The organism is Hymenobacter sp. H14-R3 (assembly GCF_030063445.1).
In the GTDB taxonomy this organism is placed as follows: Bacteria; Bacteroidota; Bacteroidia; order Cytophagales; family Hymenobacteraceae; genus Hymenobacter.
This window is the reverse complement of record NZ_JASITD010000002.1, coordinates 190,055-246,264: the sequence shown is the minus strand read 5'-3', so window position 1 is coordinate 246,264 and position 56,210 is coordinate 190,055. Positions and strand designations below refer to the sequence as shown.

52 protein-coding genes and 2 tRNA genes (2 of these 54 running past the window's edge) are annotated in these 56,210 nt (G+C 62.1%); 29 read left to right on the top strand and 25 right to left on the bottom strand.

Annotation, left to right across the window (positions count from 1 at the left end):
* Both QMK33_RS03115 and QMK33_RS03110 read right to left on the bottom strand, forming a co-directional pair.
* Positions 1 to 49, bottom strand: partial view of a hypothetical protein gene (locus QMK33_RS03115; RefSeq protein ID WP_283563085.1) — the 5' portion only. It extends 107 nt beyond the left edge of the window; only the first 49 of its 156 coding nucleotides appear in the window; it begins with the start codon at positions 47 to 49; its stop codon lies beyond the left edge, outside the window.
* A gap of 121 nt (positions 50 to 170) precedes the next feature.
* Positions 171 to 770, bottom strand: coding sequence for a hypothetical protein (locus QMK33_RS03110; protein WP_283563084.1), 600 nt, complete (start codon positions 768 to 770; stop codon positions 171 to 173).
* A gap of 127 nt (positions 771 to 897) precedes the next feature.
* On the opposite strand from QMK33_RS03110, the gene thiL reads away from it, so the two are divergent.
* The 3 genes from thiL (at position 898) to QMK33_RS03095 (ending at position 5,563) form a co-directional block, all read left to right on the top strand.
* Positions 898 to 1,935 carry a thiamine-phosphate kinase gene (gene thiL, locus QMK33_RS03105; RefSeq protein WP_283563083.1) on the top strand — a complete coding sequence of 346 codons (1,038 nt, stop codon included), beginning with the start codon at positions 898 to 900 and terminating at the stop codon, positions 1,933 to 1,935.
* 199 nt (positions 1,936 to 2,134) lie between these two features.
* Positions 2,135 to 2,587: a hypothetical protein gene (locus QMK33_RS03100; RefSeq protein WP_283563082.1), complete on the top strand. Its 453-nt coding sequence runs from the start codon at positions 2,135 to 2,137 to the stop codon at positions 2,585 to 2,587.
* A gap of 222 nt (positions 2,588 to 2,809) precedes the next feature.
* Positions 2,810 to 5,563 (top strand): TonB-dependent receptor, encoded by a 2,754-nt coding sequence (locus QMK33_RS03095; protein WP_283563081.1) that lies wholly within the window; start codon positions 2,810 to 2,812, stop codon positions 5,561 to 5,563.
* A 215-nt stretch (positions 5,564 to 5,778) separates the two neighbouring features.
* On the opposite strand, the gene QMK33_RS03090 is transcribed toward QMK33_RS03095, so the two are convergent.
* The 9 genes from QMK33_RS03090 to QMK33_RS03050 all read right to left on the bottom strand — a co-directional run bounded on the left by QMK33_RS03090 (position 5,779) and on the right by QMK33_RS03050 (position 20,381).
* Complete coding sequence (locus QMK33_RS03090) at positions 5,779 to 6,153, bottom strand: hypothetical protein (protein WP_283563080.1); 375 nt, start codon at positions 6,151 to 6,153, stop codon at positions 5,779 to 5,781.
* A complete protein-coding gene (locus QMK33_RS03085) occupies positions 6,153 to 6,701 on the bottom strand; it encodes a hypothetical protein (RefSeq protein WP_283563079.1) in 549 nt (182 codons plus the stop codon). The genes QMK33_RS03090 and QMK33_RS03085 overlap by 1 nt, the downstream gene beginning before the upstream one ends.
* A 467-nt stretch (positions 6,702 to 7,168) precedes the next feature.
* Positions 7,169 to 7,492: a hypothetical protein gene (locus tag QMK33_RS03080; RefSeq protein WP_283563078.1), complete on the bottom strand. Its 324-nt coding sequence runs from the start codon at positions 7,490 to 7,492 to the stop codon at positions 7,169 to 7,171.
* A 16-nt stretch (positions 7,493 to 7,508) separates the two neighbouring features.
* A complete protein-coding gene (gene rlmD / locus QMK33_RS03075; protein ID WP_283563077.1) occupies positions 7,509 to 8,936 on the bottom strand; it encodes a 23S rRNA (uracil(1939)-C(5))-methyltransferase RlmD in 1,428 nt (475 codons plus the stop codon).
* Positions 8,937 to 9,037: 101 nt separating this feature from the next.
* Positions 9,038 to 10,537 (bottom strand): MBOAT family O-acyltransferase, encoded by a 1,500-nt coding sequence (locus QMK33_RS03070; protein WP_283563076.1) that lies wholly within the window; start codon positions 10,535 to 10,537, stop codon positions 9,038 to 9,040.
* Positions 10,509 to 11,789 (bottom strand): GDSL-type esterase/lipase family protein, encoded by a 1,281-nt coding sequence (locus QMK33_RS03065; RefSeq protein WP_283563075.1) that lies wholly within the window; start codon positions 11,787 to 11,789, stop codon positions 10,509 to 10,511. Before QMK33_RS03065 ends, QMK33_RS03070 begins: the two co-directional genes overlap by 29 nt.
* 48 nt (positions 11,790 to 11,837) lie before the next feature.
* On the bottom strand, positions 11,838 to 13,328 hold the full coding sequence (locus QMK33_RS03060; RefSeq protein WP_283563074.1) for an SGNH/GDSL hydrolase family protein: 1,491 nt from the start codon (positions 13,326 to 13,328) through the stop codon (positions 11,838 to 11,840).
* A gap of 262 nt (positions 13,329 to 13,590) precedes the next feature.
* Entirely contained in the window at positions 13,591 to 17,793 is a 4,203-nt protein-coding gene (locus tag QMK33_RS03055; protein WP_283563073.1) for a PKD-like domain-containing protein, read from the bottom strand.
* Positions 17,794 to 18,071: 278 nt separating this feature from the next.
* Positions 18,072 to 20,381, bottom strand: a complete 2,310-nt coding sequence (locus tag QMK33_RS03050) for a GEVED domain-containing protein (RefSeq protein WP_283563072.1) — start codon at positions 20,379 to 20,381, stop codon at positions 18,072 to 18,074.
* A 236-nt stretch (positions 20,382 to 20,617) separates the two neighbouring features.
* On the opposite strand from QMK33_RS03050, the gene QMK33_RS03045 reads away from it, so the two are divergent.
* On the top strand, positions 20,618 to 21,415 hold the full coding sequence (locus tag QMK33_RS03045) for an SDR family oxidoreductase (RefSeq protein ID WP_283563071.1): 798 nt from the start codon (positions 20,618 to 20,620) through the stop codon (positions 21,413 to 21,415).
* 117 nt (positions 21,416 to 21,532) lie between these two features.
* Positions 21,533 to 22,987, top strand: a complete 1,455-nt coding sequence (locus tag QMK33_RS03040) for a hypothetical protein (RefSeq protein WP_283563070.1) — start codon at positions 21,533 to 21,535, stop codon at positions 22,985 to 22,987.
* Between the two features lie 247 nt (positions 22,988 to 23,234).
* Here the strand turns inward: QMK33_RS03040 and QMK33_RS03035 are convergent, their stop codons facing one another.
* Complete coding sequence (locus QMK33_RS03035; RefSeq protein ID WP_283563069.1) at positions 23,235 to 23,912, bottom strand: hypothetical protein; 678 nt, start codon at positions 23,910 to 23,912, stop codon at positions 23,235 to 23,237.
* A gap of 176 nt (positions 23,913 to 24,088) precedes the next feature.
* Between QMK33_RS03035 and QMK33_RS03030 the strand changes: the two genes are divergently transcribed.
* Together QMK33_RS03030 and QMK33_RS03025 are read left to right on the top strand one after the other, a co-directional pair.
* Positions 24,089 to 24,164, top strand: a tRNA-Lys gene (locus QMK33_RS03030).
* Positions 24,165 to 24,230: 66 nt separating this feature from the next.
* Positions 24,231 to 24,306, top strand: a tRNA-Lys gene (locus tag QMK33_RS03025).
* 424 nt (positions 24,307 to 24,730) lie between these two features.
* Here QMK33_RS03025 and QMK33_RS03020 read toward each other — a convergent pair.
* Positions 24,731 to 25,216, bottom strand: a complete 486-nt coding sequence (locus QMK33_RS03020; RefSeq protein ID WP_283563068.1) for a hypothetical protein — start codon at positions 25,214 to 25,216, stop codon at positions 24,731 to 24,733.
* Positions 25,217 to 25,471: 255 nt separating this feature from the next.
* Here QMK33_RS03020 and QMK33_RS03015 point away from each other — a divergent pair, with 255 nt between their 5' ends.
* Entirely contained in the window at positions 25,472 to 26,050 is a 579-nt protein-coding gene (locus QMK33_RS03015) for a BLUF domain-containing protein (protein WP_283563067.1), read from the top strand.
* Between the two features lie 73 nt (positions 26,051 to 26,123).
* Positions 26,124 to 26,549 (top strand): hypothetical protein, encoded by a 426-nt coding sequence (locus QMK33_RS03010; protein WP_283563066.1) that lies wholly within the window; start codon positions 26,124 to 26,126, stop codon positions 26,547 to 26,549.
* Between the two features lie 109 nt (positions 26,550 to 26,658).
* On the opposite strand, the gene QMK33_RS03005 is transcribed toward QMK33_RS03010, so the two are convergent.
* On the bottom strand, positions 26,659 to 27,174 hold the full coding sequence (locus QMK33_RS03005; protein WP_283563065.1) for an energy transducer TonB: 516 nt from the start codon (positions 27,172 to 27,174) through the stop codon (positions 26,659 to 26,661).
* 371 nt (positions 27,175 to 27,545) lie between these two features.
* On the opposite strand from QMK33_RS03005, the gene QMK33_RS03000 reads away from it, so the two are divergent.
* The 7 genes from QMK33_RS03000 (at position 27,546) to QMK33_RS02970 (ending at position 31,313) form a co-directional block, all read left to right on the top strand.
* On the top strand, positions 27,546 to 27,995 hold the full coding sequence (locus QMK33_RS03000; RefSeq protein WP_283563064.1) for a hypothetical protein: 450 nt from the start codon (positions 27,546 to 27,548) through the stop codon (positions 27,993 to 27,995).
* A gap of 493 nt (positions 27,996 to 28,488) precedes the next feature.
* Positions 28,489 to 28,710: a hypothetical protein gene (locus tag QMK33_RS02995; RefSeq protein ID WP_283563063.1), complete on the top strand. Its 222-nt coding sequence runs from the start codon at positions 28,489 to 28,491 to the stop codon at positions 28,708 to 28,710.
* A 258-nt stretch (positions 28,711 to 28,968) separates the two neighbouring features.
* Positions 28,969 to 29,163, top strand: a complete 195-nt coding sequence (locus QMK33_RS02990; protein ID WP_283563062.1) for a YqaE/Pmp3 family membrane protein — start codon at positions 28,969 to 28,971, stop codon at positions 29,161 to 29,163.
* Positions 29,164 to 29,251: 88 nt separating this feature from the next.
* Positions 29,252 to 30,277: a uroporphyrinogen decarboxylase gene (hemE, locus tag QMK33_RS02985; protein ID WP_283563061.1), complete on the top strand. Its 1,026-nt coding sequence runs from the start codon at positions 29,252 to 29,254 to the stop codon at positions 30,275 to 30,277.
* 38 nt (positions 30,278 to 30,315) lie between these two features.
* Positions 30,316 to 30,531 carry an alkylphosphonate utilization protein gene (locus QMK33_RS02980; RefSeq protein ID WP_283563060.1) on the top strand — a complete coding sequence of 72 codons (216 nt, stop codon included), beginning with the start codon at positions 30,316 to 30,318 and terminating at the stop codon, positions 30,529 to 30,531.
* A 7-nt stretch (positions 30,532 to 30,538) separates the two neighbouring features.
* A complete protein-coding gene (locus tag QMK33_RS02975) occupies positions 30,539 to 30,745 on the top strand; it encodes a hypothetical protein (RefSeq protein ID WP_283563059.1) in 207 nt (68 codons plus the stop codon).
* Positions 30,746 to 30,758: 13 nt separating this feature from the next.
* Positions 30,759 to 31,313 (top strand): sugar O-acetyltransferase, encoded by a 555-nt coding sequence (locus QMK33_RS02970; RefSeq protein WP_283563058.1) that lies wholly within the window; start codon positions 30,759 to 30,761, stop codon positions 31,311 to 31,313.
* A gap of 70 nt (positions 31,314 to 31,383) precedes the next feature.
* Here the strand turns inward: QMK33_RS02970 and QMK33_RS02965 are convergent, their stop codons facing one another.
* The 3 genes from QMK33_RS02965 to QMK33_RS02955 all read right to left on the bottom strand — a co-directional run bounded on the left by QMK33_RS02965 (position 31,384) and on the right by QMK33_RS02955 (position 35,852).
* Positions 31,384 to 32,382, bottom strand: a complete 999-nt coding sequence (locus QMK33_RS02965) for a bifunctional heptose 7-phosphate kinase/heptose 1-phosphate adenyltransferase (RefSeq protein ID WP_283563057.1) — start codon at positions 32,380 to 32,382, stop codon at positions 31,384 to 31,386.
* Between the two features lie 117 nt (positions 32,383 to 32,499).
* Complete coding sequence (locus QMK33_RS02960) at positions 32,500 to 35,082, bottom strand: ABC transporter permease (protein WP_283563056.1); 2,583 nt, start codon at positions 35,080 to 35,082, stop codon at positions 32,500 to 32,502.
* A gap of 83 nt (positions 35,083 to 35,165) precedes the next feature.
* Positions 35,166 to 35,852, bottom strand: coding sequence for an ABC transporter ATP-binding protein (locus QMK33_RS02955; protein ID WP_283563055.1), 687 nt, complete (start codon positions 35,850 to 35,852; stop codon positions 35,166 to 35,168).
* Between the two features lie 219 nt (positions 35,853 to 36,071).
* On the opposite strand from QMK33_RS02955, the gene QMK33_RS02950 reads away from it, so the two are divergent.
* The 4 genes from QMK33_RS02950 to QMK33_RS02935 all read left to right on the top strand — a co-directional run bounded on the left by QMK33_RS02950 (position 36,072) and on the right by QMK33_RS02935 (position 38,667).
* Positions 36,072 to 36,743, top strand: a complete 672-nt coding sequence (locus QMK33_RS02950) for an arylesterase (protein WP_283563054.1) — start codon at positions 36,072 to 36,074, stop codon at positions 36,741 to 36,743.
* Positions 36,743 to 37,270: a GNAT family N-acetyltransferase gene (locus tag QMK33_RS02945; protein WP_283563053.1), complete on the top strand. Its 528-nt coding sequence runs from the start codon at positions 36,743 to 36,745 to the stop codon at positions 37,268 to 37,270. Before QMK33_RS02950 ends, QMK33_RS02945 begins: the two co-directional genes overlap by 1 nt.
* 78 nt (positions 37,271 to 37,348) lie before the next feature.
* Complete coding sequence (gene murI / locus QMK33_RS02940; RefSeq protein WP_283563052.1) at positions 37,349 to 38,176, top strand: glutamate racemase; 828 nt, start codon at positions 37,349 to 37,351, stop codon at positions 38,174 to 38,176.
* Positions 38,177 to 38,217: 41 nt separating this feature from the next.
* On the top strand, positions 38,218 to 38,667 hold the full coding sequence (locus QMK33_RS02935) for an ankyrin repeat domain-containing protein (RefSeq protein ID WP_283563051.1): 450 nt from the start codon (positions 38,218 to 38,220) through the stop codon (positions 38,665 to 38,667).
* A gap of 35 nt (positions 38,668 to 38,702) precedes the next feature.
* Here the strand turns inward: QMK33_RS02935 and QMK33_RS02930 are convergent, their stop codons facing one another.
* The 4 genes from QMK33_RS02930 to QMK33_RS02915 all read right to left on the bottom strand — a co-directional run bounded on the left by QMK33_RS02930 (position 38,703) and on the right by QMK33_RS02915 (position 44,053).
* A complete protein-coding gene (locus tag QMK33_RS02930; protein ID WP_283563050.1) occupies positions 38,703 to 41,675 on the bottom strand; it encodes a PAS domain-containing protein in 2,973 nt (990 codons plus the stop codon).
* Positions 41,676 to 41,844: 169 nt separating this feature from the next.
* Positions 41,845 to 42,171, bottom strand: coding sequence for a HesB/IscA family protein (locus QMK33_RS02925; RefSeq protein ID WP_283563049.1), 327 nt, complete (start codon positions 42,169 to 42,171; stop codon positions 41,845 to 41,847).
* A 146-nt stretch (positions 42,172 to 42,317) separates the two neighbouring features.
* The gene (gene iscU, locus QMK33_RS02920; RefSeq protein WP_223650196.1) at positions 42,318 to 42,734 is read right to left on the bottom strand and encodes a Fe-S cluster assembly scaffold IscU; all 417 of its coding nucleotides are present in this window, start codon (positions 42,732 to 42,734) and stop codon (positions 42,318 to 42,320) included.
* A gap of 104 nt (positions 42,735 to 42,838) precedes the next feature.
* Positions 42,839 to 44,053: an IscS subfamily cysteine desulfurase gene (locus QMK33_RS02915; protein ID WP_283563048.1), complete on the bottom strand. Its 1,215-nt coding sequence runs from the start codon at positions 44,051 to 44,053 to the stop codon at positions 42,839 to 42,841.
* Between the two features lie 192 nt (positions 44,054 to 44,245).
* On the opposite strand from QMK33_RS02915, the gene mce reads away from it, so the two are divergent.
* Positions 44,246 to 44,653: a methylmalonyl-CoA epimerase gene (mce, locus tag QMK33_RS02910; RefSeq protein WP_283563047.1), complete on the top strand. Its 408-nt coding sequence runs from the start codon at positions 44,246 to 44,248 to the stop codon at positions 44,651 to 44,653.
* 238 nt (positions 44,654 to 44,891) lie between these two features.
* Complete coding sequence (locus QMK33_RS02905) at positions 44,892 to 45,464, top strand: L-threonylcarbamoyladenylate synthase (protein WP_283563046.1); 573 nt, start codon at positions 44,892 to 44,894, stop codon at positions 45,462 to 45,464.
* A 61-nt stretch (positions 45,465 to 45,525) separates the two neighbouring features.
* Here QMK33_RS02905 and QMK33_RS02900 read toward each other — a convergent pair whose 3' ends face one another.
* Positions 45,526 to 46,512 (bottom strand): glycoside hydrolase family protein, encoded by a 987-nt coding sequence (locus QMK33_RS02900; protein WP_283563045.1) that lies wholly within the window; start codon positions 46,510 to 46,512, stop codon positions 45,526 to 45,528.
* 62 nt (positions 46,513 to 46,574) lie between these two features.
* Positions 46,575 to 48,092, bottom strand: coding sequence for a glycoside hydrolase family 28 protein (locus QMK33_RS02895; RefSeq protein WP_283563044.1), 1,518 nt, complete (start codon positions 48,090 to 48,092; stop codon positions 46,575 to 46,577).
* A 280-nt stretch (positions 48,093 to 48,372) separates the two neighbouring features.
* Here QMK33_RS02895 and QMK33_RS02890 point away from each other — a divergent pair, with 280 nt between their 5' ends.
* Positions 48,373 to 49,794: a CCA tRNA nucleotidyltransferase gene (locus QMK33_RS02890; RefSeq protein ID WP_283563043.1), complete on the top strand. Its 1,422-nt coding sequence runs from the start codon at positions 48,373 to 48,375 to the stop codon at positions 49,792 to 49,794.
* Here the strand turns inward: QMK33_RS02890 and QMK33_RS02885 are convergent.
* Complete coding sequence (locus tag QMK33_RS02885) at positions 49,791 to 50,117, bottom strand: hypothetical protein (protein ID WP_283563042.1); 327 nt, start codon at positions 50,115 to 50,117, stop codon at positions 49,791 to 49,793. The genes QMK33_RS02890 and QMK33_RS02885 overlap by 4 nt on opposite strands.
* Positions 50,118 to 50,194: 77 nt before the next feature.
* Here QMK33_RS02885 and QMK33_RS02880 point away from each other — a divergent pair, with 77 nt between their 5' ends.
* Positions 50,195 to 50,608, top strand: coding sequence for a DUF1622 domain-containing protein (locus tag QMK33_RS02880; protein WP_283563041.1), 414 nt, complete (start codon positions 50,195 to 50,197; stop codon positions 50,606 to 50,608).
* A 114-nt stretch (positions 50,609 to 50,722) separates the two neighbouring features.
* Complete coding sequence (locus QMK33_RS02875) at positions 50,723 to 51,448, top strand: TonB family protein (protein ID WP_283563040.1); 726 nt, start codon at positions 50,723 to 50,725, stop codon at positions 51,446 to 51,448.
* An 88-nt stretch (positions 51,449 to 51,536) separates the two neighbouring features.
* On the opposite strand, the gene kdsB is transcribed toward QMK33_RS02875, so the two are convergent.
* Positions 51,537 to 52,295: a 3-deoxy-manno-octulosonate cytidylyltransferase gene (gene kdsB / locus QMK33_RS02870; RefSeq protein WP_283563039.1), complete on the bottom strand. Its 759-nt coding sequence runs from the start codon at positions 52,293 to 52,295 to the stop codon at positions 51,537 to 51,539.
* Between the two features lie 210 nt (positions 52,296 to 52,505).
* On the opposite strand from kdsB, the gene QMK33_RS02865 reads away from it, so the two are divergent.
* From QMK33_RS02865 to QMK33_RS02850, 4 genes are all read left to right on the top strand, one after another.
* Positions 52,506 to 53,474: a LysM peptidoglycan-binding domain-containing protein gene (locus QMK33_RS02865; protein WP_283563038.1), complete on the top strand. Its 969-nt coding sequence runs from the start codon at positions 52,506 to 52,508 to the stop codon at positions 53,472 to 53,474.
* Between the two features lie 147 nt (positions 53,475 to 53,621).
* On the top strand, positions 53,622 to 54,380 hold the full coding sequence (locus tag QMK33_RS02860; protein WP_283563037.1) for a TIGR02757 family protein: 759 nt from the start codon (positions 53,622 to 53,624) through the stop codon (positions 54,378 to 54,380).
* Between the two features lie 116 nt (positions 54,381 to 54,496).
* Positions 54,497 to 54,877, top strand: a complete 381-nt coding sequence (locus QMK33_RS02855; protein ID WP_283563036.1) for a hypothetical protein — start codon at positions 54,497 to 54,499, stop codon at positions 54,875 to 54,877.
* Between the two features lie 317 nt (positions 54,878 to 55,194).
* Positions 55,195 to 56,210, top strand: partial view of an endonuclease MutS2 gene (locus tag QMK33_RS02850; RefSeq protein ID WP_283563035.1) — the 5' end (the start) only. Its footprint extends 1,423 nt past the window's final position; only the first 1,016 of its 2,439 coding nucleotides appear in the window; the start codon lies at positions 55,195 to 55,197; the stop codon falls past the right edge of the window.

Sequence of the window (56,210 nt, the reverse complement as noted above, 5' to 3'; positions counted from 1 at the left end):
TGAGCAGGGCCAGCAGGGGCAGGCGCAGGTGGGTAAAGAATTTAGGCATGAGTGGTAGTGGGGTTTTGGAAAATAAGCAGCTGGTACGTTGTGGGGAGCCCCGCCGAATGCAACAGGTTGCAGCGCCGCCAAAATATACCGGATATTTCCCGAAACGCAACTAAATCAGCCTATTGACCCAGCTCAAACAGCGGGAACGGTTGCAAGCCGGCGTACTTGCTGCCCAGCTTGGGCAGCTCGTCGCGGTGCACTCGCAGGTAGGCGTTGTAGGCTTTGGCGGCGGCATCATAATGGGCGCGGTAGCCTACTACGTTGTGGTCGGCAGCCTGCACGGCTTCCACGCGGTCGCGTACTCCTTCGGTGGGGGCATTGCCGCCGGGCGCGGCAATGGTGTACACGTGCCTCAGCAGCGAGTCCTGCGCGGTATCGTACTGGTCGATGAGCGCCGACGAAGCCATTGTTGTGCGGGTGTAGCGCTGTTTCTGCACGCTGGCGCGTTCTGCGCGCAGCTGAGCCAGCCGCGGCTGGTTGGCCCCGGGGTACTTGCTGAGGTCTTGCAGCAGCTCGCGCAGGTTGTCGAGGGTTTTATCGTCGCTGGCCACCATGCGCTGCCAGTTTACGTTGGCCGAGTCGCGCAGTACGTCGAGCTGGGCGCGCACGGCCGCCGGCGAGGCGGGGCTGGCGGCGGTGGTGGTGCTTTTGGTGGCATCGGGCTTGCACATGGGCAGCACGGCGAGGGTCAGCAGACCGGCAAAAAGAACGGCTTTCATCAGAACCAAACGAATACCCGGCGGTAATAAGGTGCGGCCGGGGGCACCAAATTACGGCCCCGCGCGCCCGCCTGCCCCCGGCCGTACCTTTGCGGCCGTTTTTAGTGCTCGTTTTCCCCTCGTTTTTATGGCTGATTTAACGCCCCTTTCCCAACTCGGCGAGTTTGGCCTCATTCGCCGCTTGCAGCGCGACATTGCCCTCACGCAGCCCAGCACCGTCCTGGGCATTGGCGACGACGCGGCCATTCTGGCCCCGCCCGCCGGGCAGGAGGTAGTCTTAACTACCGACCTGCTGGTGGAAGGCGTGCACTTCGACCTATCGTTTTCGCCCCTCAAGCACCTGGGCTTCAAGGCAATAGCCGTCAACGTGTCCGACGTGGCCGCCATGATGGCCACGCCCACCCAGGTGGTGGTGGGACTGAGCCTGCCTGGCCGCTTCACCGTGGAGGCCGTGGAAGAGCTGTACGCCGGCATGCGCATTGCCTGCGAGGCCTACGGCGTCGACCTGGTGGGCGGTGACACCACCAGCAGCCGCGGCGGCCTGGTTATCAGCGTTACGGCCTTGGGCATGGTGGCGGCCGGCCAGGCCGTGCGCCGCTCGGGCGGCAAGCCCACCGACATCCTCTGCGTATCGGGCGACCTCGGCGGGGCCTACCTGGGCCTGCAAGTGCTGGAGCGCGAAAAGCAAGCCTTTTTGGCCGACCCCGACACCCAGCCAGAACTCGATAACTACGACTACGTGGTGCAGCGCCAACTGCGCCCCGAGGCCCGCCTCGACATTATGCACGAGCTGCGCGAACTGGGCGTGCAGCCCACCGCCATGATTGACATCAGCGACGGCCTCGCCTCCGAAGTGCTGCACATCTGCGCCGCCAGTGGCACCGGCGCCCGCGTATTCAGCGAGTACCTGCCCCTGGCTAACCCCACCCTCGAAGCCGCCGCCGAGTTCAACCTCGACCCCATTATGGCCGCCCTCAACGGCGGCGAAGACTACGAGCTGCTCTTTACCATCCCCGTTGGCGACCACGCCAAGATTAAAAACCACCCTGATATTACCGTTATCGGCCACCTCACGGAGCACAACGACGCGGTAAATCTCATCACTAAAGCCGGCCAGGCCGTGCCGCTGCAAGCGCAAGGCTTTAACCACTTTGGGGCGCGCTAGTGCCGCAAGGGCGCACCTGGCACGAAGTTGGGAGGTGAGTAGCCGTGTTTTCTGCGGGCTATTCCGTAGCTTACCCGTCTTGTTCTAGTTGCCTCTTCCCACCCGTTTTTCCTGCTTCCCAATGAATGTATCAGTACGCCTAGCGGGCCTTCTGCTTTTGGGGGCAATGGGTAGCTACCGAACGGCCCACGGCCAGTGTTTGCCCCTTCAAACTCTAACCAAGGACCTCGCCGAAGGCCACCTGACGCCCCAGACGCTGGGGGCCAGCCTGCCCACCAGCGAGTGGGAGCTGCATCAGCCGCCCACGGGTGCCGTGTACTGGGCGTTTAGCGCGCCCGCCAACCCGGGCGCAACGCCCGCTGCCCCCGACACTCGCCTGGAGCTGCGCCGCAGCAACCAACAGGCACAGTTCGATGTGGTGTACAAAACGCCCCGCAAAGCCTGTGTCAGCGAGTTGCGGTCCGAGTTGCGCCGGGCCAAGCTCAAGGCCGAGCCCGTCACCTGCTTGCAGTGTGAGGGCGAGCGCTTTACCGCGCCCACCTATACCGTGACGATTTATAGCCAGCAGGAAAACTTCAACCAGGGCAAGGCACCGTACCCGTTTGTGGTGGTGGTGCACTCGCTGGCGGGTGGGCCGCCCGCCGCCAACTAAGTAGTAGCCAGGGCCAGGGCCGGCAACGCAGCCGCAGGTAGCGGGTAGGTAAAATCCTACCCGCTACCTGCGGCTGTTAGCGTAAAAACCTTTCGCATAACAACAGCTGTGGTTGAACGAAGAGAAGCAATAGTTCGGCTATTAAGGTGGTGGGCAACATAAGCCAGTAGTTAGCTTTGTTGTTTGCCATTATTCCCGTTAATTGCGGGGTCTTACTTTTTCATGATAAAATACTACTTTTGGGGATTGTGTTGCCTGTTGCTGTCGTTGACGGGGCGGGCACAAAACGGTGCCAGCATTTCGGGCACTGTTCAAACGGAGGCCGGTACGCCGCTGCCCGGTGCCACCGTGTTTTTAAAAAGCACCTACTTGGGGGGCAGCACCAACGAGGAGGGCCGCTTTGAGGTGCGGGGCGTGCAAAACCGCTTTCCGGCCATCCTGGTGGTGTCGTTTGTGGGCTACGAAAACCAGGAGTTGAGCCTGACCCAGCCCGATAACAACATTGAGGTGACGCTACGGCCCGCCACCCTGCTCACGCAAAAGGTGGTAGCCGCGTCGCGCGTGGAGGAAAACATTGGCCAGGTGCCAGTAACCATCGAGAAAATCGACCAGCGCCAGCTGGGCCAGCTCACCACCCCCGACCTCGTGGCTGGCCTGGCCCGCTTTAAGGGCGTGGATATCAGTAGCTCCAGCCTGCTCACCACCAGCTTTAGTACGCGGGGCTTTAACTCCTCGCGCTCGGAGCGCGTGATTCAGCTGGCCGACTACATGGATACCCAGCTGCCCAGCCTGAGCAGCTACTTTGGCAACCTGCTCGGCACGCCGGTGCTCGATATTGCCAGCGTCGAGCTGGTGCACGGCCCGGCCTCGGCCCTCTACGGTGCCAACGCCTTCAACGGCGTGCTGCTCACCAACTCGCGCGACCCCTTCCTCAACCCCGGCCTGACGGTGCGCCTGCGCGGCGGCAACCGCAGCCTGCTCGACGGCCAGCTGCGCTACGCCCAGAAGTTTGGCGAGCGCGTGGCCTTCAAAATCTCGGGTGGTGCCACCGTGGCCGACGACTTCCTGGCCGATAGCCAGGACCCGACTTCCCTGCTCATTGAGCCGGCCAATAATCCGCGCGGCTCCAACCTGGGCTACGATGCCGTGAACCGCTACGGCGACATTGGCAATACCTTCACTACCGGCGCGCTGGCCGGCAAAACGGTGTTTTTGCCCGGCTTTACGGAGCGCGACCTCGTGGCCAACGACAACAAGGCCCGCTCGTATAAAATCGCGCCCAGCCTGTCGGTGCTGCTCGGCAGCAGCAGCAAGGCTACCCTCGACTACCGGTATGCCAACGCTACCACCTCCTACCAAAGCGCCAGCCGCTACCGCTTCGTAAACAGCGGCGCGCAGCAGGGCCGCTTGCAGGTGGAGGGCCGCAACTGGTTTGTGCGGGCCTTCTCAACGCAGGACTTCTCGGGCGGGCGCGACCCGCAGACCGATGGCTCCTACAACCTGGGCTTCCTGGGCGGCTTTCTCCAAAACCAGCAGGCCCTGGACGCCACCGGCCAGCCCGTAGCAGGGGCCAACGGCCAACCGGTGACCTATGCCCAGCGCTATTTCGGTACCTACGCGGCGGCCTACACCGCCGCCCTTGCGGCCAACGGCGGCAATGCCGACGCAGCGGCCCTCGCCGCCCACACCGCGGCCGACACCAATGCCCCGCTGCTGCAACCCGGCACGCCGGAGTTTGCCGCCGCCCGCAACGCCCTTATTCACAACCCGACGCAGGGCCAGGGCGCGCGCCTCGTTATTCGCTCCGTGCTCAACGAGGGCAGCGGGCAGTACACGTTTAAGAATGACGTTGCCGACCTCACGGTGGGCGCGGCCTACCGCCAGTTTCTGCTCGGCTCCGACGGCAGCCTTTTTGCTGACACCAAGGACGGCGACCGCATTAAGAACTACGAATACGGCGGTTACGCCCAGGCCATCAAGCTACTGCTCAACGACCACCTGAAGCTATCGGTGGCCGGCCGCCTCGACAAGTTTCAGAACTTCGGCACCGCTTTCTCGCCCCGTGCTTCGGCCGTGTACTCGGTGGGGGCCGATAAGCAGCAGAACTTCCGCGCCAGCTTCAGCCGCGCCTTCCGGGCACCTACCCAAAACGACCAGTATATCAAGCTCGACGTGGGCCGCGCCTTCTTGCTCGGCAACGTAGGCGGTGGCTTCCAGGGCTACACGCCCGCCCTGGGCGGTGCCATTGCCGCCAACCCCGGCGTGCTGGCCGGCGACCTAACGGCCTACAACTACAGCAGCCCGGCGCTCAAGCTGGAACAGGTAAATACGGTGGAGGTGGGCTACCGCGCCCAGCTCAGCCAGGAGCTGTCGGTGGATGTGGACTACTTCTACAACACCTACAACAACTTCATCGCCACCCAGAACTTCATCGGCAACACCGACGGCAGCCGGCCCACGGCCGCGCAGCTTGGGGCCGCCGCTCCCGGCCGCTTCCAGCGCAACACCCTGCCCACGCGCATCATCCAGATTGCCACCAACGTGGACCAGCGCGTGCAGAGCCAGGGTGCGGGCCTCACGCTGAGCTACGTATTTTCGCCCGCCCTCACGCTAGCCGGCAACTATAGCTTCAACGACCTGATTACGAATAATTTTAAGGCCGGTACGCAGTCGTTTTTCAACACGCCGCGCCACAAGTTCAACCTCGGCCTCGATGGCCAGGCCCTGGAGCGCCGTCTGAGCTACAACTTAAACTACCGCTGGGCCGATAGCTTCCTTTACGAATCGACCTTCGCCACCGGCCCCGTGCCCGTGGCCCAGACCGTGGACGCGCAGCTCGGCTACACCATTAAGGCGGCCCACACCACCGTGCAGGCCGGCGTCACCAACCTCTTCGATAACTACAACCTGCAAGTGTACGGCGCGCCTGGTTACGGCCGCCTGGGCTATTTCGGCCTGCTATTCGACATCAAATAGACCGCAGATTCAAACGGATTTAACGGATTTCGCAGATACGCCCCTGCGGGGCTGACTACGCTAGCTGCCCGATAGGACACTGTCTGATAGTGGTTCCAAAGAAAAAGCCGCCCTGTTCAGGGCGGCTTTTTTTGCATACTGCGCAAGTAGCGTAGTCAGCCCCGCAGGGGCGTATCTGCGAAATTCGTTAAATCCGTTTGAATCTGCGGTCCGGGTTAATCTTCAGGGTAGGGGATGTATACAAAATTCGTGAACTCCTCATCGACTACGAAGAGGCAGCAGAATTCGTCGGGGTCTTTCCAGGTTTCCATGAAATCGGCGACTTTGTCGGGGTCCACGATGCCTTGCTGGGCCAGGATTTCGAGGTAGCTGGCGAAGACGTGCCACTGCAAATCGAGCTCGTCGCCGTTGATGAGCAGGCTGCCGAGCTGCACCGTTTGGCGGGCAAATACGAACACCGGGTACTGTGAAATCTCGCGCTTGCGGATTTGGTAGGAGGCTTCCTTGATAGTGTCGGAAGCGGTGGCAAAATCCTTGGTGATGGTACCCAGGTATTTGCCGTTTAGCTCGGGGTCGTTGAAGTAATCCATTAGTTTAGGTTCGTTTCGGGTAAGCAGGCAAGTTCTTTTTTGATAGCGCTACTAACTAATTGCATAAAATAATTATTTTTGCTTCTAAATAATGGGAGCCGGCCCTTACTGTTGCTGCTACTTAGTGCGTTTAAGTAAAGTGTATCATCGGTAATTAAACAAATAATGGTTGCGTAGTGGATAGCATACCACTCATGAGGGGCGACCGCTGAAACAGCGCAATCACCTTTTTTTACCCATTGCCAGCCTAATTTATTGAAAGTATCTTGTAAGAGCTTCGTGTTTCTAGTGGCGTTAAGACCAGTAGTAACGGAAATAAGATTTCGCTCAGTAAATAAATTATATAAGCCATAAAAAAATGAGGTTCCTAGTGTTAGAAAGCAAAAAAGCACTAGTGCAAAGCTAGTGCCTGAGGTTTCAAGGAGATAGCAGGCGCTCATGAACCAGAGTGCGGATAGGCTGAAAAGACCTGTGAAGCCGCTGTACCAATCGGCATCAGCCGGCCTCTTGCCTTTGCGAATACTATCCTGTGCTACTTCAGCCTTCATGTTACCCCTATTTTGATTTTAGCAAGACCACTTTCGCCACGTAATTAGGTATGTAGAAATAGAACCGCTGGCCATACCCGCATTACTCAGTACGTAAGTACCCGTTGGCAAATAGTTTATGTTAAAAAAGAATGTCATGCTGAACGCAGTGAAGCATCTTAGTCGCGTAACCAGCTCTAAACGTGAAGATTGCTCTTCTGATTAAGGTGCTTCACTGCGTTCAGTATGACGTTTTTGTATAGCAAACTAATGAGCAACGGGTACTTACTGTTTAGCTCGTGGTCATTGGAGTAGTCTATTCAAGTGTTTTATTGAAACTGCTTAAGAAATATCTGAGAATTAAATAGAACGTCATGTCGAATAAAGTAAAGTATCTCAGGTGCTCTACTTTGAATATTAAATTCCTAATATGCAGTAATTTATTTAGAATTATAATCTTTGTGCTCAGAAGGAATTTTCTGAATAGATTAATTAGAACGATACACCTTGTCAAACACACCTGTATGAATTATCCTGCGTAAAAACAAGATATTTTCAGCTGATAAACAAAGTATAATCCCACGGTTTAAAGGACCAGATTCGTATTTTAAATCAATATTAATTCCTTTGCTCAAATCTCGAAAAGTTTCATTGATATCGAGCGCTTTAGCCAAGGCCTCAAAAACTGCTGCTGCCGCTGATTTATTATTTATTAAAGTCCCTTCAAGATACCACATGTCTGGCATAGGATTAACCAATATACCTACTTCTTGGCCTTGCCAAATAATAGTAATTCGCTCCTCCAATTCCATGAATTAAAGGCTATTACTACCGCAACTCCAGCAGCACCACATTCTCCACGTGGTGCGTATGCGGAAACATATCCACCGGCTGCACCCGCGTTACTTTATACACCTCGTCCAGTAATTCCAGGTCGCGGGCCTGGGTGGCGGGGTTGCAGCTGATGTAGACGAGGCGGGGGGCGCGCAGGGCCACGAGGCGCTGCACCACGTCTTCGTGCATGCCGGCGCGGGGCGGGTCGGTGATGATGACGTCGGGGTGGCCGTGGTGGCTGGTGAAGGCCTCGGTGAGCAGGTCTTTCATGTCGCCGGCGAAGAACTCGGTGTTGGTCACGCCGTTGATGGCGGAGTTGACGCGGGCGTCGAGCACGGCCTGCTCCACGTACTCGACGCCGATGACGCGCTTGGCTTGGTGGGCCACGAAATTGGCGATGGTGCCGGCACCCGTGTAGAGGTCGTACACGAGGTCGGTGGGCTTGATTTCGGCGAAGTCGCGGGCCACTTGGTAGAGGTTGTGGGCGCCGGCCGAGTTGGTTTGGTAAAACGACTTGGGGCCGATGCGGAAGCGCAGGCCTTCCATGTCTTCCTCGATGTAGGGCTTGCCCTGGTAGCACACCACCTCCAGGTCGTGGAAGGTTTCGTTGCCCTTGTTGTTGAGCACGTAGTTGAGCGACGTGATGGCCGGAAACTTGGCGTACACCGCGTCGAGCAGCGGCAGCAGCGCCTCGTCGTCGTGGTAGCACTGCAAAATGACCATCGTTTCGCCGGTGCTTTCGGCGGTGCGCACGATAAGGTTGCGCAGCAGGCCGGTTTGCTTCACCATATCGCCGAAGGGCAGCCGGTGCTCGCGGGCATAATCGCGAATGAATAGGCGGATTTCGTTGCTCGGCTCGGGCTGGAGGTGGCAGTGCACCACGTCGAGTATCTTATCGAAGCGGCCGGGCGTGTGGAAGCCCAGCACGCGGCGGTCGTAGTGCGCGGCCTCGTCCTTAATCTGGGTTTCGGTGAGCCAGCCGTTGTTGCTGAACGTGTATTCGAGTTTGTTGCGGTAATAGGTGCGCTCGGGCGAGGGCAGTATCTGGCGCACCTCGGGCAGCGTCACCTTGCCAATGCGGGTGAGCTGGTCCTCCACCTGCTGCTGCTTGTAGCTGAGCTGGGCATCGTAGCTGATATGCTGCCACTTGCAGCCGCCGCAGGTGCCAAAATGCTGGCAAAATGGCTCGGTGCGCAGCTCGGAGCGCTTGTGAAAATGGATGGGCGCGGCCTCCATAAACCGCTTGTGGGCCTTGGTAATGCGCAAATCGACCACGTCGCCGGGGGCCACCTGGCCCACAAATACGACGAGGTTTTCAATGCGAACGAGGCACTTGCCTTCGGCCACCATGTCCTGGATTTCGACGTGCTGGAGAGCGGCGGGCGGGATGGAATTAGCGAGTTTGGTGGCTTTGCTAGGCATAACTTTTGGGCAGTAGGGGCCCAAAGTTACGACCCGGGGTAACGTGGACTCTGCGAGTCTGCGCGTGGGGGCCGGGGGTGAGGTTCCCGCGAGCGGCGAGGTTAGAACTGGAAATAAATGAACGGCTGAATCTCGGCCGACTTCACTTGAATAACCAGCCAGATAACGGCCGTAATCAGCACGGCCTGCGCCACCACCGAGCGCCGGCCCATCACGCCTTCCAGCTGGAAGGTGAAGCCGTCGGGCAGGGCGTGCAGCAGGTAGCCCAGCGCCACCAGCGCGAAAACGGGCCGGAACGAGCCTACCACGGTGGGCAGCAAATCGGGCCGCAGGTTGTGCGTGATTTGGTGAATTACCTGGCTGGCCACCGCGAAGGTGCCGGCCCGGAAAAATATCCAGCAGAAGCACACGAAATGGAAGGTGATGACCCAGCCGAGCATCTTAATTAGCCAGTTATCGCCGGGCTTGAAGACCTTTTGAAACAGCTTGTCCACAGCCAGGGCCGCGCCGTGCAGGGCGCCCCACAGCACGAAGGTGAGCGACGCGCCGTGCCACAGGCCGCCCAGCAACATGGTGAGAAACAGGTTGATATACTGCCGCACCACGCCCTTGCGGTTGCCGCCCAGCGGAATATAGAGGTAGTCGCGTAGCCAGCTGGACAACGAAATGTGCCAGCGCCGCCAAAACTCGGTGATGCTGGTGCTCTGGTAAGGCGACAAAAAGTTGACCGGTAGGCGGTAGCCCAGCAGCAGCGCAATGCCGATGGCAATGTCGGAGTAGCCCGAAAAGTCGCAGTAAATCTGCACGGCGTAGCCATACACGCCGAGCAGGTTTTCGACGCCGCTGTACAAGCCGGGGTTGTCGAAAATGCGGTCGACGTAGTTGAGGCTGATGTAGTCGGAAATGATGGCCTTTTTGAACAGGCCAGCCGCGATGAGCAGCACCGCCCGGCCCATGTCCTCACGCGAGATGAACGGCTTTTTGGGAATCTGGGGAATGAAATCGGAGGCCCGCACGATGGGCCCGGCCACGAGTTGCGGGAAAAAGGACACGAAAAACGCGAAGTCCCAGATGCTGCGCAGCGGCTTTATCTGGCCCCGGTACACGTCGATGGTGTAGCTCAGCGTCTGGAAGGTGTAGAACGAGATACCCACCGGTAGCAGCACGTGCAAAATGGGCACCGGCTGGCCCGTAAGCGCGTGGAAACCGCTGAGAAAGAAGTTGGTATACTTAAAATAGAACAGCATCCCCAGGTTGACGAGCAGGCTGAGGGTGAGCAGCAGCTTGCGCCGGCCCTGGGTGGGCGAGTCGGCAATCCAGCGGGCGAAATTGTACTCGACTATCGTGGAAAAAACCAGCAGCAGAAAGTACCAACCGCTTGATTTATAGTAGAAAAACAGCGAAAATGCCGTCACGTAGAGCAGCCGCGCCCGGTGGTGGTTACGCAGCAGCTGGTACACCGCCAAAAAGCCCAAAAACAGCAGCAGAAAGAAGCCGGTATTGAAAATCAGCGGGCTCTTGGGGTGGTACACGAACTGGCCGAGCAGCCGGTCGAGGTCGATAGTATTCAGCTTATCGATGAAGGAATGCAGCAAATCCATCCTGAAGCGCGAGGTATAATAGCAGGGCTTGTAAGTCGTAGCCCTTGGTCGAAAAATGCACGAAGTCGTTGAGGGCCAGGCCGCTGGCGCGCCACTGGCCCATGCTGCCGTAGCCGCCCTGCACGGCCGCAAAGTCCCAGTAGGCGAGGTCGTGCTGCTGGGCGTAGGTGCGCAGCACGGCCGCGAGGCGGGCCAGGTCGGGGTTGCGGTCGCGGCGGTGGCGGTACGAGTCGGCCGGGGCCACCAATAATAGTTCGGCCGTGGGGCAGCGCTGGCGCAGGCCGCTCACCAGGGTATCGAGCTGGCCGGCGAAGCGCACCGGGTTGAAGCCCGGGCTAAAGGCATCGTTGGTGCCCAGCGATATGATGAACAGGTCGGGAGAAAGCACCGGTAACTGCTCGAAAAACAGTGGGTTGCGGTTGTACTGGCGCACGGCCGCGCCATTGACCCCAATGCCGTGGTAAAGAATGCCGGGCTGGTCGTTTTCCAGCACCAAGCCGTAGAGCTGGGCGCTGCTTTGGTTGGGCCGGCGGCGGGTGGTGCGCAGGGCCACAAAATCGCGCAGCGAGTCGAGGCGCACGGTGGTGGCCACGCCGCGGCCCAGGCCGGGCACGGTGCCCAGCACCTGGCCCTGGCGGCCCAGCACCTGCCAGTCGAAGGCGGCCGGGCCGGGCTGGCGCAGCAGCGTGAGCTGCGAAAAGCAGTCGGTGGGCCGGTGCCGCAGCAGCAGTCGCTGCTGCGGCAGGCGCAGCGCAAAGCCCGCGCCCGAGTCGGCAGTGGCGAGGCTCAGGCCGGCCACGCCCACCGGCAGGCTGCTATCGGGCAGGTTGGTGACGCGGCGGGTGCGCCAAGTGCCGCCGGTGGCGGTGGTAAAATAGGTAGGCGAGCCGTTGGTGTGAGCCACGCCGTACGGGAACACGAGGCCGCGCCCGGCGTTGCCGTAGGTGCGCTGCAACTCTTGCCGCACCCGGCCCGAGTAGTCGTCGGCTTGTAGGTGCGAGTCGCCGAGGTGCACCACGGCTACCCGGCCGCCGGGCAGCCGCGCCGGGTGCAGCGGCAGTTGCAACAGTTTTTGGTAAAAGCCTTGCAACCCGATAGTTGCGTTCTCGATGTGATTAGCCGAGGTGTGCAGGAAGGGGTAGGCCGCTTGCAGGCTGTCGAGCTGCTTGCTAAGGGGTGCCTGGGCCCGGGCCGGGCCAGCCACGGCCAGGTACCAGCCCAATAAAAGCAAAAAGAGAAGGGGCCGCGCCATGCAAAAAAAGAAAGAAGGTACTATGCCCACTGGAAAGCCGGCCGGCCGCTAGCGGCTGCTGGGCTCGTCGGGCGCGGGGCTGGCGGCCGGCCGGGCGCTGCTATCGGGGCCGGTGGCTGGGGCCGGTTTGGGTTTGGGGCCAGCGGCCGTGGGGTTGGCGTACTGGCCCTGGAGGTAGGCGTAGAGCAGGCCTGCTATTTTGTGGGCGCCCCGGGAATTGACGTGTGTGTAGTCGCGGTTGGCTAGGGCGGGTGCGTCTTCCACCCAGCTCACCATCGAGTTTTCGCCACCCATCGCCTCAAATAAATTCCAGAAGGCGGCGTGGTTGCGCTGGGCCAGGCGCTGCTGGGCGGCCAGCAGGCGCGGCACGCTGGGGTCGGTGACGAACTCGCCGTCGATGCGCGAGCTTTTGTCGCTCATGCCGATGATGAGGATGCTGGCGTTGGGGAAAGCGCGCTGCATGCGGTCGACCACGCGCGTCATGGCGCGCTCATAAAAGCCGTAGTTTTTGACGCTGGCGCTGGCCACGTTCACGCCGTAGTGCAGGATGACGAGGCGGTAGTCGAGCAGGTTGCCGAAGGCCACCAGCTGCTGCGCCGGAATGCGCGTGAGCGACATGCCGCTGTTGCCGCGAAACGAAAAGTTATCGAGCACCACGCCCTGCGGGCTCTCAAAGCTGACGCCGTACACGGGCCGCGGCGCGTGGGTGGCGAAGGCCAGCCGCATGGTGCGGGCCGGCACGCCGGGCCGGAGCACCAGCTCGTTCACGGCGTTGGTGCCCGGCAGGGTGTGGGGCACCTGGTGGCCATTGGTGGTTACGAGCACCTCATCGGCCCCCGCGCCGGGGCCGTAGAACAGCCGGGCCTCGACGAAGCGGCGCAGCGGCGCAAACTGCTGGCCAGCCCGAAACTGCACCCAGCTGGTATCGGCCGGGCCGGCAGTTTCGGGCAGCACGCGCGGCAAAAAGGCGTGGCCCGAAATGCCCAGCGGGGCGGTGCCCGGCACTTGGCGCGACACCAGGTTGTACTCGCGCCAGTTGGGCGAAAACGATTGGTGGATAGTTTCCCGAAACTCGGCCGTAATCGAATTGACCGGCACGTAGCCCACGCCCGAGCCGCCAAACGCGGTTTGCAGGCTGTTGCGCAGGTCGCCGGTGATGAGGTCGCCCTCAATCATGGAGTCGCCGAAATAAGCAATGCGGGTTTGGCTACCCGTAGCCTTGGTTTGGCGCAGAGCGGCCAAAAAGCTGTCGAGGCCGCCCAGGTTGGCCACGGTGGCGGCGCGCGGCCGGGGCGTAGCGGCCGAATCGGGGCGGGTGGCGGCCGCGGCGGGCGCGGCCGCCGAGTCGACCATGAGGGCGCGGGTGGCGGCTAGGTCGGCGGGGGCGGCCGGGCCGTTGGGCGGGGGCAGGGCCTGGCTGGCCGCCGGGTCTTTGCGCAGCACATCGGCCAGCAGGCGCACGGGGCGCAGCGCGGTGCCCCCAATCGTCAGCCCCGGTTGTAAAAAGGAAAGCCCGGCCAGCAGGCTAACAATGAGCAAAACCAACAGAAACGGGCTTTGCGAGCGCGGTGAACTCATACCTCAGATTAACTCCCGCAAAACTACGCCCGCCCCCCCCGCAGGACCGGCCGAAAGTCTTTATATTTCGTGAATGTGGTGGCTACTGTTTTGGTTGTGAGGAGGATAAAAAAACGGCTCACCTGGCAAACTGCCGGGTGAGCCGTGGGGCCAGCCAGCCGCGTGGCAGCCAATTTATGGTTGAGTAGTTAATTACATAATTACCAATAAATCAACAACTTAACTACTTTATCACTTCGACCCAGCCTTTGGTGCTGGTGCCATCGGCAAGCTTGAAGAGGTAGTAGTACACGCCGGCCGCAAGGCTGGGGTCGCCGCCCCAGGCGTTGCTGGTGTTGTTGTAGTTGGTGGTGGCAAATACCTCGCGGCCCCAGCGGTTGAAGATGGTCATGGTATTGCTGGGGTACAGCTGTACGTTGTCGATGATGAGCAGGTCGTTCTGGCCATCGTTGTTGGGCGTGATGATGTTGTAGAACGCCGTTTTGTTAGCAAAATCCACGCAGGCCGAGTTCGAGTTCGACTCGCGCCCCGGGCTGCCGGCCGCCGCCGGGCTCTCAAACGCCACCACTCGGAAGCACTGGTTGAAGCCCTGGCCGGTGTTGGTAGTGCTATACTGCAACGCGTTGCCAGCTAGCGTAGTAACGAGCGTATAGCCCCCGTTATCATCCTGGCGGAACACGCGGTAGCCCGCCACCACAAAGCCCTGGTAAGCCGACCAGCTGAGGCCGACCGAACCCTGGTTGCGGCCGCCGGGGCCGGGCGCGGCCAGGGCTTTTAGCAGCATCGTGGTGGCCGGGGTGGGGGCCGTGAGTACGTCGCCGCAGCCGTTGGTGAGGCTCAGGCTGTACTCGTAGGCCGTTTGGGCGGCGGTGGCGGTGGCATCGACGAAGGTGGTGGCGGTGGCCGCCACCGTGCCCACCTGCGCAAAGGCCCCGGGGCTGCCCGCATCGCGGCGCAGCACGCGCACCGGGTTGGGGGCGGTGCCGGCGTTGGCCACGGCCACGGTGAGGGTTACTTTGGTGTTATCGGTGGGCACCACCGAGGCCAGCAGTAGCTGCGGGGTCTGGGCATTGTCGGGCACCACGGTAACGGCCGCCGCCGCCCCGCCGCAGCCAAACTGCGAGGTTTCGGTCACGGTCACCGTCTTAGTAGTGCTGGTGCCGGCCGCAAAGCTCACCGTGATAGTGGCCGTGCCCTGGCCCGCCGTGATGGTGCCGCCCACCACGGCCCACTGGTAGGTGGAGGTGGCCGGGGCATTGGGCACGGTATAGGTGAGCGGGCCCGAGGCCGGGCATACAAAGCGCGGCCCGTTTATAACGAGCGCGCCGGGCCGCGGGTCCACGGTAAACGCCTTGGTAATGAGCGGCCCCGCGCAGCCGCCGGCGTTGGTCTCGCGGGCGGTGAGGGCGTAGGTGCCCCCGGCCGTGCTGGCCGGAATAATTACTACGCCGCCCACGTTGGCGATGGCCGCGCCATTGAGCTGAAACACGTAGCCGGAGCCCGCCGCGCCGGGCAGGGTATAGGTCTGCGGGCCGCTATTCGCGCAAAACCGCGCCGGCCCCTGAATGGTGATAGTAGCTGAGGGCGAGGGCTTTACTGTGATGTAGAGCGTGTCGCTCACGCCGCGGCAAATGCCGCCGGCCGGGTTGCTGGTTTGCGTCACGACCAGCTTGGCCAGGCCCGCCTGCGCAAAGCGGATGCTGGTGGTGTTGCCCGTGCTCACGAGCGTGCCGGTAGCCGGGCCAAACAGCTGCCAGGCAAACGACGACCCCGCGATGGCGGGCGTAGAATACGCATACGGCCCATTGGCCTGGCACACGCTCACGGACCCGGCGGGCTTCACCGTTTGCAGCACCTGGTTGATGCGTACGGGCAGCATAAAGGCGTCCGACACGCAGCCCAGCGCGTTGCTGGCCGCGGCGCGCACCGCGCCCGTGCCCGCCGCGCCCCAGTTCACGGTAATGCTCGCCGTGCCCTGGCCGCTGGCGATGGTGCCGCCCGCCACCACCCACTGGTAGGCCGCGCTGCGCGGGTTTTTAATCGAATACCCAATGCCCGCCACGGTGGGGCACACCGACTGCGGCCCCGCAATGGAGTCGGCCGCCGGGCGTGGGTTACTGGTAATCAGCACCGAGTCGCGGGCCGCGCAGCCCTGCGCCGTGGTGGCCAGCACCACGTATTTCAGCAGGATGGGCGCGTTGGTCAGGTTTGCCCCTGTGAGCACCGGCTGCGCTAACGTGCTGTTGTTAAGGCCCGTAGCCGGTAGCCAGCGGTAGGAGTAGCCCGGCAGCGCCGGCGCGCCCAGCGTGATAGTCGAGTTATCGCACACGGCCTGCGCCGGGCCGGCCGCCGCCGTAGCGCCCGGGCTCACGGTCACGGCCACCGAGCCCGAGCCCGGGCAGCCGAGCGGGGTTACCACGGTGAGGGTGTAGGTGGTGGTAAGGGGGGCGTTTGTGTTGTTGGGGAGCGTGAGCGTGGGGTTGGCTACTGTGCTGCTGCTCAGGCCGGTGGCGGGGCTCCAGCGGTAGGTGTAGCCCGTTTCCGGGGCCGCGCCGAGGCTGATGGGTACGCCCGGGCAGGTAGCGCGGGTGGGCGCGCCCACGTTGGCCGTGGGCGCGGGGGCCACTACCACCGTTACCTGTTGGCTGGCCGTGCAGCCCAGCGCCGTGGCACTGCTGCTGATGGTATAAGTAGTTGTTTGCGTAGGAGTTACGCTAAATGGCCCCGCGCCGGTTTGCGTAGTGCCACCCCCGGTGAGGGTGTAGGGGCCGGTGCCGCCGGCCACGGTGAGCGTGGTGCCGGCACCCGGGCACACGGTGAGGCCGCCCCCAATGGTGAGCGCGCCCGCCGGGGCCACGGCCACCGTTTGGGTCACCGAGTCGGTGAGGCAGCCGTATTGCGACACGCCCTTGGCCACTATGGTGCCGGTGCCGGCCGTTGTCCATCTCACCTGAATGGTGCGGCCAACCTGGTTCAGAATAGTGCCCCCCGTCACCCGAAAGCGAAAGGCGGAAGTAGTGCCACCGTTAACCGTGTAGGCCAGCAGCGTGGATAGGTCGCACACCACCGCAGGCCCGCTGATGGCGGTGGGCCCCGCCGGGCGCGTCACGGTAATGCGCAGCACATCGGCCACGGTTTTGCCGGCGCAGCCGTTGTCGCGCACCGTTAAGGCCACATCGTAGGGGTTAGCGCGGGCTTCGCCGCAGGCCGAGTTATACACGAACGTGCCCGTGACCGTGCCCGAGCCGGTGGCGGTGGCCGTGCCGGTGGGGTTGCCGGGTACCACGGTGCCGGCGCTGCCATTGAAGGTGGCGTTGAACCCGGCCGGGCCGTCGAGCAGCACGCTGTTCAAGGTCATGGTGAGGGGGTGGCCGTCGGCCTGCGTGGCCCTGATTGGGATGCTCAGCACCTGCCCTTCCTCCATAGTATAGGCGCGCGGCGTGGTGGCCACCGGCGGCAGCACCGGAGCCACCGTGGGCGGGCAGTCGGAGGCCACCAGCTGCAAGTCGCGCCGGGTGGTGCCGATGAGCACCTCGCGGCCGTTAATAGTACGGTACTCGCTCACATCTACCGCAATGATATACAGGCCTTTCCTCGTGGTTCCGTAGCGGGCCGTGCCGGTATTAGCATTAATCAGCGCAAAGTTGCCGGCCCCCGTGCCCAGCGGCCGGGCCGCGCTATACCCTGGGTTGTAGGGCACTAGGTTGGGCAGCGGTGGGAAGGAACTGGCGTTGGACAGCGCCCCGTAGGGCGTGCCAAAGGAGTAGATAAGGCGGTCGCCATCGGCATCGAAGGCGTTGTTGAGCAGCACCGTGGTATCGGTGGTGCAAATGATGGCCACGGCCGTATCGGAAAACACCGGCGAGCGGTTGTAAATGAGCGGCGAGGCCATGCTCACGTACAGGGTCATGGGCAGGTTGCCGCCGTTGGTGGTGGCCGGGTTGCTCACGTTTTCGAGGCCGGTGTTGCGGGCGGTCTGGGTGCACACCGCGTAGTAGCCGTCGATGGTGGCCGGCAGCGAGGCGGTGTACACGTACTTAAACAGCCGAAACGGCTGCGTGGGCCCCTGCACCGTGCAGCCCGAGGGCAGGCGCGGCTGCACCACCGCGCCCACGGGCGTCTGGCGGGGCACGCTCACGGTGGTGAGGCGGGCCCCGGTGGTGCGGTTGAAAATGCTGAGGTTCACGCTTGTTACCGAGGCATCGTTGAGCCCCACCTGCCCGTTGGGATTATAGTAGCTGGTCACCGTAATCTGGTAGCGGAAGGGGGCCGAGGCCGGCCCGTTAGCATCCAGGTACTGGTACGACATCTCGCCGCCCAGCAAATGCGAGGCCCACGCTGGCTGCGCCGCGCCCAGCGCCAACACGATGAGTAGCAACACCAGCCGGGGCACCATTCCCAGCCGAAAAAGTAGCGTTTGAAACATACGAAAAAAGGAGATTGAAGCAGAAAGAGGCGGGCCGGCGGGGCCGGCGGCCCGCTGTGGGTAAGCGGACGAAATCAAGCGGAGTAGTAACTGAGTAGCTAAGAGGTCGCCCTCCGCGGGCGACTACCCCATGACTTCTGGATTATTATTATCGCAAATTACTGTAAATCAATATGAAAGCCAGAGATTGTCTTTACATAGTTTAGAAGGAATTAAAAATGATAAATGATAAATTAAAAAATTGATAATCACGCTTTTAATTTTTAATTCACCCCGACCTACTGGCGCACCACGCGGCGCAGCGCCGTTTGGCCCTGCGCATCGGTGAGGCGCAGCAGGTAGAGGCCGGCCGGCAACGCCCGCAGGTCGAGGGTGGCCGGGGCAGCGGGGCTCAGGCGCAGGGCCTGGCTTAGTAGGCGCGCGCCCAGTAGGTTTAGCACCTCTATTTGGTAGAGGCCGCTGGCGCTGGCCTCGCCCACCAGCACGCGCAGCTCGCCGTCGGGCGTGGGGTTGGGGCTCACGCTGAGGGTGGCCAGGGCCTGGGCCTCGCGGGCGGCCAGGGCCGTTACGTTCACGGGGTAGTCTTCTACCTCGGCCTGGCCCTGGTTGAGAGCGCAGGGGTTGGGCGTGTTGGCATCAATGGCCACGGCCACCCGCATGCGGGTGGTGCCCACGCCGCCCGGGATGGCCGCGGCCACGGTAGCCGTGGCCGCGCTCACGATGCCATTATACACCAGCTCGCCGCCCGCGCCGGTAGTGCTCCCAAAAAAGCCGTCGTGGTTATAATCCACCCAAATGCTGACGCGGTGGTTCAGGGCCTGGCTGGTGGTCACGCTGATGGTTTGGGTGGTGCCGCCCATCAGGCGCACGCTCTGCCCGGCAAAAAACGTGTAGCCCGTGCCCGTCGAGTTGCCCGAGCCGTTGCTGAAGGCCGCGCCGCTGGCCGTACCGGCACTCACGCTCACGTTGGTTATCCACAACAGACTGTTGGTAAATAGGTTACCCGATACGCTGCCGCCGTTGGCCGCGCAGTAGCTCAGGCAGGGCACCTGCACAAGCAGCGCGTTGGCCTGCGTACGGGCGTTGCTGCCGTTGGCGTTGGTAGCGCGCAGCGTGGCCGAGTAGTAGCCCGCCGTGGTAAAGGCCACCTGGGGGTTGGGCGAAGCGGCCGAGGTGCCGTTCACAAACGACACGCCCGTGGCCGGGCTAAAGCTCCACTGCCAGCTGGTGGGGCCGTTGGTGCTCTGGTCGGTGAAGGTGAATACGTTGTTTGCCGGGCAGGCCCCCGCCACGTAGCTCGACGCGAAGGCTGCCTCCGGCGGGCTGGTATTGGGCACCACCGTCACGGTGTAGTCTTCTACCTGGCCCAGCACCGGGGCGGTGCAGGGCTGGGGGTTGTTGCCCGCACCATCGGCCACCAGGCGCAGGCGCAGCGGCTGGCCCAGCACGGCCGTGGCCGGCACCACGAAGCTGAGGGCGGAATTCGCATTGGTGGTGTTCAGGGCTTCGGCCAGCTTTTCGCTGGCGCTGAACACGCCGTCGTTGTTGAGGTCGAGCCAGGCGCGCACGTCGTAGGCGCTGGTGCTGCCCGCGGTCATGCCCGTGGTCACGGCGAGGGTGTAGGGCAAGCCCGCTGCTAAGCTCGTGCGCTGCGGGCAGGTAAAGTCCTGGTAGCCCGCGCTGCCATCGGCCGAGCTGTTGTCGATGCTGCCCAGCCGCACCCGCCCAATGCCGTAGTTGCAGCAGTTGGCCGAGGCCGCCAGGCCGGGGCAAGCCGCCGCTACCGGCGCGCTGGCGTTGTAGGTGATGGCTACCGGCGCGCTGGTGCTGGTGCCGGCCGCGTTGGTGGCCGCCAGCCGCACCTGGTAGGTACCGGCCGCGGCGTAGGTGTGCAGCGGGTTTTGCAAGGTGCTGCTGGTGTTGTCGCCAAAGTCCCAGCGCCAGCTGGTGGGCGCGCCCACCGACTGGTCAGCAAACTGCACGCGGCCCGAGCAGGTCGTGGTTACATCCGGGGTGAAGGCGGCCGTGGGCGGGCTGGCGTTGGCGGCCAGCGTCACGCGGTAGTCCTCGGTTTGCGAGTACTGCGGCGTCGAGCAGGCCGTGGGTACAATCCCGTTGTTGAAATCGGCGGCCACGCGCAGCCGCAGCGGTACGCCCAGCGTGGCCGTGGCCGGCGGCGTAATGCTGCCCGTGTGCAGCATTTTGTTATCCGAAGAGAAAGCTAACTCGTTGTCGGCAAACGCGCCGTTGTTGTTGTAGTCAATCCAGACTCGCACGTTTTCGCTGGCCACCGTGCCGTTGCGCACGCTAATGGCCGTGGGCGTGCTCACGGCCAGCGTGGTGCTCACGGCCCCAGTAGCAACGCAGCTAAAATCTTGATAACCAGCATTATAACCCGCGCTGTTGTTGTTGATGCTGCCCAGCGTCACGTTGTAAATACCCATGCCGAAGCCCGAGGCCACGGCGCTGCTGGCCGGGCCGGGCGTGCAGGTGGCGGCCCCGGGGCACTGCGCCTGCGCCAGGGCGGGCAGCAGCAAAAAGCCCAGCCCGGCCAGCTGGCTAACCCACGAACGTAGAGGTAGAATCATGCAATAATGCAATAAAGAGAAGGGCAGCAGGAGAAAAAAGGTGGCCCGAATTAAAGTGGCGCGGACCGCCGATGAGGCCTAAAAGTAGGTACAAAAAAAAGCTTTAGGCGGCGAAAATAGTCCAATTGGTGGCCACAACGGAAATTTGCCGGCGCCCGGCCGCTGGGGCCGCTGCTGGCCGTAGGTTTGCGGCCCGGTTGCGGGCGGCCCCCGGCTAATTCCTCATTTTCTCCTTCATGAATAACGTAGTTCTCATCACGGGCGGCACCTCGGGCATTGGCCGCGCCTGCGCCCTGGAGTTTGGTCGCGCCGGGGCCAGCGTGGTCATCACGGGCCGCGACGCGGCCAAGCTGGCCGCCACCGCCGCCGAGCTGGCCGCCGCCGGCATTGCCCACCGCACCGTGCAGGGCGACGTGGGCGTGCTGGCCGATGCCAACCGCGCCGTAGCCGACACTATCGCCGCCTTCGGCCGCCTCGATGTGCTCATCAACAATGCCGGCCTCAGCATGCGCGCCAAGTTTGCCGATGTGGACGTGCAGGTGCTGGAGCAGCTCATGCAAACCAACTTCTTCGGCACCGTGTACGTCACCAAAGCGGCGCTGCCCCACCTGCTGGCCAGCAAGGGCACCATCGTGGGCATGAGCAGCATTGCCGGCTACCGGGGCCTGCCGGGCCGCACCGGCTACTCGGCCTCCAAGTTTGCCATGAACGGCTTTCTCGAAGCCCTGCGCACCGAGCTGCTGCCCCAGGGCGTGAACGTGCTCACGGCCGCGCCCGGCTTCACGGCCTCCAACATCCGCCACACGGCCCTGCTCGCCAACGGCCAGACCCAGAACGAAACCCCCCGCAACGAGGGCAGCATGATGACCAGCGAGGAAGTAGCCCAGCACCTGCGCCGGGCCGTAGCGCAGCGCCAGCGCACCATGGTGCTCACCGGCGAGGGAAAATTAGTCGTGTTTTTAAATAAGTGGCTACCCGGCCTGATGGACAAGGTGGTACTGAATAAATTCCGCAAGGAAGAGGGCGAATTATAGGGGTAGGGGCGCGCGGGCTCATCAGGGCTTCATACAGTGTGGGGGTAACTTTCCGGTTCCTTTTGTCCATTTCGGATGCGAGGGACCGGTTTTTTGTGTTATCAGTTACCCGCTTACATGAAGCAATTTTTAGCTCCCGCCGCGCTGCTCAGCGCCGCCCTCACGTTGCCCAGCCTGGCCCTGGCGCAGGCCCCCACCACCCCGCCGCCCACCCAAACCCAGGCCGACCAGGCCACCAGCTACCCGCAGCCCGCCGTGGCCGCCCCCACGTTTTTCCTCAAGGATGGTAAGCTGCCGCTGAACGCCGACGCCAGCCGCTACGTCAAGTTCACGCTGCTCAACCAGGTGTGGATGCGCTACAACGAGAGCAACCCCGGCTCGACGGTGGGCGGCTACAACGCGCCCACTACCTACGACATCGGCATCCGGCGCTTCCGCATCCAGTTCTACGGCCAGCTCACCGACCGCGTGTTCGTCTACTCGCAAATCGGGCTTAACAACCTCAGCTACAACGCCGACCGCAAAAGCGGCGGCACGCCCGGCGCCAGCCAGAGCGGCACGGGCGGCTTCTTCCTGCACGATGCCGTGGCCGAGTACGCCATCGTCAAAAACAAGCTGTCCTTTGGGGCCGGCCTCGGTGCCTGGAACGGGCTGGCCCGCTACGCTTTTTCCTCGGCCGGCACCATCATGGGCCTCGACCTGCCCACCCTGGAAGAAGCTACCAACGACGTGAACGACCAGTTTGGCCGCAAGCTCAGCATGTACCTTAAGGGCAAGCTCGGCAAGCTCGACTACCGCGTGGCCATCTCCGACCCGCTGCTCTACCAGAAGGCCGCCGGCTTCGTGGCCACGCCCGGCCCCAACGCCTCGTTTGCCCTCACGCCGCCCAAGCCGCAGTACCAGGGCTACTTCTCGTACCAGCTCAAGGACCAGGAGAGCAACCTCACGCCCTACTCGGCCGGCACCTACCTGGGCAAAAAGGCGGTGTTTAATATCGGCGCGGGCTTCGTGGTGCAGCCCGAAGCCGTGTGGTATACCCAGGGCAGCCCCACCAACGTGCAAACCAAGGCCATGCAGCAGTACGCCGTCGACGTGTTCTACGATGCCCCGCTGGCCACCGGGCCCGACGCGGCCAGCGTGAGCCTCTACGCCGCCGCCCTGCACTACGATTTCGGCCCCGGCTACCTCCGCGGCGGCGCGGCCATGAACCCCGCCACCGGCACTTCCAACCCCGGCACCAACACCATCGGCGGCTTCGGCAATGCCTTTCCCGAGTACGGCACCGGCAACTCGGTGTACACCCAGCTGGGCTACAAGTTTAAGGATAACCTGGTGGGCAGCAGCACCTTCATGCCCTACGTGGCCTACCAGCACTCGCGCTACGCCCGCCTCTCCGACGACGTGAATTTCTACGACGCCGGCGTCAACTGGCTGGTTACGGGCCACACCTCCAAGTTCACGCTCTCCTACCAAAACCGCCCCTACTTCATCACCCGCGCCAGCGACGGCCTCAACGTGGTAGACTCGCGCCGCGGGGCCGTTATCCTGCAATACCAGGTGTATTTCAACTAGTTAGCAACTCCTGGCTTACGTGCCCCGGTCCGCCGCCCGACCGGTTGACGAGCGCGCCGCCCGGCCAGTCGTTCCGCCCTCGCTCCCGCGCCAGCCAGTTCAATAACGGAGCCAGCACCCGTAACCTGACCTGAAAATTGCGCTAGCAAGCCACGCCAGGCAAAAGAGGGGGCTTTCTGCACGTGCAGAAAGCCCCCTCTTTTGCCTGGCGTGGCCTACGTGCGGGCCACCGATGCGCTGCTGCTGCCTACTCCACCACCAGCGCATCGGTGGCCCGCACGTAGGCCACGCGCTCCTGCCAGCGCACCCGCAGCCAGATGTCCTCGTGGCCCAGCACGGGCAGGCGGTCGCCGGGGGCGGCCGTGCTCAGCCAAGTGGCCCCGGCCCCCGGCCCCGCCATGAGGGCCACTCCGGCGCGCGTAACTACGCCCACGGCCTCGGGGCGCAGTAGCGTGAGGTAGGCTCCCGTGCCGAGCACGTAGGCCCCGTAGGCCAGCCAGGTGCCGGGCTTGGTGCGCCGCCGCCGCAGGCCCAGCCCAATGGCCAGCACCACGGCCCCGGTCAGCAGCACTTGCAGGGTGGGGTAGTAGTAGCGCTGGGCCTGCACTCGCAGCTCCTGCTGCCAGGTGGTGGGGTAGCCCACCAGCCGCTGCCGCTGCGCCAGCGCGGCCAGCTGCCGCCAGGTACTGAGGCGGGGCTGCCGGGCCTGGGCCAGGTTGAGATATAGTAGCTCGGCGGGGTAGTGGCCCAGCTGGTGCTGGGCGTAGGCCATGCGCAGCACCAGCTGCGCCGACACCTCCCGCTGCCGCCATATCTGGGCCCGGTAGAGCGGCGAAGCGGCCGCATACTGCCCGCTGGCAAACAATGCATCGGCCTGGCGCAGGCTGGCCGCCGCCTCAGTGGCCGGCTCGCCCGAAAAATTCACGGGACCGCAGCTCGTAGCCAACGCCCACAAAGGCAGCTGAATAAGCCAGCCCAGCCGGCCCCGGCCGCGTGCCAAAACGATTTCTTTTTGCCCAGGGGTTGTCAGATTCAAAATGTCGCTGTACTTTTGCACCCACAAAAAACGGTAACACACCGCGATTGTGGCACAAAGATATTGGTTCTGTAGCTCAGCTGGTAGAGCAGTACACTTTTAATGTACGGGTCCTGGGTTCGAATCCCAGCGGAGCCACCAAGTTCTCACCGGTTATAGCCCGTTGAGGATTTTTTATCCCCATTATGCTATAGGTTATACTTATTTGGTTCTGTAGCTCAGCTGGTAGAGCAGTACACTTTTAATGTACGGGTCCTGGGTTCGAATCCCAGCGGAGCCACCAAAGCCCCCTCAGTAAGCTACTGAGGGGGCTTTTTGCGTTTGCCCCGCGCCGTGTCTGAAGCGCCCGGTCGCGCCCTCCCGTAGGCTGCCTCGCCCGCCTGCTAAGCGGCTACCCGAATAGGGCTTGGGCGAGTTGGCGCCCTTGGGCGGGCTGCCGGGGTTGCGCCGGCTGTGCGCTCGCCGCCAGCACGAGCGGCGCGAACAAAGAGCGGACAGCCTACCCAGCGGCGCCAACTCGCCCAACGCCTATTCGGATAGGCGATAAGTAGCAAGATGCTAAATAGTGAAGTAGAATTGATTATCCAAAAAGGCGGTCCTGCTTAGCTGGTATCGGCTCGTCGAAGGATGACGGTCTAAAGTATCAACTCATTTTTAATCAATTACTTATCTAATTACTGATGAATTTTATGCTGATTATCAGTTTGTTACAAAGAAAGTAGTTCTGGCTTCGCGTGCAGCAGCTTGCGGCACAGCGTGAGCCAGTACACGTAAAGCGTGGCCAGGAAGGCTGCGCTTAGGGCATGACTGTCAAACAGGAGTCCGCCGGGAACCACAAGCCAGTGGGAAATAGGCTGAAGCTGGTAGAAGATGCGCATATAATCCTGGTTATACGTAGTAGAGCTTATCTCGTAATCAACTAAGGTATAGTATTTTAGCAACCGGTATAGCTTCAGGCTGATACTGCCAATCGCTGCCCACCAAAGCAGTTTCCGGTTGGAGTAGGTGGCGGCGGCCAGTAACCCAAAAAGCGCCGCGTGGCCAGCCGTGAAGGCGTAGCGCCTGGGGTACTGCCCGCAGCGCTCCCACGCGCTGCCATAGGCAGAGAAGAACAGGTCGCCCACTAGCCCAAGCGCAATGAGTAGGGCAAAGCCAAGCCACCAACGCCGCAGAATAAGACGGGCTTTTTGCATGAAGAAAAGTAGGGGAGGCACCAGAGCCTCCCGGTAAACATACAAGCGGAGAAAATCTCCCCGCCTGCCACGGCCCCGTGTGGAGGAAGTACGGTTGGTTTTTCACGGCGTGGCCTGTGCTGGGAGTGGTTGCCGTGCTGCCCGCAGTAGGCAGGGATAGTCACTACGTAGTTATACGGAGGATGCCAGAGCTATAAACACGTATTTACTATCACCTTGCGGCGTAAGTTATCGCTTGCGCCGTAAGGGGCTGTCATGAACAACCTCTCCCCGGACCTGGCCCATCAGCAGCTCGCCCTTGAGTGGGCCATTGCCCTGGCCACCGGCCCGGAAACAGGTATTGCTGAAGGGCTTCCGGCCTATTTGCCGCCGCCGCCCGAGCAGCCTGAGCTGCCTCAGGAGCCGGGCGTGTATCACTTGCTCTATTGCAGCCAGGCCGTGCACGTGTTTGGCGAAGAGCAGCTGGCCGACCTGCTTGAGCACGCGCTGGCCCGTAATGCCCAGTGCGATATTACGGGGCTGCTTTGCTACGGCAATGGGCACTTTGTGCAGGTGCTGGAAGGGGAGGCCGCCGCTGTGGAGAAGCTGTTTACCCGCATCCTGTGCGACCGCCGGCACCACCGGCTGCACGTGCTCAGCCGCGGGGTAGGGCCGGCGCGCCGCTTCGACGACTGGCGCATGGCCTTTGCCAAGAACCAGACTCACGAGTTTTACTGGCTCATTACCTTCCTGGAGGCGCATCACCATCACCTGCTGCTGCGCCAGGTTCCCATTGCTGAGCCCACTTTCACTGGTGCGCTCGAAGAGTTCAGCAATACCTGCCCGGATTCCTAGCCACCCAGCAAGGGCCCTGGTGTCTGCCAGGGCGGTATTGCTGCTCTTGAACCAGTTCTATGCTTCTCATTCTATGCTTCTCAACCTCAACACCGACCCGCGCGACCACAGCAGCTGCGCCCTTTCCTACGACGAAACCGAGCACTGGCTCCAGGCCATCTGGCGCGGCTCGGTAGACCAAACCGAGGCCATGCGCGGCGCGGAAGCCTACCTGCAACACGCCGCGCAGCAGCCCTGCGCCTTCCTGCTCAACGACAACTCCCGCCTTGTGGGGCCCTGGTTTGAAAGCCTGGAGTGGCTCTTGCACAGCTGGGTGCCCCAGGCCGAGCGCCTGGGCCTGTGCTACGTGGCCCACGTAGTGCAGGCCGACCAGCACCACGACCTCTTCACCCGCAGCCACGTGGCCTTGCCCTTCGAGCTGCAAATATTTGAAAACCGCGAAGATGCCCGCCACTGGCTGCGCGAAGAGCGCGATGCCAGGCTGGCCCAGCAAGCCTAACCCAGCGCGGCCGAAGTAGTTGAATCAGGTCAGGCTGCGCTGCTTCTTTAACTTATCAATCAATTGGTTATCAAGGGGTGGGCGTGGTGCACGCCCACCCCTTGCCTTCTTATGGCACCATTACGGCCAGCACCAGGCTCACGGCCACGGCCTGCCCCTGCTGCTGGCCGGGCGTGAAGCGGGGTAGCTTTCGCGTAGCCACCACCACCGCCGAATCTACGTCGGCCCGCAGGCCCTTGATAACCTGCGGCTGAACTACCACGCCTTCCTTGGTTACCACAAACTGCACAAATACGCGGCCGGGTGGGACGGCCTGGGGCAGCACCAATTGCCGCTGGATAGCGGCGCTGATGCCTGACCTATCGCGTTGCCCGGGCAGGGTGGGCATGTGCTCCGCGCAGGTATAAACCAGGTTGGGGTCGAAATTGCCGGTAGGTGCGGGAGTTATCGACAGCTGGCAGTGCTCCTGCTCGGTTGGCGTGTCGGGATAATATACCGTTGTTGGCTTACTATTCTGCTTCTGCGCCACTGCATGCCGGCGGCCGGGTTTCTTGGGGGAGGGCGTTCGGGCTAAGGCAGCACTTTCCGCAAGGCCTAGTAGCAGGCAGCAATAAGCAAGTTTCATATTAATAAGGAGTTACACCTTTGGGCTCGCCAAAACAGCGGACCCAGGTACTAGATGCTGCCCGGGTGCGAAATGCATACCGGCCCGCCCGCAAACCCGCATGCCCAGCGCCTGCGTACCGGCGGCATGGCCCTGGTGCCCGCCGGCTGGGTGGCTCCGCCCTGGTGAGTGGCAGCGGCACCGCTACGGCGCTGGATTGTGCGGGCTTAGTAACTGGCTGCTGGATAGTTAGTTACTAAAATATTTAGCTCGGTATGGCCGTAGCGGGGTGGCGTGCCCGGGCCACCAGCTCTCCCCAGCGGTTGCGCGGCAAGGGGTTTTGACTTTGACTAACAGTCGGATACCTTTACGCAATGGAAGAGCTTCGGTGCTTGTTAAATTCTCCCGGCCTGCGCGTATCGCACGATGCGCCCAACGGCTGGCTCTACAGCCAGTGGCGCGGTACGCACGACGCGGCTTCCATTAAAATGCACGCCGAAGGCCTGGCCGCGTGCCTGGCCGCGCAGCCCTGCTCCAAAATTCTGAGCGACCACAGTGAGCTCACCGGCACCTGGCACGGGGTGGTCCCGTGGGTTGGTGGATATTATTTCGACCGGTTGGCCGCGCTGGGCGTGGCGCACTTTGCCTGGGTATGCGCAGCGGGCTACCCCGACCGCACGGCGATGGAACGCGCGTGCTTTCTGCTGCCCCGCCCCGTAGTGGCTATTTTTTCCGATTTGGCCTCGGCCTACGACTGGCTGCGGCGCTGCCCCGGCAAGGCTGGCCAGCTGGGGGTAAGCCAGCAAAAAGCCTCCCCAATTGCTTGGGGAGGCCTTAAGTAACCCTGGTTTGGAAAAGGAAAGTGTTGGAAAGGATGAACGTTGACCACCCGGGAATGGGAAGTAGTAATGCAAAGAAAGCCCAATAAAACGGCCTGCGAAAGGACAAACCGCACGGGTTTGTGACATTATGATTTATTTTAAAAGTGTAATAAATCATAAATTTTCAGTCATAAATGAAATTATGCTGGACTTACAATTACTTGCGTATTGATAAAATACTGTAAATAAATAAGTTATCTAAAAAAAATAGGTTTCAGCAAGTGAGGTAGGTTGTGACTTTGGCGTTTTGCTTGCTTATTATTTTAGCTGGCTTCTGCCTGGTAACGCTGGCACTAGGGCCGGCTGGCCAGGTAGCCACTTACCAGGCTGGGCAGAAGTAGAATGCCGCAATCAAGCGTGCAGTTCTGCGTGCTAAGGCCCCGGCCGCGCTGGGTTTGTTGCTTTAAGGGCGGGCCAGTGTAACCACCGGCCGGGCCAGTTGCGTATACAAGCAATGGACCAACCTACCTTGTGCCCGCCCAGTTTGCTGCCCACGGGCAGCGATTCCAAAGACAATGCGGAACTACTTGATATGGCTCACCAGGACCTGATTTTTATGCAGGACCTGGGTATGCTGCCCAAGCGCATTGTTTCGCCAGGCCGCGTTGGCCCGGCCCCCAAGGCCGAACGCCAATGGCTGGGGACTGACTTTTCTCATACTATCGTTTCGCACTAGCCCCATCGCTAGTAGGCCACGGCCCGAATCAGATACAAGGAGCGCCGAATAATCGGCGCTCCTTGTGTTTATAAATAGCTGGTGCATAAAGCTTAGCCAAAAAAATAAGCAGGCTTATCGCACCCCGCTGGCAATGCCGAACACTCCCCGGCCACCCCACGGCACCACGGCAGCCTTTGCGCCGGCTTATGCGTAGCAGGGGCTGGATGGGGAACCTGCGCAGGCCGCTTCGCCCGTCACCTTTCTCAGATTTTGCCCATGCTGCTTGCCATTCTGCTGCCTAGTGTATCGATGTTTCTCAACGGCCACTTCCTGAGAGCTTTCATCTGCTTCGTGCTGCACCTCACGCTCATCGGCTGGATTCCGGCTGCTATTTGGGGCGTGGCTTCGCTGAACGAAGACCGCGCCCGCCGCCGCCAGGAAGAGCTGCTGCGCGCCGTGCAGCGCCCTTAGCGCCGGGCGGGGGCGGGGCGGCCCCGCCCGCTGTTACCTTTGCGGCCCGCTTCGGCCCAGCCCCGCGCTGCGGCCCGTTCCCTGCCCCATGCTCAAAAACGACCTCCTCCTCCGCGCCGCCCAGGGCGAAACCACTGAACGCACCCCCGTCTGGCTCATGCGCCAGGCCGGCCGCATCCTGCCCCAGTACCGCGCCCTGCGCGGCCGCCTCTCGGGCTTTAAGGAGCTGGTCGAAACCCCTGCCCTGGCCGCCGAAGTCACCATTCAGCCCGTTGATGCGCTCGACGTAGACGCGGCCATCATTTTCTCCGACATTCTGGTGGTGCCCGAGGCCATGGGCCTCACCTACGAGATGGTGGAGGCCCGTGGTCCGCTTTTTCCTGAGGTAGTGAAAAACGCCGCCGACGTAGCCAAGCTGCGCGTGGCCGACCCCGAGGAGCACCTGGGCTACGTGCTGGAGGCCCTGCGCATCACCAAAAGAGAGCTGGCCGGCCGCGTGCCGCTCATCGGCTTTGCGGGCGCGCCCTGGACCATCCTGGCCTACATGGTGGAGGGCCACGGCTCCAAAACTTTCAGCAAGGCCCGCCGCATGCTCTACCAGGAGCCCGCGCTGGCCCACCAGCTGCTCGAAAAAATTACGGTGACCACCATTGCCTACCTGCAAGCTCAGGTGGCGGCCGGGGCCGACCTGGTGCAGGTATTCGACTCGTGGGCCGGCATTTTGCCGCCCGCGCATTACGCCGAGTTTTCGACGCCCTACATCAGCCGCATTTGCGCGGCGCTGGCCCCGCTGGTGCCCGTTACCATTTTTGCTAAGGGCGCGTGGTGGGCCGTGGAAGACCTCGCCCACACGCCCTGCCGCACCATCGGGCTCGACTGGAACCAGTCGCCGGCCCAGGTGCGCCAGCAGGCCCCCGGCAAAACGCTGCAAGGCAACCTCGACCCCTGCGCCCTCTATGGCACGCCCACCCAGGTAAAAGCCGCCACCGAAGCCATGCTGCGCGAGTTTGCCGGCGGCCCCCACATCGCCAACCTCGGTCACGGCGTGTACCCCGATACGAACCCCGACAATGTGAAGGTTTTCGTGGAAACGGTGAAGACGTGGCGGGGGTAAGCTGGTAACTTATTGTTTTTCAGCTACTAAAATACGTTATGGATATCCCCACCAAAGACAGTAACGGCACCGTGCTCGCCGAAGGCGACGCGGTTACCCTCATCAAAGACCTCAAGGTGAAAGGCTCGTCGCTGACGCTCAAGCGCGGCACGCTGGTCAAGAATATCCGCCTCACCAACTCGCCCGCCGAGATTGAGGGCCGGGCCGGGGGCGGCACGATGGTGCTCAAAACCGAGTTTTTGAAGAAAGCCTAGCCGCGCGATGGAGCTTGCAAAAACAGGGTTCGGCGTTGGTTTCTACGTGGTGTCGCTGCTGGTTTCCGGCGTGTTGTTTTTTGGCTGGCGCCGGTTGTTTCGGCGCGTGTTCAGGGCCGAGGGCGTGGTAGTGATAGCGACGGCAATGGCCGCCATCGTCACCACGCCGCTGGTGCTGCTGGTGTTGCTGTGGCTGCTTCGGCTACTAGCTTAGGGCAAAGTAGCTTATGCTGAGTGAGGAAGAAAAAATGCTGGCTGGCGAGCTCTACGCTGCCTTCGACCCCGCGCTGCTGGCAGCCCGCACCCGCGCTAAGCGCCTGCTGCACCGCCTCAACGTGACGGAGTACTTGCTCACCGACGCGGCCCGGCTGGTACTGGCCGAGCTGCTACCCCACGCGGGCGAAAACCTGTATATCGAGCCGCCCTTTCACTGCGACTACGGCAGTAATATCTACTGCGGTAACAACGTGTATTTCAACGTGAACTGCGTAGTGCTCGATGCGGCGCGGGTTACCATTGGCTCCAACGTGCTCTTTGGGCCCGGCGTGCAGCTCTACGCCGCTACCCACCCGCTCGATGCCGTGGTGCGCCGCACCCTGGAGCTGGCCCGGCCCATCACCATCGGCAACGATTGCTGGCTGGGCGGCGGCACCATTGTGTGCCCCGGCGTTACGATTAGCACGGGCTGCGTCATCGGGGCCGGCGCTGTGGTGACCAAAGATGTGCCCGCCTATTCGCTGGCCGTGGGCAACCCGGCGCGGGTGGTGCGCAGCCTGAGGTAGCGCGCACGGGGGGCGGGTGATTGCGCACGCCAGCTGTTCGCTGCACTCATGCGCGCGCGCAACGTCCACGCTATAACCCTGCGGCTTCGGCTTCGGCCAGCAGCAGGCGCTTCTCGATGGGTACTACGCCCACCTGCTCGCACACCAGGCCGCCACCAAGGTTGGCCAGCGCCGCCGTGAAGGCTGCCGGCTGGCCCAGCGCCACGCAGCAAGCCGCGATGCTGATAACGGTATCGCCCGCGCCCGACACGTCGGAAATGGTGCGCAGGTGGGCCGGGAGGTAGGTTTTCTGGTCGTCCTGCTGGGCAAATACGCCGTACTCGGAGAGCGTGACCAGCACGATTTCGGGCGTCAGCACTTCGCGCAGGCGAGCTACGGCAGTCTCAAAGCCGGGGCGGTCGGCGTCGGGCGCGCCAAACTCCAGCTTCAGGCCCTCGCGCAGCTCTTTTAGGTTGGGCTTGAAGAGGGTGCAGTGGCGGTAGGCCAAGAAGTTCTTCTTTTTGGGGTCTACTACCGTGGGAATACCGTGCTGCCGCGCGCGCGCAATGCACTCAGCAATAATGGGTTCGCTGAGCACGCCCTTGTCGTAGTCTTCGAAGATAACCACGTCGGCGCGGGTCAGCAGGTCGTCGTAGGCGGCTAGCAGCTGGGTGGCTTCCTCCGCATTGAGGTCGGTTTCGACTTCCGAGTCGATGCGCACGAGCTGCTGGCCGTGGGCCAGAATGCGCTGCTTAAAGGTGGTGGGGCGGTGCGCGCTACGGATGATGCCGTCGGCGGGCAGGTGGTGGTCGTGCAGCAGGCGTACTAGCTGGTCGCCGCCTTGGTCGTTGCCCACCACCGCGCACAGCAGCGGCGTGGCCCCGAGGGCCTGCACGTTGAGGGCCACGTTGGCGGCCCCACCGAGGCGGTTTTCGGTGCGGTCTACGTTCACTACGGGCACCGGGGCCTCGGGCGAAAGCCGGCTGGCACGGCCCCACACGTAGGCATCGACCATGACGTCGCCCACAATGAGGACGTGCAGGTTATTGAAATCGGCAAAGAGCTTGGTAAGCGGGGTAGGGGCAGACATGGGCGCAAAAGTAGCCCCGGCCGCGATTGTGGCGGCCGCTATCAGGAACGTAGGGACGGTAACAACGAGTACTTATCTGCAATATGCACCCAACTCACAAACCCAAACCTAAAGCCCTCACCCCTCGGCCCGCAGCACCGCCAGCGGCGGCTGGCTGAGCACCGAGCGGCTGTTGAGCCCGCCGATGAGGGCCGTGAGGCCCGCCACCAGGGCCACCAGGGCCGGTAGCCACAGCAGGCTGCTACCCACAAACGGCGTTTCGAATACCCACACGGCCAGCGCCCAGGCGGCAAAGCCGGCCAGCAGCACACCCGCCAGCGCGGCCAGGCTGCCCAGCAAGGCATATTCGACCACCGTGATGCGCAAAATCTGGTTGCGGCTGGCGCCCAGCGTGCGCAGCAGCACGCTCTCGCGGGTGCGCTGGTAGCGGCTGATGAGCACCGAGCTGGCCAGTACCAGCAGGCCGGTGAGGATGCTGAAGCCCGCCATGAAGCGAATGACGAACGAGATTTTGCTCAGAATCTCGTCCACCGTTTGCAGAATCAGGCCCAGGTCGATGGCCGATACGTTGGGGAAATCGCGCACCAGCGCCCGCTGGGCCAGGGCCAGCTGCTGGTTGTTTTTGACGCGGGTGAGAATGACGTGAAACTGCGGCGCCTGCTCCAGCACGCCGGTGGGGAACACCACCAGGAAGTTGGTTTGCACCCGGGCCCAATCGACCTCGCGGGTGCCACCCACCACCACGGCCAGCGGCGCGCCCTGCACGTTGAAGGTCAGCGTGTCGCCCAGTTTGAGCTTCACGCGCTGGAAGTAGTTGGCATCGACCGACACGCGGGGCAGGCCGCCGGCCACGGCCGCCTGCGGCGGCGTGCCGGCCACCAGCTTCTCGCTGGTGCTCAGCGTGTCGCGGTACGTAACGCGGTACTCGCGGGTGAGAGCGAATAGCGGCACGCCGCTGGCGGTGTCTTTGCGCAGCTCGCCCACCGTGCGCCGATTGATGGCCGCCAGGCGCATCGTCACGATGGGCACCCGCTGCATGATTGGAATGCCTTGTTTTTGAAGTAGTTGCTCCACGCCGCGCTCCTGCTCGGTCTGGATATCGAACAGCACCAGGTTGGGCTGCTTGCCGCTGGCCGACAGTTGCACCCGGCTCAGCAACAGTGCCTGCGTGAGGAAAAGCGTGGCCAGCAAAAACGTGCCCAAACCCAGCGAGATAATGAGCGTAACCGTCTGGTTCTGGGGCCGAAACAAATTGGCCAGGCCCTGGCGGGCCACGTAGCTCCAGCCCACTGGGAAGTAGCGGCGCAGCAGGTAGCGCAGGGCCAGGCCCAGGCCCGCCAGTGCGCCCAGCGCTACCAGCAGCCCGGCCGTGAAGCCCAGCGCCTGCTTCCACTCGCGCGTTTGGGCGTAGGCAAAACCCACCACAAACAGCAATACCGCGCCCAGCACGAGGTAGCGCAGCGGGTCGGGCGTGGTAGTGTCGTCATCAAACGAGGCGCGCAGCACCCGCAGCGGCGACACCCGCCGGATGGCCAGCAGCGGCAGCAGCGCAAATAGCACGGCCATTGCCAGCCCCGTGAGCAGCCCAATGGCTACCGCCGTCGGCGACACCGATACGCTCACCGCCACTGGCAAAAAGCTGCCCAGCACCTTCGGCAGCACCAGCTGCACCACCGCGCCTAGCGCCGCGCCAATAATGGCCCCCAGCAGCCCCAGCCCCGACGTCTGAATGAGGTAAATGAGCAGCGCCTGCCGCCCGCTGGCCCCCAGGCAGCGCAGCACGGCCACCGAGGCCAGCTTTTCCTGCACGTAGAGGTTCACGGCGCTGGCCACGCCCACGCAGCCCAGCAGCAGCGCCACAAACGCCACCAAGCTCAAAAACCGGGTGAGGTCTTGGAAGGCGCGGCCGGTGCTTTGCTGCCGGCTGGCCACAGTATCGGAGTCGATATTGGCCTGCTCCAGCTTGGGTTCCAGGGGCTTAATGATGGCCGCCACGTCGGTGCCAGCCGCAAACTGGAAGTACGTGCGGTACTGCACCCGGCTGCCGGGCTTCACCAGGTTGGTCTTGGCCAGCAACGCAATGGGGATGAATACCTTAGGCGCTACGGCGGCGCTAAAGCCGGTTTGGCCCGGCGTGCTCAGCACCCGGCCCACAATGGGCAGCGTGAGGGTACCCACCTTCACCGAGTCGCCCACTTTGGCATCGAACTGCACCAGTAGCACGTCATCAACCAGAGCGCCAGCACTTTGGCCCGCCTTAAACTGCGCGCCCGCCGCGGCCGGCTGGGTTTCCCAGTCGCCGTAGTACGGGAAGCCCGCGCCCAGCGCCCGCACCTGCGCCAGCCGCACGCCCTGGGTGCGCGGAAACGACACCAGCGAGGCAAACGAGGCCTCCTCGCTGCGGCGCTGCCCCAGCCGCCCCAGGGCCGGGGCTAGTGCCACGGCCAGTGAGTCGCCGGGCGTTTGGGGGCGGCCCCGCAAAGTGCCCGCCGTGAAGGGCTGGCTTGACGAGAGCACCAGGTCGGCCCCCAGCAGCTCGCGGGCCTGCTCGCGGATGCTGCGCGCCAGGTTGTCGCCAAACGAATTGATGCCTACCAGCGCCGCAATGCCCAGCACGATGCTCGACATAAACAGCGCCAACCGCGAACGGCTGCGGCGCGAATCGCGCCACGCCATTGTAACTAACCAACTGAAATTCATGCTAAAATGTAAAACGGAGTGGCACTCCGTCAGGCGTTGAACAATTTCGTGCGCTCGAAAACGGCGGACTCCTCCGCTGCGGGCTACCGCGTCTGCGCCACAGTTTCTTCCACCACCCGGCCGCCGCGCATCCGCATGATTCTCTGCGTTTTAGCGGCCAACTCCAGGTCGTGGGTCACCAGCACCAGCGTGGTGCCGGCCTCCTTATTCAAATCGAATAGCAGCTCCACCACGTTGGCGCTGGTATCGGGGTCGAGGTTGCCGGTGGGCTCGTCGGCAAACAGAATCTGGGGGCGGTTGGCAAAGGCGCGGGCCAGGCTCACGCGCTGCTGCTCGCCGCCCGAAAGCTGGGCAGGGTAGTGGTGCCCGCGCTCGCCCAGGCCCACGCGCTCCAGCAGGGTTTGGGCCTGGCGGGCCACGTTGCGCTCGCCGCGCAGCTCCAGCGGCACCTGCACGTTTTCGAGGGCCGTGAGGGTAGGCAGCAGTTGAAAATTCTGGAAAATGAAGCCCACGTGCTGGTTGCGCACGGCCGCCCGCTGGTCCTCGTTCAGGGTATCGAGCTGAATGCCTTGCAGCCACACACTGCCGCTGGTGGCGCGGTCGAGGCCGGCGCACAGGCCCAGTAGCGTGGTTTTGCCGCTGCCACTCGGCCCCACAATGGCAAACGTATCGGCCGGCTGCAAGCTGAAGCTGACTTCGTGCAGCACCGTGAGCTGGCGGCCGGCGCTGGTGTAGGTTTTGGTGAGGTTTTCGACTTGAAGGCTAGTCACGGAAAGGGTTATGAATTATAAATTATTAATTATGAGATTTTTGATGGAATGCTTCGGCAAGCTCGGCAGGCCGTTCTCCTAGTCGCAGGACGCTTTTTCTCAAAGCGTATAACACCCGAAAAAGTCTTTCGGGAAGAAAAACGTCTTCCCACTGGTTATAGGCTACGTAGGACGCGTAACAGCGGCTTATACTTTTGCGTGCTTTTTGATTTTGCTCTTATGAAACACCTAACCCGGCTGGTTTGCTTACTGGCCCTGGGGGCTGCGGGCTGCCAGTCCGATGCCCCCGCCACCAAAACCGTGGCCCCCGCCTTGGCCGCCGCGCCGGCGGCCAAGGCTCAGGCGGCCATCCTGTTCTTTGGCGATAGCATCACGGCTGGCCTCGGCGTGGACCCCGACGAAGCTTACCCGGCCCTGATTGCAACCCGCGTCGATTCGCTGCACCTGCCCTACGCCGTAGTTAATGCCGGCCTGAGTGGCGAAACCACCGCCGGCGGCCGCTCGCGCATCAACTGGGTACTCAGCCGCCAGCCGGTGAGCGTGTTTGTGCTGGAGCTGGGTGGCAACGACGGCCTGCGCGGCCTGCCCCTCACCGATACCCGCCAGAACCTGCAAGCCATTATCGACACGGTGCGCCTGAAAGCCCCGCAGGCCAAAATCGTGCTCGCCGGCATGCAGATTCCGCCCAATATGGGCCCCGCCTACGCCGCCGATTTCAAGAAGCTCTACGCCGAAATCGCCACCAAAAATAAGCTCACCCTCATTCCCTTCCTGCTCGAAAACGTGGGCGGCATCGCCCGCCTCAACCAGCGCGACGGCATTCACCCCACCCCCGAAGGGCACCGCCTGGTGGCCCGCACCGTGTGGCGCACCGTGCAGCCGCTGCTCTAATGGATATCCCCGTTCTGGAAACTGCGCGGCTGCGGCTGCGCGCCAACTACGCCGCTGATTTGGAAGGGTTTACGGCCATGTGGCAGCAGCCTGAATTTTATAACTACCTGGGTGCTAAGCCACTATCCGAAGAAGAGGTGTGGACTAAATTGCTGCGCCACCTGGGCCTGTGGCCCCTGTGCGGCTACGGCTACTGGGCGGTGGAGGAAAAGGCCACCGGCCGCTTCATCGGGGCGGTAGGCTTTGGCGAGTGGCAGCGCGCCCTCACGCCCTCGCTCAAAGGCTACCCCGAAGTAGGGTGGGTGCTGGCCCCGCACACCCACGGCCAGGGCTACGCCACCGAAGCCGCGCGGGCCGCCCTGGCCTGGGGCGATGCGCACTTTGCGCAGCCGCGCACCGTGTGCGTTATCGCCCCCGCCAACGCGCCTTCGCTGCGCCTGGCGGCTAAGCTCGGCTACCAGGAATTTAGCCGCGCGCTGTATAAAGGCAATGCTATAGTGCTGCTGGAGCGGTTTGCGCCTGGATAAATCTGCCAGCTGCCGGGCGCTGCCGGCATTACTTACGCTGGGCACAACCGCCGCGCCGCCCCACCTTTGCCGCCACCTATGACAGCTACCCCCAACCCGGCCGCCCGGCCCATTGGCATTTTCGATTCTGGTATTGGCGGCCTCACCGTGGCCCGCGCCGTGGCCCAGCGCCTGCCCCACGAGCGGCTGGTGTACTTCGGCGATACCGCCCACCTGCCCTACGGCGAGAAGAGCACGGCCGCCATCCAGGCCTACGCCGTCAAAATCTGCGATGTGCTGCTGCGCCAGCACTGCAAGCTCATTCTCATTGCTTGCAACTCGGCCTCGGCAGCGGCCTACGAGCTAGTGCGTGAGTATGTGGGCTCTAAAGCGCTGGTAGTGGGCATGATAGACCCCGTGGTGGCCTACGTGGGCCAGCACTACGCCGGCCGGCCGGTGGGCCTCATTGGCACCAAGCAAACGGTGGGCTCCAACATCTATCGCAAAAAAATCGACCAGCTCGACGTGGGCGTAGACCTGCACGCGCTGGCCACCCCGCTGCTGGTGCCCATGATTGAGGAAGGCTTCTTCGCCGGCCGCGTGTCGGAGGAGATTATCCGCGCCTACCTCGACCACGAGATGCTGCAAAATATTGATGCCCTGGTACTTGCCTGCACGCACTTTCCGCTCATCAAGCCCCAGATGGAGGCCTACTACCAGGGCCGCGTGGCCGTGCTCGACCCCTCCGATGTGGTAGCCGCCACCGTGGCCGAGGCGCTGGCAAGCCGCCAGCTGCTGGCCGCTTCTGCCGAGCAGGGGCCGCGCCACCAGTTCTATGTGAGCGATTTTACGCGTTCGTTCGAGGAAAGCACGCGCATCTTCTTTGGCCAGGAAGTGCAGCTGGACCATTACCCACTGTGGGAGTAGCGCTGAAGTTCCGGAAGTTTTCAGCAGCATAGCGTAAGCCCATGACTAGCAACCTCCAGGAGCAGCTGCTGCTAGCAGTTGCCAGCGAAGATATCGGCCTGGTAAAGCAGCTGGTGCAAGCCGGCGCAGACGTAAACTACGTCTCTCCCCGCCAGGATGCACCCTTGCTGATTGCCGTGGACACGATGAACGTGGAACTGGTGAAATTTCTATTGGCGCAGGGAGCCAACCCGAACCCAGACCCCCAGCGGGTTTATACGCTGCCCTTGCACGTGGCAGTAGACGTGGCCGTGCAAGCCATGCTAAACGGGGAAACGGACGCTATCTCCAACGAAACCGTCGAGCTGCTTGTGCAAAACGGGGCAGACTACACCAAAAAGGACAAGAGTGGCGAAAGCGCCGCCGAAATGTGCGTTAACTATAACAGTGTGGCGAGGCTTTTTTTCGAAAGCCTCGCCAGCCCCTTTCCCGCTCCGGGTGGCGATGCCTAGTCATATTTTTACATAATTAATTGATAATCAATTAATTATGTAAAAAGCATTACCGTAAATGTGGTGCCCACGCCCAGTTGGCTCTGCACCGTGATGGTGCCGCCCGCGTTTTCCACTATTTTCTTCACCATATACAGCCCCACGCCCGAGCCCTCCACGTGGTTGTGCAGGCGCTGAAACATAGTAAAGAGCTGGCCTTGCTGGCTTTCGCTCAGGCCCAGGCCATTATCCTGCACCTGAAGCAGGAGCTGACCCTGCGCCGTGGTGGAGCTGCGGAGCTGCACCACGGCCGGCCGGCCCTCGGCGCGGTACTTTATGGCATTGCTGAGCAGGTTGTAGACGATGCTGCGCAGGTTTTTGGGCGAAAACGACAGGCTGGCGCCGCCGCTCACATCTACCAGCAGCTGGGCCTGGGCGGCGGCCAGCTCGTGGGCCAGGTCGAGGCGCACGTCTTCTACCAGCGCGGCCAGGTTCACGGCTTCGGCCACCTGGTCGTGAGCCTGTTGCAGCTTGGAAATATCGGTAAGGTGGGCAATGGTTTTCTGAAAGCGCTCTACCGCGCCCTCCATCATGGCTAGCAGGGGTTGCACCTGCTCGGCCCGGCGCACCGCGGGCGGCAGCTGCTCTTGCAGGGCCGTGAGCAGGCCGTCGATGTTGGTGATGGGCGCCTTTAGGTCGTGCGAGGCGGTGTAGATGAAGTTGTCTAGGTCTACGTTGGTGCGGGTGAGCTGCTGGTTGGCCAGGTCCAGCTCGGCGTTGGAGGCGCGCAGGCGCTCGTTGGCCTCGGCCACCTGCCGGCGGCCGGCCACCTGCTCGGTTACCTCCGTGGCCACAATGGCGATGGAGGTGAGGTGCCCCGCCGCGTTGCGCAGGGGCTGGTATACGAAGTTGAGGTGCACGGTTTGCAGGCCCTCCGGGCGCTGCAAAAGGCTGGTTACTTCTTGCGCTACAAAGGCCTCGCCAGTGCGCAACACCTTATCCAGTAGTTCTTTAAAGCCCTGGTCGCGTACTTCGGGCAACGCCTCAAACAGCGGCTGGCCCAGCAGCTGCTCAGCAGTGCGGCCCCAAATGCTGGCAATGAGGGGGTTAGCAATCTCAATGATGTACTCTGGCCCCCGAATAATGCCAATGGCTACCGGGGCCTGCTCCAGCACGGCTTGCAGCTGGGCCTGCGCCGTGGCCCGCTGCCGGCGCGCCAGCACCTGCTCGGTCACGTCGTAGGCAAACACGGAGATGCCCGCCGTCTGGCCGGTTTCCTGGTAGGCCTGGTAGGTGAAATTGAGGTAGCGGATTTCGGCCGGGGCATCGGCCAGCGGGGCTATGTGCAGGGGTACCTCGCTGCCGTAGTAGGTTTCGCCCGTGCGGTACACGCGGTCGAGCAGCGCCACAAAGCCCTGGGCCAACACTTCGGGCAGCGCCTCGCCAACGGGGCGGCCCAGCAGGCGGCGGCCCGGAAAAAGCTGCTGAAACGCGGGGTTGAGGTATTCGATGCGGTGCTGGTAGCCGCGCAGCAAGCTAATAGCGGCGGGCGTGCGCTCAAACAGCCGGTACAGGTCCTCACGCTGCTGCATTTGGCGCTGCGCGGCTACCAGCACCTCGGTTTGCAGGGTCTTGCGTTGCTGCTGAGCCAGAAATTGCTCCGTCATATCGAGCGTAAAGATGAGTACGCCGTCGATGCGGCCGTGCTCGTCGTAGCGGGCCTGCTGAATGTAGTGGAAGTAAAGGTCTTCCAGCGGGCCGCCCTCGTACTTGGCTACCGGGATGCGGATGCCGATTTCTTCGTTCGTTTCGCCCGTTTCATACACGCGGCGTAGCGTGCGCCACATGGGCTGGTTGGCCAGTTCGGGTAGGGCTTCCAGCAGCGGCAGGCCCAGCAGTTGCCGGCCCGGAAACAGCCGCTGATAGGCCCCATTCACTAGCTCGTAGGTCAGTTCGGGGCCATCGAGAATGCAGATGGCCGCCGGGGCCTGGCTGAAAAACCGGGACAAGCGCTGCCGCTGCCGCTCGGTTTCGGCCTGGGCCAGCACCAGCTCCTGGGTGCGCTCGGCCACATGGTTCTCCAGCTCCTGGTTGAGCTGGCGCAGCAGTTGCTGCACCCGCCCCAGCTCCGCGTTGCTGGCTAAAAACTCCTCGTTGGCGGCCATCAGTTCCTCGTTGGTAGCCGCCAGTTCCTCGTTCAGGTCCTGCACTTGGTAGCGGGCGAGCACCTGCGCCGTTACCTCGTAGGCAAACGTGAAAATGCCGTCGATAACTCCCGCCAGGCTATAGCGAGCTTGGTAAATGAAGTTGTAGTAGCGCCTATCCAACTGCGCAGGCTGGTTGTTGTCGTGGTCGAGACGTACCAGCATCTCATTGGCGTAGAAGGTATTACCCGTTTGATACACCTCATCGAGCAACTCGAAAATGGACTGGCCGGCCAGCTCGGGCATGGCAACGGCAACGGGCAAGCCCACCAGCGGCCGCTGGCCCACCAGCGCCTGGTAGGGTGGGTTCACAAACTCAAACACGTGGTGCGGCCCGGCATTCACGCATATCATGGCTGGGGCCTGCTGCAACATGTTGTGCAGCTGCTGGCGCTGGAGGTCGGCCTCGGCGCGGGCGGCCTGCTCGCGGGCCTGGCTGGCGCGCAGCATCTGCTCCACGGCCGAGCGCTCGTGGTTGGCGCTGTCGCTGAGGCTCGCTACCAGGCGCGGCCCGCTACGCCGTGCGGCCACCAGGTAAAACTCGTTCCGGCCCTCGGCTTCGTAGTTGAAATTGTAGGTGCCCGCTTCACCCGTGGTGAATACCTGGCGGTAAAAATCCAGCAGGCCGTTGGCCCGCGCGTGCGGAAATAATGTGCCCAGCGTACCTGCTGGCTGCTCGGGCAAGCCGGCCAGAAGCTGGCCGGCCGGGTTCACGTATTCCAGCACAAAATCAAGCACTTCCTCCGCAGGGCCCAGCACCGGGCGCAGCACATTAATGGCCGTGAGCGACACGGCCAGCGTGGCTTGCAAAAGGTCGTCGGCCAAAGAAAAACTAAACTCGGAGGAAGCGGAAGCCATTAAGCCAACTAAAAAGAAAGCGCCACCGCACGGACCAGCTTCGGCCCGCGGCCATTGCGCTACAGGCTTGCAAGGTATAAAAAAGGCCTCCGTGCTTAACGCGCGGAGGCCTTTCAGGCTGTATTTGAATAAGGGGCTACACGGAGAAACTTTCACCGCAACCACATGAGCGTGAGGCATTTGGATTATGAAATTGAAAGCCCTTTCCATTCAGGCCATCCGAAAAATCCAGCTCAGTACCGGCTAGGTACAAAAAACTCTTCATATCAACTACTACGCGCACGCCTTTGTCCTCAAACTCTTGGTCCATAGGGCGCATTTCGTTGTCAAAGTCCAGCTTATAGCTCAGGCCCGAGCAGCCGCCACCGGCCACCGAGGCGCGCAGGCGGTAGGTGTTATCGAGCTGCGAGTCGCGAATCAGGTGCTCCACCTTCTCCTTGGCTTTATCCGAAACGGTTATCATAATGCGTAAGTACTAAAGGTGCGTAGAAAGAAGGAGCCGCTCCGCCCGGCTACGTTTCTACAACAAAGATATCACTAAGAAGGATTCTAAATAGCAAAAAAAAGACGACCCCAGGCCGGGGTCGTCTTCCTTACAAGCGAGTCAGCTTAGTGGTGCGACTTCTCCAACTCCAGGGCCGGCATGCCGTTTTTCACGCGGTAGTCGTTGATGGCCATCTTGATGGCATCTTCGGCCAATACTGAGCAGTGAATCTTCACGGGCGGCAGGGCCAGCTCTTCCACAATCTCCATGTTGTCGATAGCCAGGGCCTCGTCCACGGTTTTGCCCTTCAGCCACTCCGTCGCTAGCGACGACGAGGCGATGGCCGAGCCGCAGCCAAACGTCTTGAACTTGGCATCGGTGATGGTGTTGGTGGCCTCATCCACCTCAATTTGCAGGCGCATTACGTCGCCGCACTCGGGTGCGCCCACGAGGCCGGTGCCTACCGTTTTTTTGCTTTTGTCGAGCGTGCCCACGTTGCGGGGGTTGCTGTAATGGTCGATTACCTTATCGGAGTAAGCCATGGCTTGTTTTGAATTAAAAATTAAAAATTATGAATTAAAAATTGAGACGCTAAGAACGGGGGAAAGCCATTTTTAATTTTTAATTCTCAATTTTTAATTAAACCCTAGTGTTCGGCCCACTCGATGGTGCTGAGGTCAACGCCTTCTTTGTGCATTTCCCAGAGCGGCGACATTTCGCGGAGCTTGGTTACGGCTTCTTTTACGTGGCCGATAGCGTACTCAATTTGCTCCTCGGTGGTAAAGCGGCTCAGGCCGAAGCGCAGGCTGCTGTGGGCCAGGTCGTCGCTCAGGCCTAGGGCCTTGAGTACGTAGCTGGGCTCCAGCGAGGCACTGGTGCAGGCCGAGCCCGACGATACGGCTAGGTCTTTCACGCCCATCATCAGGCCTTCGCCTTCGACGTACTTGAAGCTGATGTTGGTGACGTGGGGCAGGCGGTGCTCTACCGAGCCGTTCACGTAGCTTTCTTCGAGGGGCAGCAGCGACTGCTCCAGGTGGTCGCGCAGCTTGCTGAGACGCTCGGTGTCGGCCGCCATTTCGAGGCGGGCCAGCTCACAGGCCTTGCCGAAGCCCACAATGCCGGGCACGTTGAGGGTACCCGAGCGCATGCCGCGCTCGTGGCCGCCACCGTCCATCTGGGCGGTTACTTTTACTCGCGGGTTTTTGCGACGCACGTAGAGCGCGCCCACGCCCTTGGGGCCGTACATTTTGTGGGCCGTGAAGGCCATGATGTCAATGCCATCGGCCTGCACATCCACCGGAATTTTGCCGGTAGCCTGGGTGCCGTCGGTCATAAACAGCGCGCCGTGCTTATGAGCAATGGCGGCGATTTCGCGGATAGGCTGGATGGTGCCCGTCTCGTTGTTGCCGTACATGATGGTCACCAGGATGGTCTGGGGCGTCATGGCGGCTTCCAGTTCGTCGAGGCTAATCAACCCCTTGTCGTTCACGGGCAGGTAGGTTACCTTACCGCCGAGCTTTTCGATGTGCTTGCAGGTGTCGAGCACCGCTTTGTGCTCGGTGGTGGTGGTGATGATGTGGTTGCCGCGCTGGCTGTACATCTCATACACGCCCTTGATACCCAGGTTGTCGCCCTCAGTAGCGCCGCTGGTGAAGATAATCTCCTTAGGGTCGCAGTTGATAAGCTGGGCAATCTGGTTGCGGGCGTAGTCCACACCTTCTTCAGCCGCCCAGCCGAAGGGGTGGTTGCGCGAAGCGGCATTGCCGAATACGTCGGTCAGGTAGGGCATCATGGCCTCCAGCACGCGCGGGTCGAGCGGCGTGGTGGCGTTATTATCCAAGTAGATAGGTAGCTTAAGCATGGCGCTGGGCTGGATGTTGCTAGTAAGGTCTAAAGTTAAGCTTTGACTGCCTTTGAAACAGAATTTTGGCCTAAACAGTTTTTTCGAATCCACAAAAATAGCTGGAATCTGTCTAAAAAACGGTATTACTTGATTCGCTCCAAATTGTGGCCGGTAGCTTTGCGCCGTTGGCCCAGCCAGCTACCTACCCCTATGCTTACCAACCTCGAACACCTGGGCCTGGCCGTGCGCGACCTGGCCGCCGCCACCGACCTCTACACGCGCCTGCTGGGCCAGCCGCCCTACAAAACCGAACACGTGCCCAGCGAGGCCGTAGACACTGTTTTCTTCCAAATCGGCGGTTCCAAAATCGAGTTGCTGGCCGGCACCAGCCCCGACAGCGCCATCACCAAATTCCTGGAGAAGAAGCCCGAGGGCATTCACCACGTAGCCTTCGAGGTCGATGACATCGTGGCCGAAATGGCCCGCCTGCGCGCCGAGGGCTTTGTATTATTAAATGAAGTGCCCAAGCGTGGAGCCGATAATAAGCTAGTCTGCTTCGTACACCCCAAAAGCGCCGGCGGCGTACTAGTAGAGTTGTGTCAGGAAATACGACCGTGAAGCGTCTCTACGACTGGTTTATGGAAGCGCTGGATGCAACCAGCAACTGGTCTGAGCGACGGGCTATTGCCGGACTCTTCGGGATGGCCGCGCTCTTATTCGGCCTGCTACTAGTATGGGGCATAGTAGCCGCCTGCAATTGGCTGAAATTAAACCAATAACCCGTACTATTAGTACTCCCACGTAGTCAGCCGCGTAAGCGGCGTATCTGCGTAATCCGTTAAATCCGTTTGAATCTGTGGTCTTTTTCAGGCAAGAAGTTGATATAGCAGTCGATGCGCTGCTCAACCAAGAGGTAATTCTGTACCCCACCGATACGGTGTGGGGCTTGGGCTGCGACGCTGAAGTGCCCCGCGCCGTAGAAAAGCTCTATAAGCTGAAGGGCCGCCCCGAAGGCAAGCCCAGCATTGTGCTGGTAGCCGACCTGGCCATGCTACGCCGCTACGCCGCCCAGGTGCCCGACGAGCTGGAAGCCGCCCTGGCTGCCCAAACCCGGCCCACTACCTACATCCTGCCCGCCAGCCGGGCCATTGCCCCTGGCCTGCTGGCTCCCGATGGCACGGTGGGCCTGCGCGTGACGCAGGATGAATTTTGCCACAAAGTGGTGCGTCGCCTGGGCCACGGACTGGTTTCCACCTCGGCCAACAAGCCCGGTGAGCCGGCGCCCGCCGTATTTGCTGAAGTTGATGCGGCCCTGGTGCGCGGCGTCGGGCACGTAGTGACCTGGCGGCAGGATGATGCTACCCGCGTGGCCCCCTCGCGGGTGGTGCGCTTGGGGCCGGGCGGCAAGCTTGAAGTGGTGCGCGAGTAAGTTGGTTGATGGCTTGTAGAGGCCCTTTCTGAATAGGCCTTAACACCTTATAGCCAACAGCTTACTCGCCCGGCCAGTGCCAGGTGCGCAGGTCGGTGCTCCAGGCCAGGCCGATGGAGGCGTTTTTGTCGAAGTCGCCCTGCTCCTCGGTTAGCGGGCCCGAGCCGTGGAAAAAAAGCAGGTAGCGCCGCACGCCCGGCACGTGGCGCAGGTCGAGGGCGGCACCGGCGGTAAGGCGGCCTTTGGCCCAGTCCCAGCCGGGTTGGCCCTGGCCCAGGGTGATGAGCGGCTGCCAATCGACCCAGTGCTGTAAGTCGCTGGATTTCTTGATGTTGATGCCGTTTTTGGGGGAGTTGAAGAGGTAGTAACCGTCGGGTTCGGATAATACGCAGACGTTCTCACCCGACTCGGCCGAGCCGGCGAACGTCCAGGTAACCAGGTCAGTAGATGTGGAGCGGCTCACGCCGTTCTGCTTGTAGAAGATGGAGTATTGGCCCGGCTGCCGGGGGTCGGGCAGCAGGTAGGGGTCAATCATGCGGCCCAGGCTTTTTTCGTCCACGGTGGGGCCTTTCACGCGCAGCAGCTCGGGGGCCGACCAATGCCGCAGGTCGGGGCTGCGCATGAGAAACAGGCGGGCGTCGCCGGTGCCGAAGCGCGGCATCTGGTCGGCGGTGTAGCTGGGGCGCGGGTAGGTTTGAAGGCACAGCACCCACTCGTTCTTAACGCGAATGATATTGCCGGGGCTCGAATAATCGAGGTTCTGGTTGCGCTCCGTGATTTTTTGGGCGGGCGTCCAGGCTTTCAGGTCGCGGCTCGTGCTGAAGGCCACGTAGGAGTACACCCGGCCGTCGGCCTCGGTTTCGACCAGCGTGTAGTAGAGGTAAAACGTGCCCTTTTCGTAGAGTACGGCCGGGTCGCGGTAGGCCGTGCGGGCATCGCCCCGCAGCAGCACCGGCGAGGCCAGCGCCCGCAAACGGCGCGGCTGGCTGCGGGCGGGCTGAGCCAGGGGTAGCAGTGAAAGTAGTAAAATCCAGATTTTCAGTAACATAGCGTGGGTGGATATCAATAATTTGTCATTGCTTCGCGCTGCTCGCAATGACAAACGATTTTTTATTTCGTGGGCGTGGGGTACTCCTTCGCGGCGGCCAAGCGCTTCGGAAAGGCCGATTCGCCCGTGAGGCCGCCCAGGCGCAGGCCCGTTACGCCGTGGCTTTCCAGGGCGTGGGCGAAGTAGGCGGGCGGGTTGGCGCCCCAGCGTACCGAGCAGTTGCGCAGCGTGATAGCGCTGGCGCGGTCGAGGTAAAAGGCCGACGTGCTGCCCGGTACCAGGCCGGGGCCGGGCGCGGGGCGCTGGTCGTACACGCCGCCGGGCAGGGCGGTAGTTTTGGTGAGCTGCACATCAACCTGGTCGAAGAAAATATTGCTGACCAGGCCGGCCGTTTCGCCGCTCACGTAGATGCCGTTTTCGCTCTGGCACTTTATGTTGCTGAAATAAATGTCGTGCACGGCCCCGGCGCGGCCCTCGGTTTGGCCGGGGGCGTAGCGGCGGCTGGCCCCGTGGTCGGGCCGGCGAAAGGCGGTGACGTAAATCGGTTCGGCCTTGCCCCACCAGGTACCCGAAACATAGTGTGATTCGACGATGATGTTGGAAAACAGCACGTTGGATACCGTGCCCTCGTCGCGGTTCTGGATGCCCAAGCCCCGGTTGCTGCCGCTCACCACGCAATTATCGACTACCACCCGGCCAATATGGTCCACGTTTTCGGACCCGATTTTGAAGGCGCACGAGCGCGAAATGAGCGTGCAGTTGCTCACGGTAATGTCTTCGCAGGGCCCGCGGTCGGCAAACTCGCGGCGGTTTTTGAGGCAGATGGCATCGTCGCCCGACTCGATGTGGCAGTTGGTGATGCGCACGCGGCGGCTGTGGTCCACGTCGATGCCATCACTGTTGGGCACGCGCTGGTCGTTGCGCACCGTGAGGTCGGAAATGGCCACGTCGTCGCAGCCCGCCAGGTGAATGTTCCAGTAGGCCGCGTTGCCAATGGCTAAGTCGCGGATGCGCAGTCCCTTAACGCCCACCAGCGTGAGTACGTGTGGGCGCATATCCTCGCCGTTGGGCCCGCGCTTCACGGTGAGGGCGTCGCCGCTTTCGGGGCCTAGAAAGGCCTGGGAATTGCCGTCGATGGTGCCGCCGCCGCACAGCGTTACCTGCTCCAGGTTGTCGGCGCTTATCCAGCGGCTGCCCTCGCCCAGGTTGTCGGCGGCGAAGGCCGATTGGGTGTAGCGGCTCAGGTCGGGGCTGGCCAGGATAGTGGCCCCGCTTTCCACGCACAGTTCTACGTGCGAGCGCAACGCAAACGGCCCGGCCACGAACGTGGCGCCGGCCGGCACCAGCACCCGGCCGCCTCCGGCCGCCGCGCAGGCATCCAGGGCGCGTTGCAGGGCGGGCGCGTCGTCGGTGCGGCCATCGCCCACGGCCCCGTAGGCCCGCACGTTGAACACCTGCGGGGGGCGCGGTGCTGCCAGCGAAGCCGCCGCGGTATTAGTAACGGTGGTTGGAAGGGCCGCCCGGCAGCCCAGCAGCAAGGCGGCCAGCGCCAGCGGCCAGCCCCGGAAAGTAGTGCACATGCGCATAAGCAAAAGCGCGGGCCGGCGGGTAGGAATGCCGCCGCCCGGTAGCGCAAGGTATTTCGGCGGGCCTGGGTAGGGCAGTTCCCGAAAGTATCTGGCTAGTTTTTGGTAAGCAAGCACCACTCGGGCGGCTGGTTGGCCGGGTGGTGGAGGCAGCGCGGGGCGGGGTAGCACCCGCCAACGGCCCGCGGGTGCCAACTTTGTAGTTCGCATTGCCCGCGCCGGCCGCCGGTTTTTGGCAGTGCGGCCCCCGATTTTACTAAAACTGCGCTGCCCCATGACTACGCCCACGCTGCCCGACCTGCCCATTTTCCGCACCATTGCCGACGCCGCTCAGGAACTGGGCCAGCCGACCTACGTTATTGGCGGCTACGTGCGCGATTTGGCGCTGCAACGGGCCAGCAAAGACATTGATGTGGTGACCGTGGGCGACGGTATTCGGCTGGCCGAGGCAGTGGGGCGGCGGCTGCCGGGCCGCGGCCGCGTCACGGTGTTCAAGAACTTTGGCACCGCCATGCTACCCACTGAGGAGGCCGGCGAAATCGAGTTTGTGGGCGCCCGCAAGGAAAGCTACCGCGCCGAAAGCCGCAAGCCGGAGGTGGAGGCCGGCACGCTGGAAGACGACCTGGCCCGCCGCGACTTCACCATCAACGCGCTGGGCCTGAGCCTGAACGCCGCCGACTTCGGTGCGCTCGTTGACCGCTACGACGGCATGAAGGACCTGGCCGCCAAAATTATCCGCACGCCGCTGGGGCCCGATATCACGTTCTCCGACGACCCGCTGCGGATGCTGCGCGCCATCCGGTTTGCGAGCCAGCTTGATTTCGACATTGAGCCCGACACGTTCGACGCCATCGGCCGCAACAAGGAGCGGATTAAGATTGTGTCGCAGGAGCGGATTACGGTCGAAATCAATAAGATAGTGGAGTCGCCGGTGCCCAGCTACGGCTTCAAGCTGCTGTTTCAGACGGGTCTGCTTCAACTCATTTTCCCCAAGATGGCGCTGCTGCACGGCGTGGAGAAAGTGGGCCAGCACGCCCACAAGGATAATTTTTACCATACCCTGCAAGTGCTTGATAACGTGGCTGCTGCGGGCGGCGACCTGTGGCTGCGCTGGGCCGCCATTCTGCACGACATTGCCAAGCCCGCCACCAAGCGATTCGACCCTAAAGTGGGCTGGACGTTTCACGGCCACGAGGACAAAGGCGCGCGCTGGGTGCCGCAGATTTTTACCGACCTCAAGCTGCCGCTGGGCGAGGAAATGCGCATGGTACAGAAGCTCGTGCGCCTGCATCTGCGGCCCATTGTGCTGAGTAAGGCCATCGTAACCGACTCTGCCGTAAGGCGTTTGCTGTTCGAGGCCGGCGACGATATCGACCGCCTCATGCTGCTGTGCCGGGCCGACATTACCAGTAAGGACCACCAGCGTAAAGCCCGCTACCTCAGCAACTTTGACACGGTGGAGGAGAAGCTGCGCGAAATCGAGAGCAAGGACCACCTGCGCAATTTCAAACCCGTCATCACCGGCGAGGTCATCATGGAAACCTTCGGCCTCAAGCCCTCGCGCCAGGTGGGCGAGCTGAAAGAAGCCGTGCTGGAAGCCATTTTGGAAGGCGAAGTGCCCAACGAGTGGGAGCCCGCCTACGCGCTGCTGCGCAAGCGTGGCGCGGCGCTGGGGCTGGTAGCGGTGGTTAATTAGGCGCCGTATTTGTGATAGTGTATCAGGGCCTCTGCCACAGTTTGTGGGGTAGCTGTTTTGCCTAAAGAATTGGTATATTCTGGTATAAAATCCGCTAATTCAGATAGGGAGAAGAAAGATTCATGCTTTTTGTCGGCAACTGTGATAAATAGGTAGGGTGGTACCTGCTCCAAGTCGAAAAAAACTAATTGACTATTCAGGTTGGCTTCATTGTGCATATAAAATCCTGCCTCTTCAGCATCTGGGTGCGGAATTTGATGAGCCGCAACTTCCTCAATAGATGTCCCTTGCCAAACTGATTCTATAAGCTGTAATAAGTTCACGCTTAATTACAATTGAGATGAGTGAGCAAGATACAGTTGGCACATTAGCGCCGTTTCACCATAAGCGTTTAATCTTTATGCTGCCAATTCCCGAGGTGCCCGCCACGCTTTTTTCGCATACCGAGGAAGGCGTAGTGGCCGGTGTGCAGTGGCTGAAGCTGGGCGTGGAAGTGGTGGGGGCGCTCATTATTTCGCTGGGCATTGTGGTGGCGGGCGGGCTGCTGGCGCGGGCGCTGCTGGCCCGGCGCACAACCGATTTCACGGCCATCCGGCTCACGCTGGCGCGCTACCTCGCCCTGGCGCTGGAATTTCAGCTGGGAGCCGATATTCTCTCCACGGCCATTGCCCCCAGCTGGGAGCAGATTGGCAAGCTCGGGGCCATCGCCGTTATCCGTACGGCGCTCAATTTTTTTCTATCCAAAGAAATGCAGCAGGAGCGCCGCGAAAGCGGCCCCGAGCAGGAGGCAGTAGGCCAGGCTAAGCGCAACTAATGCCGCCCCGAAGCTTATAGATGCATACAGGATTAATTCGGGATGACTGGTTAGGAAAATTAACGCCTAACTACTTATACTTGTGAGGTATTCCCATCTATACTGTACTTTTCGATGAATAAATATTTACTGCACTTTCGGGTGACGCGTCAGGTGCTGGTCGCAGCCTGGGTACTTGGCGCAGCGGCGGCTTTGCCCAGCCAAAGCGCGGCCGCCCCACTAGTAGCTGCGGCTCGCCCGGCGGCGCTCGCCATTACGGGGCGCATTATCAACGATAAGGGCGACCCGCTGCCCGGCGTGTTCATCACGATGAAAGACGCGGCCACCAACGCTACCACCAATTCCGCTGGCAACTTTTTGCTGTCCAGCGAGTTGCCTAACCCCGTGCTCACGCTCAAGTGCGCTGGCTATCAGACCCAAACGGTGGCCCTGAAAGCCGCGGGGCCCGTAGCCCTCACCATGCATGCGGTGGGGGTGGGTGGCAACACCGCCGCGGCGGGGGTAGAGGTAGTAGCCGGCCTGCTCAACCTCGCCGACGAGCAGCCTACCTACCCCGGCGGCGTGGAGGCCTACCGCACCTACTTGCAGCAAAACGTGCGCTACCCCGAGGCCGCCAAGGTCCAGAACCTGTCCGGCGACGTGTTTGTGAGCTTCGTGGTAGACGAGGCCGGGCGCATCCTCGACGCCGAGGTGGCCAAAGGCATCGGCGCAGGTCTCGACGAAGAAGCCCTGCGCCTAGTGCGCCTCATGCCCTGGTGGACGCCCGCCCGCCTCGCCGGCCAGCCCGTGCGCGTGCCCGCCACCCTGCGCATCCGCTTCAGTATGCAGGAAAAGCCTTGAGGCGGATAGGCAATGGGTGGTTCGTAAATGAGCAATACTTGTTATTGTGCAGTGCCTTCGAACCAGCGCTACGCTTGGCTGCACCCCATCAGTCAACAAAGCTGCGCAGTCGCTCTCTCGCCCGCACTACGTCTTCGGGCGTGTCGATGCCAAAGGCATCCAGCTCAGTGACAGCGGTTTGAATATGAAAGCCAGCTTCCAGCCAGCGCAGCTGCTCCAAGCTTTCGGCCAGCTCCAGGGGCGAGGGCGGCAGCAGCGTGAGCTGGCGCAGCACGGCGGGCTGGTAGGCATACAGGCCCAGGTGGCGGTAGTAGCGGTGGTGGGCCAGCCACTCGGCGGGGGCATGCTGGCGCTGGTAGGGGAGGGGGTGGCGGCTGAAATACAGCGCATTACCCCGCTGGTCGGTGACTACTTTGGGCAGGTGGGGGCTGAATAATTCTTCCTCCGTGAGCACGGGCTTGATGAGCGTGGCAATGGCCGGCGGCGGGCTTTGGCTGAATAAATCGACCAGCGCATCTATCTGGGCCGGGTGGATAAAGGGCTCATCGCCCTGAATATTCACGATGCAGCTCACCTCGGCCGGCTGGCCTAGTAGCTCAAACGCCTCCCACACGCGGTCGGTGCCGCTGGGGTGGTCGGGGCGCGTGCGCACGGCCTCGCCCCCAAAGCCGCGCACGTGGTCGAAAATGCGCGCATCGTCGGTGGCCACCACTACCCGCGCCAGGCCCGCCCGCCGGGCCTGCGCCACCACGCGCTGTATCATAGACTGGCCGCCCAGGTCCACGAGGGGCTTGCCGGGCAGGCGGGTAGAAGCGTAGCGGGCCGGAATGATGCCGAGAGCAGACATGGGGGAAGGAGTGAAGGAGTGAGTTGGTGAATAGGTGAAGGAGCCTGTGCTTTGGCCCGGCTTCCGGCTGCAAAACGGGGGCTGGCCGGCTGGCTTTGGGCCCGAAACTACCGCCGCCCGGCCGCTAGCTATTTACTTTGCCTACCGCTGGCACTGAGCCGGGGCCGGCCGAGCGCTGGTTTTGGTACATTTTTAGCCTTGCTTCTGCGCATGAGTCTGCTTGCTTCCTTCCTGATACTTAATTCGCTGCACGGCCCGCTGGCCACGCCGCCCGCCGGCCACCGCCTGCCCGCCGACTCCATCGGCCAGGAAATGCGCAACGGCCAGCGCTTCGTGCGCCACCGCGTGGCCCAGGGCGAAACCATGTTTGCCCTCAGCCGCCGCTACAAAGTGACGGTAGACCAGATTACCGCCGCCAACCCGCAGCTGAAAAGCGGCCTCGGCATTGGCGAAGTGGTGCTGATACCGCGGCCCGCCGGCCGCGCCAGTGCCGCGGCTGCGGCGGTTACTCCGGCCAAAACTATGGCTGCCATCGCGCCCGCTGCCGCTGCGCCCGCCACCACCACCGTGCCCGACCGCTACACCGTAGCCAAAGGCGAAACGCTGTTTGGCATTGCCCGCCGCTTCAACCTCTCGCCCGCCGAGCTGCTGCTGCTTAATCACTTGCCCAGCGGCGGGTCGGTGCGCGTGGGCCAGGAGCTGCTGCTGCGCGCCGCCGAGGCCGGGGCTGCGCCCGTAGCGGCCACTCCGGTAGCCGCCGCCCGCCCCGCTGCCTCAGATACCCCCGCCTCCACGCCGAAGATTAACCCCACCGCGCCGGCCCAGATTGCCACCGTAACCGCCGCCACGCCCGCCGAAAAGCGCGAAGAGGCCGCCGAAACCCGCAGCCCCACCCGCGCCAGCGAGCTGGTAGCCCGCAAAACCGACGTGGGCATTGCCTCGGCCATCGGCAACAGCGGCACCGATAAGTATCTGGCCCTGCACAAAACGGCCCCCGTGGGCACCATTATGCAGGTGAAGAACCAGATGAACGGCCAGTCGGTGTACGTGCGCGTCATCGGTACGCTGCCCGACACCGGCGAAAACGACAACATCCTGGTGCGCCTCTCGCCCCGCGCCGTGCAAAAGCTGGGCACCACCGACGCCAAGTTCCGCGTCGAAACCAGCTACGTGCCGTAGGGCCCGCGGAATTATTAAAGCTAGTAGAACGTCATACTGGGCTTGTCGAAGCATTACTACCGCGCCACTGGAGTTACCAACTCAAAAGGCGCGGTAGCGATGCTTCGGTAAACTCGGCATGACGTTCTTTTTGAGGCTGATACACAAATGGATAACCTAAAGATTAACGAGTTGCGCATCCTCCTCGATGCGCGCGCTAACCAGTACAACCAGCCCGAGTTTCTGCTGAAAGACCCGGTCAGCATTCCGCACCGGTTCAGCCAGTTGCAGGATATCGAAATCAGCGGGCTCTTTGCCGCGCTGCTGGCCTGGGGCCAGCGCCCCACCATCCTCAAAAAAACCGCCGAGCTGATGACGCGCATGGACGATGCGCCCTACCAGTTCGTAACCCAGCACCAGGACGACGACCTCAAGCGGCTGCTCAAGTTTTGCCACCGCACCTTCTGCGATACCGACCTGCTGTACTTCGTGCACTGGCTGCGCTGGTTCTACGAAACGCATAACTCGCTGGAAGACGCCTTCTTACGCGGCACAACTATGCGCGAGCGGCTCATCAACTTCCACGACCTGTTTTTCAGCCTGCCCGACGCGCCCACCCGCACCCGCAAGCACGTGGCCACGCCCGCCCGCAACTCGGCCTGCAAGCGCCTCAACATGTACCTGCGCTGGCTGGTGCGCCGCGACACCAACGGCGTCGATTTCGGCCTCTGGACGCGCCTCTCGCCCAGTGAGTTAATCTGCCCCATCGACGTGCACGTGGAGCGCCAGGCGCGCCTTTTGGGGTTACTGAAACGTGATAAAGTAGACTGGCCCGCCGCCGAGGAACTCACCGCCAACCTGCGCCTGCTCGACCCCAACGACCCGGTGAAGTACGACTTCGCGCTGTTTGGGGAGGGTGTAGGATAATGTTTTGATAATCAATACGTTAAATAGATATCGGGCAGCTCGCCCAAGACCTATTTGGATAGCTTATTAAGTGCCTTGATGCGCGGTCAATTGCTCCACGCTGGTAAAAAGGGGAGATGCCAACAACTATTATCAAGCTGATAGAGCAGCCTACCAATAAAATAGCGTACTCGCTGACCGAAAAGGTGGTGGGTACTTTGTTGCAAGCCGTGTTCTGGTGGGTTCCCATGGGCAGTCCTGACTACCATAAGAAACTGGCCGAGGTAGCTTATTGGCTTATCGAAGTAGAGGAAGACACTGGTCAGGCGGAACGAGAGATTGGGTTTGACGCATGTGGTAAACCTATTCTTTACGCACCCTCTGACCGGAATATGGGGCTGTGGACCGATTCAGGCCGTGTATTTACCGAGGCCCAATACGAAGCAGCAGATACACAGGCATTCAATCTGTTATGGCTGGCGTTACATAACTCAACTGGCCCAGACACATCAGCATAAAAATACGAGCTTCAACGACGTAGCGTAATTGTCAACAGGGTAGCGTTCTACTATTTCCCACATACACGTATTCATGTTCAAAAACTCCAAACGCCCCGAGCTGCCCGCCTGGGTATTTATGGCCCTGCGCCTAGGCGCGCTGGTGGCTGTAGCTATCGCCGCCGTGCTGATATCCCGGTGCAATCCCTGAGCCGCTGCGTTTCTGCTGCGAAACCCACTGCGTACCCGGTGAAAACACTGCTTGCGCCGAATCTTCCGGCCCCCTTTGCTGTTTTACCTTCGCGGCCAGTCAGTCCCTATTCCCGCTCGTATTCGATTTGTTAGTACCCCAAAACTTTGAGGCCAAAATTGGCTTCACCACCCTGCGCGAGCTGCTGGAGCAGCTCTGCCTCTCGGCCCTGGGCCGGCAGCACGTGGCCAACATGCAGTTTATCACCCAGCACGAGCAGCTCAGCAAGCTGCTGGCCCAAACCGACGAGTTTCGGCAGCTGCTGGCCGGCGGCAGCGAGTTTCCGGGCGCGTATTACTACGATGTCACGGTGCATCTCAAAAGGGCCTCGCTGCCAGGGGCTTACCTCGATGCGGCCGCGTTTTTTGAGGTGAAGATGAGCCTGCGTACTATTCGCTCGGCGCTCACGTTTTTCACCCAGGCCGCCGATAACCTGTATCCCAACCTACGCCTGCTGGGCATCGGCATTCAGGCCGACCGCAACCTGCTGGCCGCCATGGACAAGGTGGTGGACGACGACGGCCTGGTGCGCGACGATGCCTCGCCGCTGCTGCGCCAGGTGCGCCAGCAGCTCATTCAGCGCCAGGGCCAGCTGCGCAAGCAGATTGCCAGCGTGCTGCGCCATGCCAAATCGGAGGGCTGGATTCCGGGCGATGCCGAGCCCACCATCCGCGGTGGCCGCCTGGTGCTGCCCGTGATTGCCGAGCACAAGCGCCGCGTGCGCGGCCTCATCCACGACGAGTCGGCCTCGGGCCAGACGGTGTTCATTGAGCCCTCGGAAGTATTTGAGTCCAACAACGACATCAAAGACCTCGAAAACGCCTATCAGCGCGAGCTGATTCGCATTCTCACCAGCCTCACCGACCAGTTGCGCCCCCACCTGCCCGACCTGCGCAAGGCCTACGGCTACCTGGGCCTGCTCGACTTTATCCGGGCTAAGGCGCGGCTGGCCCGCGAGCTCGATGCCCAACTGCCCGAGCTCAGTAGCAAGCCGCTCATTCGGTGGCGCGGCGTGCGCCACCCGGTGCTCACGCTCACGTTTAAGGAGCAAAACAAGGCCGCCGGCAAGGATGCCGAGAAGCGCGAAGTGGTGCCGCTCGACCT

Bases quoted from the DNA above. Each gene is read 5' to 3' on its own strand.
- QMK33_RS02890 (WP_283563043.1), top strand. From the start codon at position 48,373: ATGACTACGCCCACGCTGCCCGACCTGCCCATTTTCCGCACCATTGCC.
- QMK33_RS02945 (WP_283563053.1), top strand. From the start codon at position 36,743: ATGGATATCCCCGTTCTGGAAACTGCGCGGCTGCGGCTGCGCGCCAAC.
- QMK33_RS03010 (WP_283563066.1), top strand. From the start codon at position 26,124: ATGCTTCTCAACCTCAACACCGACCCGCGCGACCACAGCAGCTGCGCC.
- QMK33_RS02965 (WP_283563057.1), bottom strand. From the start codon at position 32,382: ATGTCTGCCCCTACCCCGCTTACCAAGCTCTTTGCCGATTTCAATAAC.
- QMK33_RS03020 (WP_283563068.1), bottom strand. From the start codon at position 25,216: ATGCAAAAAGCCCGTCTTATTCTGCGGCGTTGGTGGCTTGGCTTTGCC.
- QMK33_RS03045 (WP_283563071.1), top strand. From the start codon at position 20,618: ATGAATAACGTAGTTCTCATCACGGGCGGCACCTCGGGCATTGGCCGC.
- QMK33_RS02900 (WP_283563045.1), bottom strand. From the start codon at position 46,512: ATGTTACTGAAAATCTGGATTTTACTACTTTCACTGCTACCCCTGGCT.
- mce (WP_283563047.1), top strand. From the start codon at position 44,246: ATGCTTACCAACCTCGAACACCTGGGCCTGGCCGTGCGCGACCTGGCC.
- QMK33_RS02970 (WP_283563058.1), top strand. From the start codon at position 30,759: ATGCTGAGTGAGGAAGAAAAAATGCTGGCTGGCGAGCTCTACGCTGCC.
- QMK33_RS02915 (WP_283563048.1), bottom strand. From the start codon at position 44,053: ATGCTTAAGCTACCTATCTACTTGGATAATAACGCCACCACGCCGCTC.
- QMK33_RS03090 (WP_283563080.1), bottom strand. From the start codon at position 6,153: ATGGATTACTTCAACGACCCCGAGCTAAACGGCAAATACCTGGGTACC.
- QMK33_RS02935 (WP_283563051.1), top strand. From the start codon at position 38,218: ATGACTAGCAACCTCCAGGAGCAGCTGCTGCTAGCAGTTGCCAGCGAA.
- QMK33_RS02980 (WP_283563060.1), top strand. From the start codon at position 30,316: ATGGATATCCCCACCAAAGACAGTAACGGCACCGTGCTCGCCGAAGGC.
- QMK33_RS03080 (WP_283563078.1), bottom strand. From the start codon at position 7,492: ATGGAATTGGAGGAGCGAATTACTATTATTTGGCAAGGCCAAGAAGTA.
- QMK33_RS02860 (WP_283563037.1), top strand. From the start codon at position 53,622: ATGGATAACCTAAAGATTAACGAGTTGCGCATCCTCCTCGATGCGCGC.
- thiL (WP_283563083.1), top strand. From the start codon at position 898: ATGGCTGATTTAACGCCCCTTTCCCAACTCGGCGAGTTTGGCCTCATT.
- QMK33_RS03055 (WP_283563073.1), bottom strand. From the start codon at position 17,793: ATGTTTCAAACGCTACTTTTTCGGCTGGGAATGGTGCCCCGGCTGGTG.
- QMK33_RS03070 (WP_283563076.1), bottom strand. From the start codon at position 10,537: ATGGATTTGCTGCATTCCTTCATCGATAAGCTGAATACTATCGACCTC.
- QMK33_RS02880 (WP_283563041.1), top strand. From the start codon at position 50,195: ATGCTGCCAATTCCCGAGGTGCCCGCCACGCTTTTTTCGCATACCGAG.
- QMK33_RS03040 (WP_283563070.1), top strand. From the start codon at position 21,533: ATGAAGCAATTTTTAGCTCCCGCCGCGCTGCTCAGCGCCGCCCTCACG.
- iscU (WP_223650196.1), bottom strand. From the start codon at position 42,734: ATGGCTTACTCCGATAAGGTAATCGACCATTACAGCAACCCCCGCAAC.
- hemE (WP_283563061.1), top strand. From the start codon at position 29,252: ATGCTCAAAAACGACCTCCTCCTCCGCGCCGCCCAGGGCGAAACCACT.
- QMK33_RS02990 (WP_283563062.1), top strand. From the start codon at position 28,969: ATGCTGCTTGCCATTCTGCTGCCTAGTGTATCGATGTTTCTCAACGGC.
- QMK33_RS02960 (WP_283563056.1), bottom strand. From the start codon at position 35,082: ATGAATTTCAGTTGGTTAGTTACAATGGCGTGGCGCGATTCGCGCCGC.
- kdsB (WP_283563039.1), bottom strand. From the start codon at position 52,295: ATGTCTGCTCTCGGCATCATTCCGGCCCGCTACGCTTCTACCCGCCTG.
- QMK33_RS02865 (WP_283563038.1), top strand. From the start codon at position 52,506: ATGAGTCTGCTTGCTTCCTTCCTGATACTTAATTCGCTGCACGGCCCG.
- QMK33_RS03050 (WP_283563072.1), bottom strand. From the start codon at position 20,381: ATGATTCTACCTCTACGTTCGTGGGTTAGCCAGCTGGCCGGGCTGGGC.
- QMK33_RS03085 (WP_283563079.1), bottom strand. From the start codon at position 6,701: ATGAAGGCTGAAGTAGCACAGGATAGTATTCGCAAAGGCAAGAGGCCG.
- QMK33_RS03110 (WP_283563084.1), bottom strand. From the start codon at position 770: ATGAAAGCCGTTCTTTTTGCCGGTCTGCTGACCCTCGCCGTGCTGCCC.
- rlmD (WP_283563077.1), bottom strand. From the start codon at position 8,936: ATGCCTAGCAAAGCCACCAAACTCGCTAATTCCATCCCGCCCGCCGCT.
- QMK33_RS02995 (WP_283563063.1), top strand. From the start codon at position 28,489: ATGGACCAACCTACCTTGTGCCCGCCCAGTTTGCTGCCCACGGGCAGC.
- QMK33_RS02925 (WP_283563049.1), bottom strand. From the start codon at position 42,171: ATGATAACCGTTTCGGATAAAGCCAAGGAGAAGGTGGAGCACCTGATT.
- QMK33_RS02975 (WP_283563059.1), top strand. From the start codon at position 30,539: ATGGAGCTTGCAAAAACAGGGTTCGGCGTTGGTTTCTACGTGGTGTCG.
- QMK33_RS03005 (WP_283563065.1), bottom strand. From the start codon at position 27,174: ATGAAACTTGCTTATTGCTGCCTGCTACTAGGCCTTGCGGAAAGTGCT.
- murI (WP_283563052.1), top strand. From the start codon at position 37,349: ATGACAGCTACCCCCAACCCGGCCGCCCGGCCCATTGGCATTTTCGAT.
- QMK33_RS02950 (WP_283563054.1), top strand. From the start codon at position 36,072: ATGAAACACCTAACCCGGCTGGTTTGCTTACTGGCCCTGGGGGCTGCG.
- QMK33_RS02855 (WP_283563036.1), top strand. From the start codon at position 54,497: ATGCCAACAACTATTATCAAGCTGATAGAGCAGCCTACCAATAAAATA.
- QMK33_RS02895 (WP_283563044.1), bottom strand. From the start codon at position 48,092: ATGTGCACTACTTTCCGGGGCTGGCCGCTGGCGCTGGCCGCCTTGCTG.
- QMK33_RS02875 (WP_283563040.1), top strand. From the start codon at position 50,723: ATGAATAAATATTTACTGCACTTTCGGGTGACGCGTCAGGTGCTGGTC.
- QMK33_RS03095 (WP_283563081.1), top strand. From the start codon at position 2,810: ATGATAAAATACTACTTTTGGGGATTGTGTTGCCTGTTGCTGTCGTTG.
- QMK33_RS03015 (WP_283563067.1), top strand. From the start codon at position 25,472: ATGAACAACCTCTCCCCGGACCTGGCCCATCAGCAGCTCGCCCTTGAG.
- QMK33_RS03065 (WP_283563075.1), bottom strand. From the start codon at position 11,789: ATGGCGCGGCCCCTTCTCTTTTTGCTTTTATTGGGCTGGTACCTGGCC.